This window comes from Ensifer sp. NPDC090286 (assembly GCF_044769565.1).
Classification (GTDB): Bacteria; Pseudomonadota; Alphaproteobacteria; order Rhizobiales; family Rhizobiaceae; genus Ensifer.
Window position 1 is genome coordinate 1,026,866 of the sequence record NZ_JBIVYF010000002.1, and the last position, 57,671, is coordinate 1,084,536.

The window sequence follows — 57,671 nt, forward strand, 5'->3', positions numbered from 1 at the left end:
AGTAGACGAGAACGACGCCGGTGCCGGCAATCGCGCCGCGCACGAGCGTCCTGATACCGACGACCCGCATGGCAATCAGGGCGCAGATCACGTGGGAGAGATACTGCACTCCCGTTCGGGCCGTCATCCCCGGTGCCGCCGACCAGAAGACCGACAGGCAAGCGAAGATCGCAAAGCCAAGGATCCAGAGGCGGATCCCGTAATTGCCGAGCACACGACGGTAATCGACCAGCACCAGCGGCAGCCACAGACCATAGTAGAGCAGGATCGACGCCTGTCCGAAGCGTGAGGAATAGGCGAAGACGAAGAGCGATAGCGCGATCGCAACGGTGCCATAGACACCATTGCGATCGGCAGAAATCAGGCTCGCCTTCGAAATCTTCACAGCCGGTCCTACTGCGTTGCCAGGTTGGCTTCGACCTTGATCACGTCACCGGGCAATACAGGCGTGTTTTCGTCGGCGGCGATCTCCGTCGGCTTGCCGTCGCGCTCGCGCATGATCGAATAGGCGATCGTGGCCTCCGCCGTATTGTCCTTCGACTGTGCGGCTTCGGCCGATTGCAACAGCGCTTCGGCCATCAGATCGCGGCTGGTGCCGAGCTTGATCGAAAGCGTGTCGAGTTCGGCCTCGGTGTTCTGCAGGTCCTGAGCCAATTGGGCGTCCCAGTCGTTACGAAGATTGGTTTCGTCCTGGCCCGCCTTGCTGACATCCTGCTTCGCCTTCAGCGAAGCGGTGTCGATGTCGAGAAGAGCAGCCTGCAATTCGGCAACGCGCTGCTCCAACGACAATTTGCGCTGGCTGAGCGCCAAGCCTTTTTCGGCAAGGCTCTCGACTTTCTCGCGGTCTTCGACGACGAGCTCGAGCTGGCGATTCTGGGTTTCCGTCTTCTTTGCCAGCGACTGGATTTCGCTTTCGAGCAGGGACTTCAGATCGGCAAGCGCTTTCAATTGCAGCTTCTGCTTCCTGTCGCGCGAGGCCATCAGCGCCGTCTCGTTGACGAGAAGCTTGTCGATGCCCGGTACCCCTTGAAGGTCCTTCGGTAGCTCGATGCCTTCTTTTTCGGCGATCTCGGCCTGAAGGCGGGCGCGCCGGATCAACAACCGGTTACGCTCAGACGTCTGGACGCTCGAATCGCCATGCGCATTGATGTAGTCGCGGGCAAAGCGCTGACCGCTTTCGGAGCGACGCAGACCGCCGCCGAGGCTTACGGCTTTCAGCACCGTCAGATTGGGCGCAAAGGGATATTCGCCGGGCTTCTGCACCTCGCCCGCGAGATAGACCGGGCGGTATTGCGCAAGCTCGACGGAGGCGGACGGTCGGTCGCGCAGACCGAAGAGCGTCTGCATCTTCTCGCCGATCGCTTCGCCGACTTCGGTCGTCGTCTTGCCGGCTGCCGGCAGGTCGCCGATGAAGGGCAAGGAAAGCGCTCCAGAAGGACCGACCGTGTACTCACCGCTGACAACAGACCAGTCGCGGACGGCTCCTTCAGCGGTCTGCCATTCGGCCACTCGGATCCTCAGCCTGTCCATGGTGCCGAGTTGGTACTCGTCGGCCCAAGCCGGATAAGCGAAAGTGAGCGCCGCGGCGATGAGAGCGGCGCGGCGCAGGAAACGGGGCAGCGTGCGCGGCATGCGCGACTTTCCCGACAGATTGTGTTTTTTCATTTGGGCTTCCCGAATGAAGGGGCGCCGTCCCGCGACCGGTCGCGGGGGCTTTTTAGGCGCTGTTTCGTCAGTAGCTGCCGCGCGAAAGGCAAACGGCGGGAATGGTCCTGACAACAATGGAAAAGTCGCTCAGCAGCGACCAGTTCTGGACGTACTGAGTGTCGAACGCGATGCGGGTTGCGTAGGAGACGTCGTTGCGCCCGCTAATCTGCCAAAGGCCGGTGAGACCGGGGCGGGATTGCAGGTAGTAGACGGCGGCGCTGTCGTAGAGTTCCAGTTCGTCCTCCACCACCGGGCGCGGACCAACGATGCTCATTTCACCGCGCACGATGTTGAAGAGTTGCGGCAGCTCATCGAGGCTGAGTTTGCGCAAGACGCTGCCGACGACCGTGACACGCGGGTCATCCTGCAGTTTGCGCGTCGCGCGCCATTCCTCATAGGCGGCCGGGTTGGCCTTGAGATAGTCCTGCAGAATCCGGTCTCCGTCAGGGCGCATCGTGCGGAACTTGAGGCACCGGAAGTACTTGCCGCTATGGCCGACGCGGCGGTGGCCGTAGAAGATGCTGCCGCCGTCGGAAAGCTTGACGAGCGCCATCAGCATCAGGAACAGCGGGCTTAGGAAAACGAGGGCGAGGGAAGCGGCAAGCACGTCGAAGCCACGCTTCGAAACACCACCCACAGGCGGAACTGCCGCAAACTCTGCGGCACTGAAAAACGGCGAATTGGCCGATCTGGTCGCAGACTTCATAGAGGTGACTCCATTTACGTTTGGCGATTTGTCGGTCTCCCCAGAAGGGGCCTTTAGACCACGCTGAGGCGCGCTCATCGTGAATAATGAACGTTTGGTAAGGATTTGCTTTTTGAAGGCGAAATAAAGGCGGGCATCAGCGCCGCGGCCAAAATGCGTATATCACCACTTTCGAATATGAAATATTTCCCGGGACGGCTGCCGTTATATTATTGCTAGAAAAAGTATCACCTCGCACGTATCCCTGTATTGTTTTCGACATGCCAAATTACATTTCCGGAGAAGTAGCGATATCTTCGCAGGTCGATGTTTTCCTTGAGCTTCGGGCGCGTGATTTTCCCTGCTCCGAAATTGTCGGCGGCCCATATTTCGCAAATTTTGTTGCGGCGCACCAAGTCTTTGCGGCGCACACAAACGCTCGCGACATCGTTCAAACTTGTAATAAAAGTTGATCAGCACGTGAGGACGGCGGCAACCATCGGGCGACGCGCAGACCGCTTTCCGACGGCAGGTGGAAAATCAGCTGCCGAGCGTAGGCTCGCGTCACAATGGCGCTTGAGGCCAATCAACTGATTTTGATTCGATCGTCACTGTTCGAAACGCGAGATAAAGATTTGCCTGTTTCTATGTAGCAAAGCGGCGGCTATTGCCGGTTGCAGCCGATGTCCGTCGCCAATATATTAACATTTGCAGAGGAAAGGCCGATTTTGCGATGACGTCTGCAACGATAGAACCGATTGCGAGCTAGTGCCATGTACGCACCACGCGTCTTCGTGAGTATGATCGGCGCCCTAACGGTTTTTGCTGTCGTCACCTATTTCCTCAATGGCTCGCTCACATCCACCCTGATCCAGACGGCGATCTGTGCGGTGCTCATTCAGATCGGCTACTTCCTCGCCGTCGTCTTCCTCATCTGGAGGAAGGCGCGTGAGCGTGGAAAAAAGCAGGCTGAAGTGCTGCAGTCGGCCAACGACGACAAGCCGGGCAGCAATAACCACCGCCTCGACCGCCCTGGTCACTTCAACCGTTGACCGCACGGCCGGGTCGGCCCGCCTTCCCATTCTTCAAAAAAATCTCTTTCGACGCGGTTGCGACATGATCGCCCTGCATGGTGCCGCCCGTTACGGCAAGTTTCCATGCCGGCACTGCATGATCTAGCGGGTCGCCGATGATCCGACTTCATCATGCAGCGATCGAGAACTGGTGCAGTCCATTTGGCCGATAGGCGCCGCGCTGCCCGCGAGACAGGATACTGGAGGCCCTCATGACCACAGTCGCCCGGACAGAAGTCTGCGTTATCATTGCTGCAAAGAATGCCGAGGCGACCATCGCCCGTGCTGTCGCGTCGGCGCTGGCTGAACCGGAAACCGCCGAAGTGATCGTGGTCGACGACGGCTCCACCGATCGGACCGTCGCCGCCGCGCGGTCTGCCGACGACCATAGCGGTCGGCTGACCATCGCACGCTTCGAAAGCAATCGCGGCCCGTCAGCGGCCCGCAACCATGCGATCGCCATCAGCCGCGCCCCGGTTCTGGCAATCCTCGACGCCGACGATTTCTTTCTGCCGGGCAGGCTCGGCCGGCTGCTCGCAGAAGACGAATGGGATTTCATCGCCGACAACATCGCCTTCATGGGCGAGGCCGCAGCGACTGGTGCGGCTCCAAGGGTCGATGACTTCCCGCCGCGGCCGCGCCTTCTCAGCCTCATTGATTTCGTCGAGGGCAATATCTCGCGGCCGGGCGTGAAACGTGGCGAGATCGGCTTCCTGAAGCCGCTGATGCGCCGCCGCTTCCTCGACGAGCATGGTATCCGCTATCAGGAGGCGCTTCGGCTTGGGGAGGATTACGACCTCTATCTTCGCGCGCTGGCCAAGGGCGCGCGCTACAAGGTCATTCAAAGCTGCGGCTATGCCGCGATCGTACGCGGCAATTCGCTGAGCGGCAACCACCGGACCGACGATCTCAAGCGCCTCTACGAGGCCGACCGCGTCGTCCTTGCCGCAAACGACCTTGACGGTAAAGCGGCGGCTGCCGTGCGACGGCACGAGCGTCACGTGCGCGGCCGCTATCAGCACCGCCACTTCCTCGACCTGAAGAATGAGCGCGGCGCAATGGCCGCAATCGGCTACCTGATGCGCCGCCCAGGCGCCGCAACGGCCGTCACCGCCGGCATTTTCGCAGACAAGACGGAGCGTTTCAGGCCACGCCAGGATGCGGCACCGGCCAGCGGCGGCTCGGCAGTGCGTTATCTGCTGCCCGTTGGCGCAGAGCAAGCACGCTAGCAGCAAGCGTTCCGCCGCCGCCGCGCCGAACCATCGCGGGTGGAAAACGCTCCGGCATCCAGTCCGGAGCGTCGTTTGCGACGTGCTAGAGGTAGGCGCGCCGCACGGCGGCCAACGCCTCCTGGAAGCGTTCCTTGCGTTCCGCAAGCCGGCTGTCGCTGCTCAATTGCGGCGCTGCCCGGCTCGCCTGCCACAGTGCCAGCGTCGACGGTGCCGCGAGAACCTGCTTGGCAGCACTGCGCAAGAACGTCTGACGCGGTTCTCTGGTCGCGACGATCACCTCGTCGTCAGTGGATCGCAGGTTCGCAGCCTCCGGCACGGTCTGCGCCTCGAAGCCCATGCCCCAGAAACGCGCGCCCTTGATCATGGCTTCTGTACGGCTGGAGACCGGCACATGGCGGGGACGGTACTCGACACCGACGGTTTTTGCCCAGTCGTTCCACTTGAAGCTGTTGATGCTTTCGGATGTCGTCACCGCCACCCAGGGAACGCGGAATGCATCGGCGAGAATCGCCCCGTGCATCGATTCGGCCACAATGAACTCCGATTGCGCGATCTCGCGGATCACGTTCTTGGCCTCGCCGCGCGGGTCGATGTAGTGCAGGCCCACGGTGCCGCAGGTGACCGGCCACATGCCGGCGACCGCACTTTCCCAATGGGGAATGAAACTGCGCTTGTACAGTTTCGGTAGGCCCTGGAATTCCGGCATGTCGGCGACCATGACCGCGGGATCGACAATACCGCGCTCCGGCGAAAGGCCGATCTTTTCGGCCGTTAACGGCCCGCGCACGCAGCGAAGGTCCCATTCGGCGGCATCGCGCATGTCCGGCAAGGTGCCGTAGCCGAAACCGCTGCCGATCACGAGTTTGCGGACGCCATCGGGCAGAAGCGCACGGTTGAGCACCGTGCCAACGCCGACGAGGAGGATGTCGTCATGGACATCGCGAAAACCCGGCAGCAGGAAATCCCAAAGCCAGAGGTTGAGGTCGTCGCCGAAATTGCCGTGCTGAGATTCCCAATAATAGGGCTTCATGGGCGGTCCCTTCTTTCAGAATGCGAGATAGGTTCGATGCCGCGCCTGGCGGCCTTGTTCTTCCTCCAAAAGGAGTTTTTATCCGGATCAGCGTGAACGGGAGAACTTGCCGACGGCAAGCTCGAATGCGCTCTGCAACAGCTTGGGATCGCGCAGGACCCAACGCGCCAGCAGCCGGAACTGCGGAGACTTGCGCCGCTTCAGACGGCGCGCCTGGCTCCAGAGCGCCTGGCGCCGGGCCGTATGCTGGTAGGACTGGATCGACGCGACGGCCGATGGCTTGCGCGAAAGCCGGTGCTCCAACGTTTCAAGGGCAACAAAGGTGTTGAACTGCTGCTGTAGGAACTGCGGCGAATCGTTGTCGATCGAGTGGAAGATGTTGATGCCCTCCCCGCGCACGGCACCGGCCGCATCGCAAAGCACGACACGGCTGGAAGCCAGAATGCAGTCGCAGAAGAACAACACGTCCTCGGCCGCAAGACGCAACTCGGCATCAAAGCGCACCGTCTCGAAAAGCTTGCGGCCAATCACCATGCAGGAGAGGTGCAGGAAGCTCCAGTTCCGCAGCATGACATTGGAAAGATCGGGAATTTCGACGACAAGCGGGCTTTCCTGCAGGCGCACGACCGTATCGCTCTCTTCGAGGTCGGCGACGCCAAAATGGTAGTAGAACGCCTCGCTGCCGGTGATCGACGCCCAGTAGCAGTCGGCGCCGTAGCAGCTCATGCTGTCGACCGCATTCTGGAGATGATCGACGGTCCAGATATCGTCGGAATCGAGGAATGCGGCGAAGGTCGAGTCGGTCGGAACGTTGTCGAGCCCTGTGTTGCGCGCACCGCCTGGGCCCTTGTTCTCCTGCCGGATGACCGTCAGGCGCGCCCGCTCGCTATCTGCAAGCGGGCTCAACTCCTCATCGATCGGGTAAGGAGATTGATCGTCTATCACCAGGACATGGAAGTCTTGATAGCTCTGGGCAAAGACGGACGCGAGCGCGCGCCGAAGAATACCCGGCTCCTTCTGGTAGTAGGGAATAATAACAGTCAGCTTCGCCATCTTTTCGCCCCTGCGGTTTCTCTAAAAGAGTAGTGCGTGGTCTCCTCCCACCGAGTCGCGACCTCTAATCTAGCGCTTGCCCTTTGTCGGAAATCCTTCAAAGGCATCACGGGATGCTCACATGCCTTCAAACGTAAACGCCAAGTCTGTGACTCGGAACGTCGGCTGGAGCGTCCTTTCAAAGACAGGCACATTCGGGCTGAAATTTGTCACCGTGCCGATTCTGGCACGCATCCTGACGCCGGAAGAGTTCGGAACGGTCGCGGTCGCGCTCACCGTCGTGCAGTTTCTGGCGATGATCGGCGGGGCCGGTCTTGCCTCGGCTCTGGTCATCCAGCGCGATGAGGACATGGAGCTCATCCACTCCGCATTCTGGGCCAATCTAGCGGTCTCGCTGATGATGGCGCTTGGACTTTTCGTCTTCGCCGGACCGCTCGCGACCTTGCTCGGCGCGCCGGAGGCAAGCCATCTGCTGCAGATCATGAGCCTGCTCATCCCGCTGCAGCTTGCGGGCGATGTTGCCTATGCGCTGCTTGCCCGGCGGATGAATTTCAGCAAGGACGCAGTCTGGACGATGCTTTCGGAAATCCTCGGCGCGCTCGTCGCGGTCGGGGCAGCACTTCTCGGCTTCGGGGTTTGGTCGCTGCTTGCGCAGCTTTTCGTTTCGGCGTTCATCCGGCTTGCCGGTCTCTATGCCGTCTCCGGCTACGTCCCGCGTTTCGTGTTTTCGGCACGGCGCGTTCTTTCGCTCTGCCGCTTCAGCTTCGGCATGATGGGCTCCGAGATCGCCAACTTCGTCACCTTCCAATCGCCGATGGTCGTCATCAGCCGCTATCTCGGTCTCTCGGATGCCGGCGCCTACTCGGCGGCGAACCGCTTTTCCAGCATTCCCAACCAGATCGTCCTTTCTGCGGTCATGGGCGTCCTCTTTCCCGCCTTCAGCCATATGGGCGAAGACCGCCAGCGGCGCTCGCAGGCGCTGATGCTCAGCACACAGGTCACCACTGTGCTGCTTGCGCCGATGATGTTCGGCCTCTGGGCGCTTGCCGAGCCGGCGATGCTCGTGCTCTTCGGCCAGCAATGGGCCTCAGCTTGGCCGGTCCTCGGCTTGCTCGCCCTGTCGAAGGGCCTGCTGACACCCTGCAGCACCTACATTCCCTATCTCAAGGGCATCGGCCAGGGCGCGACCCTCTTCTGGTGGGCGGTGATCCGGGCAATCGCCACCACCGCCGCCGTCGCCTATGGCGCGATCGGGGGATCGCTGGTCGAAGCGATGATCGCGCTCTGCCTCGTAAACCTCGCGACGCTCGTCGGCTATTCCTGGGTGGTCTTTCGCGCTGACCAGCTACCCTTCCTGCGTGGCTTCCTGATTTCGGTAAGGCCGCTGGTCTCGGCCTTCATTATGGCCGTCATCGTCCGGCTGCTGCTGGACCACTACGGCGCGCTGCTTCCAAGCGCGGTGCTCCAGGTTCTCGTCGGTGCGGCGATCGGTGGCCTGATCTATCTGGTGCTTGTGCTCGCTACCGAACGGCCGCTGTTGGCGAAGCTCAACGATATGGTTCGTTCCCGGGGCGCTTCGACCTCGGTGCCGGCCGCAGCCGAGTAGCGGCTGGAAGAGTGCCAAAGGCTGCCCCACCCTCGCCGTATTTCGGCAAGCAATAACGCTTGCGTGATCGTTTCTACTGAAAAGTTGAAGAAAAAACGCACAACTTCTCAGCGTTACACATGCACTTCAACAAGCATAAGCATCAGAAAATCAGTCGTTGTTAATATTCCCCAACTGACGCCCAGGTCGTGGTTTTTTTCCAGTCCGCGCGAGTCGATAGGCTTATTTTCCTACCATCATCGCATTTCCTAATGCTGCACCGCAGCGGACCAAGGGCGATTCGTTTGTTGCGACGCCATATTTTGATCCGCGCCCGAGCCTAATCTTCTGGGTGCGGGCTCTGGTCTGCTCTGTTGAAACGGCCGCTTCAAAACGCGCTGCCAGATGGGGGTGACGGACATCGTTGATGTGAACGCGAATATCTCCTCGCGGATCAATCTGATGCGCATCGTGCTGATCTCGGGCATTGTCTTCGTGCATGTGCCCTATGATCCGGCGACCAGTCCGTATGTCGGCACCTACGGCGGCATCGACTGGTTGCGCATTTTCCTGGGCGACAGCCTCTTCCGTGTCGGTGTCCCGTGTCTCAGCGCGATTTCCGGTTATCTCCTGTTCCGCCGCGGCCTCGACAATTTCGACTATGGCCGGACGCTGAAGACCAAGGCACGGACCGTTCTGTTGCCGTTTCTGTTGTGGAACCTGGCGTTTCTCGTTCTGGTTTTCGTCGCGCAGACCAAGGACATCAGTTCGGGGTACCTGCCCGAGGTCGTCGGAGCCAGCCCCAGGGAATGGCTGAGCCTGGCCTTCGCGCTTGAGGATCTGCCGATCAATCTGCCGCTCTATTTCCTGCGCGACCTCCTGCTTTGTATCGTTCTTTCGCCGGTGCTCGCCTGGCTGATCAAGCGCTATCCGGCACAGACACTCGCCGTCCTCTTCGCCTATGCGGTTTTGCCCGTTCCGAACGGCATCTTCCTAAAGAAGTCGATCCTCTTCGGGTTTAGCGCCGGCATCTACATGAGCCTGCATCGCATCGACGTCCGCAGCTTCGATCGCTTTTCCTGGCCGATTACCATCGCGTTCCTGAGCGCAGCCGTGCTCTTGTCCGTCCTGCTCTTTCAGTTTGGGCCGAACTTTCCCGTGTGGCTCGAAATGCTGCGCAGCCTGATTGCGATTTCCGGCATCGTCGGTTCCTGGGCTGTTTCCGCACTGCTCGTGCGCACGAACATCGGCGCGGCGCTCTCGCGCGGCAGTGGCCTCAGCTTCTGGATCTTCTGCACGCATTTTCCGCTGCTCGTGCTTCTCTGGATGATCTGGAACCGATCGGACATCGGCTACTATCCGGCGTTCTACTGCGCGGTTCCGCTCATCACGATCGCCCTCCTCGCCGGCGCCTACGCGCTTTCCGAGCGCTGGCTGCCCGCCCTCACCGCAATTCTCACCGGCAGCCGGACCGGCTCCGCCCGCGACATGCGTGCGCGGACAGGGGCTGTTCGCGCCGGTCCCTCCCCCCAGCAAAGGACCTGACCATGAGATCGAAACGACCTCACCGCCTCGCCCTGCTCACCCTCCTCGCCGCCAGCCTTGCCGGCCCGGCCCTGGCCGAAGGAACCGCTACGGGTACCTCTTTCATCGACAATTTCGATAAGCTCGACACTGCCGTCTGGTACGTCTCGGACGGCTGGAACAATGGCGCGCATCAAAACTGCACCTGGTCGAAGAAGCAGGCGAAGGTCGCCAACGGCATCGCCGAACTGACGTTTACCGAAGGAAAACTCGGCGAGCGCAATTACGCCTGCGGCGAAATCCAGACCCGCAAGCGCTTCAGCTACGGCGCCTACGAGGCGCGGATCAAGACGGCCGACGGCTCGGGGCTGAACTCCGCCTTCTTCACCTATATCGGGCCAGCCGACAAGAAGCCGCATGACGAGATCGATTTCGAAGTGCTCGGCAAGAACCCGGCAAAGGTTCAGATCAACCAATACGTCTCGGCCAAGGGCGGCAACGAGAAGCTGGTCGATGTGCCGGGAGGTGCCAACCAGGGCTTCAACGACTACGCCTTCGTCTGGGAGAAGGAGCGCATTCGCTATTACGTGAATGGCGAACTGGTCCACGAGGTCACCGATCCCGCGAAGATCCCGGCCAATCCGCAGAAGATTTTCTTCAGCCTTTGGGGAACGGACACCCTGACGGATTGGATGGGCGCCTTTGCCTACAAGGGTCCCTCGATGATGCAGGTCGATCGGGTGGCTTTCACCGCACCGGGGGACGACTGCCAGTTCCCTGAGTCGATTGCCTGCAAGACGAACTAGCCGACGAGCGGGAGCACGGTCGGCAGCCTGGCTCCCGCCACTGCACGGCGCGAAATTTGAACCATGCCCGGCGCGGCCGGACAGAAAACTGGATGTTCATGCTGAAGATACTTTACTTCGCACAGGATCTTGCCGACCCCGCTGTTCGCCGGCGGGTGCTGATGTTGCTTGCAGGCGGCGCACAGCTGACGCTTGCAGGCTTCAGGCGCGACGCAAACCCGCTGGCGACGATCGAGGGCATCGTACCGGTCGAGCTCGGCACCACGCATGACGGTCGGTTCGTCCAGCGTGTCGGTGCGATCGCGAAAAGCTGCATCTCGCTGAAGCAGGCGCTGCGTGGCGTCGAACGTCCAGACCTGATCATTGCCCGCAACCTCGATATGCTGGCCATCGCCAGAAAGGCCGCCAGCCTCTTCGGCGGTGACGTGCCGATCGTCTACGAATGCCTCGACATTCACCGCCTGCTCCTGTCCCCCGGCATCGCTGGCAAGACGTTGCGGGCAAGCGAGCGCCTGCTTGGGCGCGACGCGCGCCTGTTGATCACCAGTTCTCCTGCCTTCGTCGAGAACTATTTCCGCCCGCTATCGGGTATTTCGGCCCCGACCATGATGCTTGAGAACAAGGTGCTCGAGCTCGACGAAACCGATGCGCGGCCATCGGTGACTGCTGCCGCCGCACCGACGGATGGCCCGTGGCGGATCGGCTGGTTCGGTGCTCTGCGCTGCCGCAAATCGCTGGCGCTGCTGGCGTCCTTCTCGCGCCGCATGGAGGGCCGCTTCGAAATCGTGCTTCGCGGCCGGCCGGCCTATCGCGAGTTCGACGACTTCGACGGCTTCATCCGCAACGAGCCTTTTATGACGTTCCACGGTCCCTATCGCAGCCCGGAAGAGCTTGGCGCGATCTACTCCGACGTGCACTTCACCTGGGCGATCGACTTCTTCGAGGAAGGCCAGAACTCCAAATGGCTGCTGCCGAACCGGCTCTATGAAGGCTGCCGCTTTGGGCGGGTGCCGATCGCGCTGCGCGGCACCGAGACCGCGCGGTTCCTGGCCATACGCGGCCTTGGCGTGCTGCTCGACGAAGCTGATCCCGCCGCACTTGCCGCGCTCATGGGGTCGATGACCTCAGAGATTTACGACGCCACCTCCCGGCGGATCGCTGCCTGCGCGCCGGAAACCTGGATCTTCAATCGCAGCGATTGCGAGGGTCTCGTGCGCCGCCTGTCGGCCGCTACGTCCGCCGCCCCGCCGCGCATCGCGCTGGAATTCCCGCAAGCACATCAAAATGCCTCAACGCCCCAGAACGAAGGTGGATTGTCATGAGCATGCGTATTCTCATCGTCATTCCCTGCCTCAACGAGGCGGAACATCTGCAAGGCCTCGTCGAAGCCTTGCTGCCCGCGGCAAGGCGCCTCAACGGTGCCATCCTGATCGCTGACGGCGGCAGCACCGACGGCACCCGTGAGATCGCGGCGCGTCTGGCCGAGAAGGATCCGGCCGTGCTGGTGATCGACAATCCGAAGCGCATCCAGAGCGCGGCGATCAATCTCGCCGTCGCCAGCCACGGCGCCGACTTCGACTACATGATCCGCATCGACGCGCACGGCACCTATCCGGAAGATTACTGCGAGCGTCTCGTCGAAGAGGCGCTTCAGACCGGCGCGGATTCGGTCGTCGTCGCCATGCAGACGGTTGGCTTCACCCCCTTCCAGAAGGCCACCGCCTACGCCCAGAATTCCAAGCTCGGCAATGGCGGCGCCAAGCACCGGCTGGGCGCGACGAGCCACTGGGCCGATCACGGTCACCATGCGCTGATGCGAATTTCCGCCTTCCAGGCGATCGGCGGCTATGACGAGATCTTCAGCCACAACGAAGATGCGGAGTTCGACTATCGCTTCCGTCAGGCAGGCTACCGCATCTGGATGACCGACCGGACCAGCATGGTCTACTACCCCCGCGCCAAGGTCGGGCCGCTCTTCCGCCAGTATTTCGCCTATGGCCGCGGACGTGCGCGCAATGTGCTGAAGCACCGCGCCTGGCCGAATCTCAGGCAGCTGCTGCCGCTTGCCGTCGCCCCGGTCGCCGTCGGCGCGCTGCTCGCGGTCGTCAGCTGGCTTGCCGTCGTTCCGGTCGTGCTCTGGGCTGCGGCCTGCATCGGCTACGGCATGTGGATGGCGCTCGGCCAGAAGAACCCCTACGGCCCGCTCGCTGCCGTTTCGGCAATGGTCATGCATTTTGCCTGGTCGGCCGGCTTCTGGCGGGAATTGCTCACCACGCGTAACCGGAGGGTGGCACCATGACCAACACCGTCGCGCGGACGCAGATCGACATAGCAGTGTGCACGTTTCGCCGGCCGGAACTTGCAGAAACGCTGCATTCCCTCGCGCTCATCACCGTGCCCGCCGATGTGGCGATCCGCATTATCGTCGCCGACAACGACGTGACGCCGAGTGCGGAGGCGCTTGTCAACCAGATGCGCCCGACCATGCCTTGCGAGATCCTCTACGTGCATTGCCCGGCGTCGAACATTTCGATCGCCCGCAACGCCTGTCTCGACAACAGCACCGGGCACTATCTCGCCTTCGTCGACGACGACGAGACGGTGTCGAGGACCTGGCTCGTGCAATTGCTCGATACCGCGCAGACGACCGGCGCCGATGTCGTGCTCGGCCCGGTTCGCGCCGAATACACGCTGTCTGCCCCGAACTGGATGCGCCGCGGCGACTTTCATTCGACCCGGCCGGTCTGGGTCGATGGCGAGATCCGCACGGGCTATACCTGCAATGTCCTCATCGATCTCACCCGCCCCGTCGTTTTCAACAGGCGGTTCAATCTGGCGCTCGGGCAGACAGGCGGCGAGGATACGGAATTCTTCCGCCACATGCATGCGGATGGCGGGCGTCTGGCCTACGCACCCGATGCGCTAGTCTTCGAACCGGTACCGGAGAAACGCGCGCGGCTTGCCTGGCTGGCAAAACGGCGCTTCCGTTCCGGCCAGACCCATGGCCGGCTCTTGGGTGAACCGGGCCAAGCCGGCAGCCGCGTTGCCGAAATCGTCCGCGCGACAGCGAAATCAGGCTATTGCGCGGTCGCCAGTCTGCTGCTGCTCGGATCGCCGGTCGCCCGCTCGCGCTACGCGCTGCGCGCAATCATGCATGCGGGCGTCGTCAGCGGCCTCATCGGCGTGCGCGAGCTTCAGCAATACGGAGCGGCGACCGCTTGATGACGCAACACGCCCCCGACGTCAGCTTCGTCATCGCGGCCTATAATGCTGCCGAAACGGTCCGACGCGCCATCGACAGTGCGCTTGCGCAGAAAGGCGTCGACGTCGAAGTGATCGTCGTCGACGATTGCTCGAAGGACGAGACCTGCACGGTCGTCGAGGAAGTCGCTGATCCGCGCGTGCGGCTGCTGCGGCTTGCCGAAAACCGCGGGCCTGGAGGCGCGCGCAATGCCGGCCTCGAAGCGGCGCGCGGCACCTGGATCGCCATTCTCGACGCGGACGATACTGTCAACCCAGAGCGACTGTCGCGCATGATCGGTATCGCCTCCGCAACCGGTGCCTCGATCGCGGTCGACAATATAGACGTCCTCAATCTCGACGGGCGACTAGAGCGCATGTTCCCCGAAGCCGAGCTTGAGTGCCGACGGACGCTGACGCTTGCAGCCTTCATCGGTTCCAACGTGCTTTTCCGCTCGACCTTCAATTTCGGCTACATGAAGCCGATCTTCGAGCGTCGGTTCCTCAACGACCATCGCTTGCGCTTCGAGGAGACGATCCGGATCGGCGAGGATTACATCCTGCTCGCCTCGGCGCTTGCCCGTGGCGGCCGCTGCGCCATCGATCCCTCGGCCGGCTATTGCTACCACATCCGCGAGGGCTCGATCTCGCGCGTGCTCGAACTGCGCCACATCGAAGCGATGATGACGGCCGACCGGGAGTTCCTCGCCAGGTACGAGCTTAATGCCGAGGCGATGGCGATGCAGCGCCGGCGCGAGAAAAGCCTCGTGGAAGCGCACGCCTTCCTTCGCCTCGTCGAACACCTGAAATCCAGATCGCTGGCCGGAGCCACCCGGGTGGCTCTGACCAACCCCAGAGCGCTTCGGCACCTCAGAATGCCGATCGCCGTGCGATTGCGCCGGCTGCTTGCGCCAATCGCACGCATGACGCCTGCCACCTCGACGGTGGCGGCCGAACGACCCAACTCGGGCGAAAGCCCGCACGTAAGTAAAGGATAAGACCATGGACCGTATCAGGACCGTCAGGAAAGCTGTGATCCCGGTCGCCGGCAATGGAACGCGGTTTCTTCCCGCGACGAAGGCGATACCGAAGGAGATGTTGACGATCGTCGATCGTCCGGTCGTGCAATATGCGGTCGATGAAGCCCGTGAAGCGGGCATCGAGCACATCGTCTTTGTGACCAGCCGCAACAAGCAGGCGATCGAAGACCACTTCGACGACACGCCTGAACTCATCTCGTCGCTGACCCGCTCCGGCAAGAACGCCCAGGTTTCCGAACTGGAGGAGATGCTGCCGCGCGCCGGTTCCGTCAGCTTTACCCGGCAGCAAGCGCCTCTCGGCCTCGGCCATGCCGTCTGGTGCGCCCGCGATGTCATCGGCGACGAACCCTTCGCGCTGCTCCTGCCGGACATGCTCTGCCACGGCGGGCGCGGCTGCATGGCCGGTCTTATCGACCTCTACCGCCAGACCGGTGGCAACGTCGTCGGCGTCGAACAGTGCGCTCCGGAAGATGCCTCGAAATATGGCATCGTCGGCAAGGGTGCCGCCGTCCCCTATGGCTTCGAAGTCACCCAAATGGTCGAAAAACCGCGCATGGGCGAAGCCCCGTCCAATTTTTATCTGAACGGTCGCTACATCCTGCAGCCGCAGATCTTCGACATCCTCGCCCACCAGCCGCGCGGCGCCGGAAACGAGATCCAGTTGACCGACGGCATGCTGAAACTGTCGAAAAATCAAGCGTTTCACGCCCATCCCTATGATGGACGCACGTTCGACTGCGGCTCCAAGGAAGGCTTCATCGCGGCCAATGTCGCCTTCGCGCTGGCGCGTTCCGATCTCGGCGACGCGGTCTATGCCTCGGTCAAGGACATGGTCCTGTCTCACGAAGGCCGCATCCGCGCCGCATAACCGGCTTCGGCGCCTCTTTTGAAAAGAAGAGGCGCCAGCCTTCGGACCAAAGGGAAACGGACAGAGCGACCCAATGAACCAAAGAAGTCTCCCCTTCAACAGTGTCGTACCGCGCAACGTGGAGGAGCCCGACGGCTTCATCGACCTAGATCGTCTGTTTTCGGTCGTCTTGCGTCGCGCCAGAACGGTCGGCCTGTTCGTGGCGCTCTTCATCGCCCTCGGTGTCGCCTACCTGGTCTTCGCGACACCGCTCTACACGTCGGCAACGCAGGTCCTTCTCGACGAGAACCTGTCGAAATTTGCCGAAGAGCAGGCGCCGCCGCAAAACAGCGCCCTGCTCGACACCCAGATTGCCAGCGCCGTGGAAATCCTGAAATCCGGCGAACTTGCCCTCCGTGTCGTCGACAAGATGAACCTTGCCGACAACGATACCGTCCTCAATCCGCCGCGCTCGCCGTTCGACGTCGTCAAGGACGGGCTGAAGTCGGTTACGAGCATTTTCTCGAGCGGGCCGGAGATTTCCGAGGACATGGCCCGTAACGGCCGGAGGCAAAAGGCAGCGGCACTGCTGCAGCAGGGACTGGCCGTCGAACGCGTGACGCGAAGCTCCGTCGTTTCGCTGGCCTATCGCTCGAGCGATCCGCAGCTTGCCGCTGGCATCGTTCGCACCTATGCCGACGCCTATCTCAACGACCAACTCAACGCCAACTTCGAGGCGACGGAACGAGCCTCGGTCTGGCTGCAGGAACGACTTGCAGACCTTCGACAGCGCACCCAGGCCGCCGCGCTGGAGGTCGAAAAATACCGCAGTGAAAACGGGCTGACGCTGGCACGCGGCGAACTCATGTCGGAACAGCAACTGGCCGACCTCAACAGCCAGCTGATCATTGCCCAGGCCGACAGCGCAAGCGCTTCGGCGCGCTACAAGCAGTTCCAGGCAATCGTCGACCAGGGACCGGAAACTGCCGTCAAGAACGCCACGATTTCCGCCAAGGAAGGCGACAACTCGGTCATCCGCGATCTGCGCACGCGCTACCTTGCAGTCAGCAAGCGGGAACAGGATGTGAGCCAGAGCTTCGGCGCCGATCATCCGCAGGCCGTGTCGCTGCGCAAGGAGAAGACCGATGTTGGCCGCCAGATCTTCCAGGAACTGCAGCAGCTGACGGCAAGCTACCGAAACGAATACGAGGTGGCGCGCTCACGCGAAGCGTCGCTGCGCGAAAACATCGAAGGCACCACCGGCCGCAACGCGAACGCCAATCTCTCGCTCGTGCACCTGCGCGAACTGGAGCAGCGGGCGGCTGCGCTGAAGACGCTCTATGAAACCTATCTGAACCGTTACGAGCAGGCCTCACAGCAGCGCTCCTTCCCTATCGCCAAGGCGCGGGTGATTTCGAGCGCCGGCGTCCCGACCTCACCATCGAGCCCGAAGAAGACCATGGTGCTGGCGCTTTCGGCCGTGCTCGGCCTGATGGCGGGCGGCGCGTTTGCCGCGTTCCAGGAGTTCCGCGAGCGGACATTCCGGCTCGAAGGCGACGTGCGCTCCATCCTCGGCCACCGGTCGTTCGGCTACATTCCTTTGGTCGGCCCACGTCATCCGGGAACGACGGATCTCGTTCGCGCCAAGCTGATGAAGAACAAGATGCCGCCGCCGGTCACGCAAGGGGCTCCATCGTTCGAACGGCTCAGCCGCATCGTGCTCGACGCCCCCCGCTCTTCCTTCACCGAGACCTTCCGCAACGCCAAGCTTGCCTGCGACAGGATGCTGACCGGCAACGGTTCGCGCGTCATCGGCATCGCCTCGGCGGTGCCCGATGAAGGAAAGTCGATCATCGCCGCGAATTTTGCGGCGCTTCTCGCTGCAAGCGGCAAGAAGACCCTTTTGATCGATGCCGATATCCGCAAGCCAGGTCTGAGCAAGATGATCAATCCGCCGCCGAAGGCCGGTCTGGTGGAAGCGTTGACCGGGCAGGCGTCCTGGCCGGCGGGCATCAAGATCGACCAGCAGACGAAACTTGCGATCCTGCCGGTCGGCGGTGAAGCTGTGGACGGCAACGGGCCCTATGACAGCCATGAGCTGCTCGCGTCGCCGGCCATGGCCGAGCTCATCGACAACGCCCGCAAATCGTTCGACTATGTCGTCGTCGATCTCGCGGCCCTCGCCCCGGTCGTCGATGCCAAGGCCTTCTCGCCGCTTGCGGACGGCTTCCTCTTCGTCGCCGAATGGGGCCGGACGCCGTCGCGGCTGGTGCGCGATCTCTTGCATTCGGAGCCGCAGATCAACGCCAAGATCCTCGGCGTGATCATCAACAAGACCGACATGCAGGAGTTGGCAAAGTACAGCGACTTTGGCGGTGCCGAGCATTATCGCCACCGCTATGAGAAGTACTACATCGAAAGCGCCAGCACGCGCCGCAAGACCGAGGCCGCATGAGGCTCAGCACCCACCAAATTGCGTACCTCGGATCGGATACGGTCCGAGGCTGCTTAGAGTGAATGGTAGCTGCGGGCGTATGACATCTGCCGATGTGAGCCTCACAAAATATGATTGTTATCATCATGTTTAAATGATACGTGCCGCAAACCGTGAGATCGTGGCGATGAACACCGATATGCCGAAATATGACAGTGAGCTGATTTCGATCATTCTAGCGACGCTCGGAGCACTGCTACTTGTCGCAAGCGCTTTGCTATTTGTCGTCGTCCGAACCGGAACATGAGCTTGGGTGCGCCCGGGCGGTTTCTCCCGAGATTGGAGATTAACAAATTTCTGAACGCTCGAGTCCTGCATGCCTACGGTAGGAGGCAAAGGTCATGGTTGTCGCGTGGCGCCACGTGACACTCGCTCAACGAGTTCGTTAAAAATGTTCCTTTAGCCGAATATCAGAAACTAACGATTTTCTCGTATGGATTTCCTCACGCCTTAGCGCCGTCGAAATCCAAACGGGGAGATAAATGGAGAAGCAACGAGAAAGCAGGATTGATCTTCTGCGTGGACTCGCTCTCCTCTTGATCTTCGTCGGCCACTCCGAGTTCACGTTTTCGGGTTTTGTGCAGCATTCTCGCGGTTTCGCGGATGCTTCCGATGTCTTTGTTCTCTTGGCTGGAATATCCGCTGCCCTTGCCTACTATCGGACCGACGGTTCGGTCCTATTCCTGCGGCCGTGGAAACGGGCCTTCGCCTTGTATCTCGTCCACGTATTGTTGTTTTCGGTTCTGGCAAGCATCTCGGCCGCACTGACGCTGGCCGTTGGTCCATCAGCTTGGTCCGATATGAATTTATTCTGGGGGGCGCCTTTCCAGCATGCAGCCGAGGCCGTTTTGCTCATGTACATGCCGGGTAATCTCGATATCCTGCCTTTGTATGTGGTGCTGCTTGGTCTCGCCCCTTTTGCCATGTGGCTTCACGGTCGCTCGCGAACGATGTTGTTGAGCTTTTCGTGCCTGGTCTGGCTGGCGGCTGGGATTGGTCACATCAATCTTCGGAACTGGGCCCTAGATGGACGTGAGTGGTATTTTGATCCGTTTTCTTGGCAGTTTTTGTTCATCATCGGGATCGTTGTCGGCATTGGACTGAAACGGTCGATGCCCGTACTCAGGGACAATCGCTTGGTGTTCCTCGCGGCCGCCATCTTTGCAATCACTGCCATCCCGATAAATCTTGCCGTGTATCTTCGCCTTACCGAGCCGCCGTTCAGCGAGCTGTATCATCAGCTCGTTTCTAAAACGAACAGCGGGCCGCTGCGCATCCTAAACGTACTGGCGATCCTGTATCTTGCCTGGAACATCCGAGCCGTGCAGCTCGCAGCCAGTCTGCCAGCCTTTCGCCTGGTCTGCGCTGCCGGTAAGCACAGCCTTCCCGTTTTTTCCGTCGGCGTACTCCTTGTTTGCGTAGCCAAGACCCTTGTGGCCGCCACACCAAACCCGTCGCTTCTGTCACAAGTGATATTACTGGTTGCCGGTTGCCTCTTGCAGTTGGCCGTCGCGTGGTTACTTGAGGAGCGACAGCGAAAAGCTACCTGGCATGCGCATGCCGCAATATCGATCCCAGAACGGCTGCGACCCTGATTACTCAGGTGGCGGGTGCGGCACCCTACGATGATGGTTGCTGATGCGATTGCGTTGGGGCGGCAACGCTGTTTGGGGATTGTTCCAGAATGCTGCGGAGAAAACAGCGACGTCGCAAGCAATATACAACGTTCTGGTGGATCATCAGGTTCATCACGTCGATTGGCCATTCACCCAGTTTTAGGTGGGTTTCGCCTGCTGATGACACTGCCGCCTTAGCTAGTTATTGGGGTCCTCCCACCAGCCGCGAAACACCGCCTCAAAAAAGCGACAGAATCCACCAGATGGGCAACCTGCTTACAAGTTGCGCAAGGACGATGATTTCAAAAAGTCGCCATAGTGCTCAATCCCTCCAGAACAGCGGCGTCAGGATGACCAGAACCGTCAGGATTTCCAGACGACCGAGCAGCATCATGAGTGACAGGAGATAAAGTGCCGGGTCGGTCAGCGTCGAGAAATTGCCGGCCGGCCCGATGATCGGGCCGAGCCCGGCGCCAACGTTTGAAAGCGCTGTTGCGACCGCCGACACCGCCGTGACGAGATCATAGCCCATGGCCCCCAAGGCGAGGCTCCCGAAAGCCCAGATGAACATGTAGGCCGTAAAAAACATGAACACGGTGCGCTGCACGTCTATGTCGACAAGTGTCTTGCCGTAGCGCACCGTGTGAACCGCGTTGGGGTAGATCAGCTTGAAAAGACCAGCGCGGATCGAATTGAAGATGATGATGAACCGGTAGGCCTTCATGCCGCCGGCCGTCGAGCCGGAGCAACCGCCCATGAAGGTAGCCGCAAAGGCAAGTGCGACGATGAACTCACCCCAGAGCATGTAATCGTCACTGGCAAAACCGGTGGTCGACAGGATGGATGAGACGGTGAAGAAGCCGTGCGCCAACGCCTCGTGCGCCGAGACGCCGTTGACGATCCGCTGGTAGAGGCTTGCGGCGAGCGCAAGTGCCGTCAGATAGGACAGAAAGACGATGATCTGCGGATCCTTGAGCGTGTCGAGCCGGCCGCGAACGATGAAGAGGATGAGCACGGAAAACGGCAGGCTGCTCAGCGTCATGAAGAAGGTTGCGACCCAGAGGATCGGCAGGCTTTTGAAATAGCCGAGCGAGGCATCGTGGGTGGAAAAGCCACCGGTCGCGACCGTCGACATCGCGTGATTGATCGCGTCGAAGCGGCTCATGCCCAGATAGGAAAAGATGATCGTGCACGTCACCGTCATCACGACATAGATCAGGATGAAGGCGCGCGTGAAGGTGACGATACGGGCGAATGGCTTTTCGGTGGTATCCGAGGACTCCATCTTGAAGAAGGACATGCCGCCGACCCTGAGATAGGGCATGACGAAGAGCCCGAGCGCCACGATCCCGATACCGCCGAGCCAGTGCAGGATCGAGCGCCAGAGAAGAATGCCCGGCGGCGCATGGTCGAGGCCGCTGATGACGGTCGAGCCCGTCGTCGTGATGCCGGAAACCGATTCGAAGAAGGCCTTCGCGAAATCGAGCTTCAGCGACGACAGCCAGAAGGGCACTGCGCCGACCAGCGAGACGACGATCCAGAGAAGGTTGACGACGAGAAAGCCCATCTTGCGGCTGAACAGCGGCGAGCCGCCCTGGGTGGCGGTGATCGCCAGAAGCGACAGAGCGCCGGTCGCAAAAGCCGAACCGGTAAACACCCTCCAGTTGGGATGGCCATAGAACAGATCGACGGCGGCCGGCAGCAGCATCGCGAGCGACAGATAGAACGCGGCCTTCGCGGCGATGTTGATCGCGGTCTGGTAGAGGGGTGCATGCAACGGTTGATCGCCTCAGCGCTTTGTCCAGGACCGATTCGGTCCTCGGAATTTGCGGCCATTCAACCTCAAAGGCGCGCGATTCGCACCGGTTCGGGGCAGAGAACCTCCCGCTGAGCGACAGTCAGTCCCGTATTTTCGCCGATTCGGCTCCTTGGGCGCGGCAATCGGTTCCAGGCGTTCCCGGCAAATGCCGCGTGAAAGGCGCCAAACGCATGCTGCGCTGCGGCATTTTGCCCAATCAATTCTAACTCACGAAAAGATCACGGCTTTTGGCCGCGGCAAGTCATCACCTTGACTTATTTCCACGTGTAAAGCCTGCTTCATCCATTCCACATGCAACCTTGAGCACGACCGATGACACCCGCCCGTTTCACCCAATGCCTTCTCGTTCTTCGTTGGACGCCGATCAATCTGGCAAGCGCCCTCCATTGCAACCTGGCATGGATCGAGGCGATGGAGACCGGCGACGAAAAGGTGCCGGAGGAACTGGCGACGTGGCTGGAAACGCTGGCGCGGACCCACGAGGAACTCGGCATTCCCGTCACCTACCGCGGCAAGGGGCTTGAGCCGGCGACGAGCCGCGCAACGCGGCGCTGATCCGAAAAGGAACGCTTCGGCCCGCGCGAGCTGTACGGTTGTCAATCGTCCTTGGCCGGTTCGATCGCGAGCACGCCGGCCGGGCTCAGCGCACCGCAGCGCCATAACCGGTAATTCTGCTGGGTGTCCCAGTCATAGTAGTAGGCGGCATCCAGGCGTTTTTCCGCGGCAAACCGCTCAAAGACCGTCCGCATGGCCGACATCGCCCCTTCGCGTTCACGATCGTCGACGGGACAACTGCGCGCCGTGTTGGCAATCCCCCATTCCGTCACCCAGCACGGCCGTCCCCGGTCGGCAGGCACGCAGAAATCGAGAAGTCTGGTGACGATCGATGTGATCGCCGCCTTGTCCTTGCGCGCCGGGTAGATGTGAATGCCATAGGCATCGACGAGTTCATCCATGCCGCGCGCCCTCAAAAGGGCGATCACCTCGCCGGGGTCCAGCCGCTCCATCCCTTGCCGGTCCGCTTCCTTCGCTCCCATGTCGGAGAGCCCGGCGGAAACGATGATCGCCTTGCTGTTGGCGCTCGCCTGAACGGCGTCGCGGGTGACCGTCAGCGCCGCGACGTAGTTGTCGAGCCCCTTCTCGAACGCTTGGGGATCCTTGAGTTCGCCGAGATGTCGTGGCGTGGCCTGGCCCGGTTTTTCGTAAACCGCGAGATCGCCGTTATAGCCGGCAAGATTGATCTCGTTTCCGGGTTCCACCGCTTCGAGACGGATTCCAAGGGCATCAATGCGCTGCAGCGCTGACGTCAGGCCGTCGCGGTAACGCTCAAGGTCGAGATCGGACAGCCGATTGATATCCCAGATGCGCCCGAAGCCGGTGCGTGGGCGAACGCTGTCCGGATAATAGCTTTTGTTCGACAGCTGGATTTCGAGCAGGATCCGCAGACCCAGCCGGTTGGCAATCTCCAGCGCGTCGATGCTTTTGTCGACGGGCCGCGACAACGATAGCCGCACATGGGTCGCGCCGCTGTCGGCAATTTCGCGAAGGATGCGTTCCTGCTCCGCGCGCTCCAGCCAGGCGAGGTTGAGCCGGTTGACGCCGTAGCGTGCAGCTTCGGCCTCGCCCGCCCACGCCGGAGCGCCATGCGAAAACGCCGCCGAGGAGACCAGAGCGGCAAGGAGCAGCGCCAACGGCGCCGCCCGGGTCAGGTGCCGATTAAATGCCAACCTGTTTCAGCGCACTTTGGAAGTTCGCCTCGCATGCCGAATAGCGTTCGGTAACCGCCTGCGCATCGATCTTCGACAGGAAGCTGGCGAGATGCGCCTTCTTGTCCGCCTCACGATTCCAGACGCCTGCCTCGATATAGGGAAAGCCGATGAATTCGAGCATCTCGCGCATGCGGTCGTCGACGGCGATCATCAGCGAGGGCGTGCCCGCCTGCATGCCGATGACGCAGCCATGGAAGCGCCTTCCGATGCAGAGGTCCCGGGTCGATGACCAGGCGCGCCACTGGTTGGTGTCGAAGAACACCATCAGTTCGTTCTGCCGCTGCCACTTCTCCTGATGCTTGTATTCGGTCTTGCCGGTGATGCGGCCGCTGGAGCGGTCATAGACCGGCGCGTTGTCATCGACGGGCAGCGTCAGGTTATAGGCAACGATCTCGTCTTGGATGACGTAACTTGCCACGCTCTCGGGCTTCAGGAGTGCGTGGGCATCGACGATGGTGTCGGCAACGCTGCCGAGATAGCCGCCGAGCGCGAGCTTCTGTGACGACGCCAAATCGGCATTGGCAAGCGAGGTCAACGAGTGGCGCATCTCGTTGGGAGCGAAGAAAAGCGAGGGGCAGCCGGTCGGTTTGACGAACTTCATGCCCTCAGCCCGCAGGAACTCGGCGGTGAAATAGCCGCGGGTCAGGAAGAAGCTTTCCTTCTGCTTCAATACCTCGAGAAACCGCAACGTGCCGGCCGGCAGGTTTTCCTTCAGACCCTCACGCTTCTGGATACCGATACCCATCACCAGGACGGGCATCTTCAGCTTCTCGAACACGTCCGCTTCGAGGTCGGCCGAGTATCCCGGACGCAGCAGGTTCGCCGAGGCGAACACGCACATGTCGAATTCCTTGTTCAGGGCATCGTAGACGTCGTTGGCGCCGCGGCTGTTGACCAGATGCCAGAACGGCACATAGGTCACGTCATGACCACGCAAGGCGTAAGCTGCACCCTCGCCGATCAGGTAGTTGCCGGTGTTGGCGATCTTCTTGACCTGGTCGACCAGATCCTTCTTGCTTCGGATGTCGTCGAAATAGGGCTTGTGATGGACCGTCGCACCGGAAACACGCGCGACAGTACGCTGGAGGTAGGAGGGAATTCCGGTGAGCAGGATACGCATCGATACACCTGGTTTGTGGACTGGCCGACAGAGTTGAGGAAGAGCGAGGGCGGCATGAGGAAGCGGATCTGCAATCCTCACCACGCCGCCCGAACTTCATGAATTGAGCGCCTCGGGTCGAACGTGCCCGAGGCATCCATGTTTAGAGGCCGATGCCGATCTCGCGCAGCACCGTGCGGAAATTGCGCTCGCGATCGGAGTAGCGATCAACCAGCTCGGACGCGTTCAGCCCGGCCAGATGGCTGGCTACGAACTCCGCGCGGTTCTCCGCTTTTTCGAGCTCCTGGACGTCTACCGACGGCAGGCCGGTAAAGCCCAGCATTTCGCGCATGCGGTCGTCGACGGCCACCATCAGGCTCGGCACGCCCGCCTGCATGGCAATGATCGAGCCATGGAACCGCCGGCCGAAATTGAAGTCCATATGCGAGGCCCAGGCACGCCACATGTTGGTATCGAAGAAGGTGCGCACATCGAACGGCACCTTCTGGCGCTCGGCGCCCGGAAAAGCGAGTTCGCCGAGCATCTTGCCCGAGCTTGAATCGAAGACCCTTCCATCGGCATCCGGCTCGACCTTCATGTCGAAGTGCAGGAATTCGTCCTGGATGATGTATTGCGGCGTGGCGCCTTCCGGGTTGAGCGCGATCGCATCGACGATGCAGTCGTGATTGGCGCCGAGATAGCCCGAGAAGATCGTCTTTGCCTGGCCGATCTTGACGTGCGGCAACTTCTTCATCGAGGCGCGCATGTTGTTCGGCGCGAAATAGACCGAGGGGCAGCCGGTCGGGCGGACGAACTTGAAGCCCTGGTCCTTCAGGTAGCCGGCGGTTTCGTAGCCGCGGGTCAGGAAGTAGTGCTCGCGGTCCTTGAGAACGTCGAGCAGCCGCTTGGTTCCTTCCGGCAGGCCGGTTTCCAGATCCTTGCGGTTCTGATGGCCGATGCCGAGCATGACGATCGGCATCTTCAGCTTGCTCAACACGTCAGCTTCGGCATCGGCGGAAAGCCCCTTGCGCAACAGGTTCGCGCAGGTGAACACGCAGATGTCGAAGTTGTTGTTGAACTCTTCGAAACCGGTGCCGTTCTTGTGGCAATTGTAGAGGTGCCAGAACGGGATTTGCTTGGCATGCGGCGCAATGGCGCGCAAAGCCCCTTCACCGATCAGATAGTTGCCGGTGTTGCTGATGTTGCGAAGCTCCTGAAGAAACTCGTCCTTGGATTCGGGCTGCTTTTGCCGTTCCGAATAGGAAACCGACAGGCCATTGGCGCCGCTTGCGAGGCGCGTGTAATGACCAGGAATACCCGTCAGGAGGATTCTTGGACGCATGCGTAAGTCCCTTCTCTTTGAAAAGTCGTACGGGTCGATCAGCCTGCAGCTGCGACGCCGGTATTGGATGTCTCACGCGCCCGGATGACCTTGGCGCGTGAAAGCGAGGAATTGTTCACAGCGCCATCGCACCAGCCGAGGAACTCCGAGAAGGAGTTGGACCAGGCGCGGCGGGCCGCGGTTCTGAGGCAACCTTCCATGATCGGCGCAAGCAGGTTGCGATCACGGGAAACCTCGGCGATCGCCTTCACCATGTCGCGCACGACCTGGGGATCCGAGGAGGCGTCGATCAGGATGCCGTCCTCCCGATCGACGATCAGTTCGTCGACGGCGCCAACCGCGGTTGCGATCGGCACGCAGCCGAGCTGTTGGGCTTCGGCGATCATCAGCGGGGCACCTTCCCAGCGCGAAGGCATGATCAGCACATCGGCCCAGCCGAGCGCCTTGATCAGGTCGCGGCTGGCAAAGACCGGAGGACGCACGTCGACGCCCAACTCCTTGAGCCGGTCCGTCCAGGAGAACGAAGCGTCCGCCAGGATCTCGCCACCGATCGCGCGCGCGTCGAACGACACGTGTGCCGCGCGCAATTCGGAGATCGTCGCAGCCAGCCGATCGATGCCTTTCTGCTGGTCGAGACGGCCCATGTAGAGTAGACGCAACCTGTCGTCCTTGCGCTCGATCCGCCGCACCTGCAGCACATCTGCAAGCACCTTGGGTGGCACGGAAAAACTTGCGCCGTTCGGAACGGCGAAGATCTTTTCGAGCGGCACGCCGAAGCTGTGCAGGTAGAACTTCAGCTGTTCCGAACAGGTGAGGAAAGCGTCGTAGCAATGCTCGTGGGCGATGGCGGCAAAGGGTTGCCCGGCCGGGCGCTTGAACGGCGTGTTGTCGACGACGTGCAGATAGCAGGCCGTGCGCGTGCCTTCCGAGCGCAGCCGCGCGATCAGCGGATGCATCGCCATGACGTGGTTGTTGATGACGAGATCGAAGCCCGAAAGCTGGCCCTTCAGCGCACCCCAGTCGACTTCATGGTGGTCGGCGATAAAATCCTGGCCGAGGAACGAGCCGGAGCCGCCCCAGGCCGGGATGCCCTGATCCCAGAAGTGAACATAGTCGAAGCTCGAATCGAACTCGTCGATCACGTCCATGCGGCTGGTGCCGAGCACGAACAGATGCGTCTCGTAGCCCGCCGCCCTGAGTTCTCGCGAGGCGGCATAGATGACCTTCTCGGCGCCTCCGAACGACGCGTTCGGCACGAGAAGTGCCGCGGTCTTCTTGCCGGCTTCACTATGCCCGAGCGGCAGCACCGGCGAACCGCCGATTTCCGTTCGCAAGGCCTTGTGCAGGTCGGAATAGGGCATGAGCCGTGCGGGTCGCCACGTCCAGCGACGGCCGGCCGTGCGGCGAAGCGGACTGGTGGCGATCGCGTTGACGCAGTTGATCATCACCTGTTGCGGCGTGATCAGCGTGCGGCGCGGCAGGGCGCGCGGGAACGGGAAGCGCACATTGAGCACCGCCGAGGTCGGCCAGACCTGCTGCGTGCCGATAGAAGCAAACCAGTCGAGCGCGTTGTTGCGGATGACGTCACGCAGGAGCGCCGTCGATATGAAGATGAGATCCGGCTGGCCGAGATGCTGGGCGCCGGCGTCGAGGAAGGTCGGCTCGATCTTGCGCTGCGTCGCGTCGTTGCCGAGATGCACGAAGACCACATTGGCCTTCTCGCTCAGGCGCTCCAGGTGGCAAAGCACGTTGGGCAGCATGCGCGAGCGCAAAAGCAGATCGATCGTCGCACCGCTGCCGGCCATGACGAAGGGCGGGAAATGCACGTTGTCGGGCTCGCCGGTGCTTGCCCAAAAGGCCGGAATGGTGTCGTCGAGCCGCAGCCGCTTCGGTTGCTTCGTCGGATCGGTGAAGAACGAGATCGCCGCGTCTTCCGTGCGCGCAAAGAGATAGCGCGGGCACTCCGCGTGCTCGAAATCGACGAGCATCGGCCGCTGGAACAGGGCCTTGTGGCGCTTCCTCAGGAAGCTCACGGATGTCGCGCGGTCGCGGTTGGCTTCCTTGAAACGGCTTTCGGCGCGCAGTCGGTATTCGAACGTCGTGTCATGGCAGGGCGTTCCGACGAAGCCGTGCTCGACGCAGGAAAGCCAGAACTCCCAATCCTCGAAACCGTTCTGCCGGTCGTCGTTGAACCGAACGCCTTCCTGGAAGACCTCGATCGAAATCATCGAGCCGGTGTCGCAGATGTTGTCCGTGATGCAGTGGACGAGCCTGGAATACTGGTTGCCGTAATGGGCTCGCCAGCTCACCGAGAAGGTGTCGATGTTGGTATAGACCCAGCCGGCGCCGCTTTCGTGCAAACGCCGATAGAGGGTCTCGATCGTGCCCGGCAGGACGCGGTTGTCGGCGTCGAGGAAATAGACGGCCTTCGCCTCGGGCAGGTGTTCGAGCACGTAGTTGATGGCGCGGTTGCGCGCGCCGCCGGGGCCGGCGTTACGCCCGAAGACCACATGGATATCAGGGTGGGCCGCGGTATAGAGCAACAGCTGATCGAAGGTTTCCTGCCGTGGGTCGCCGTCGACCGAGACGACGATGGCAATACGGCAGCCCTCGAGATCCGAAGCGAGCGCGGATTCGAGCGCTTCGAGCGCCAGCGCCGCGTGACCATAGAGCGGCATGGCGATCGCAACGAGGTCCCTTGGATCGCTATTGCTGTGCATGAGACGCACCACCCGACTGCTTGACCATCCGGAAGCCCGACACCTTGAGCCAGGAGAAATCGACCGAGTCGGTTACGGCGCGGCTGAGGATCATCAGATCCATGGGCTGGCGCACCGGCTCGTCGAGCTGGAAGTTGATGTTGATCGGCTGCTCATTGGTGACCTCGCGCCAGCCGCTGAAGAAGGCGGACGGTTTGACCACCCCCTTGCGCGCCAGTTCCGCCACTTCGGACCGCGCGTTCGAGCCCGCTGGAGCGAGCAGAAAGCTGACGGCCGCCGGGGCGCCCTTGGGATGATCGACCACTGCGCTTGCGGAGAAGGATATGGTGCCGGGCTCGACAGCGCGACCGACGGCGCCGGCCGACACGCCATTTGCAAGCGGATGGCAGACGACGGCGTGTTCGTGTTCGAGAAAGCGTACCGTCTGGAATTCCGGCACGACCGGCGTCACCGATACGTCGACGATCTGGCTGAGCATATCGACCGACAGGCGATAATCCTCGATGAAGTGGCCGTCGAGCAGCGCGGTCGGCGCGATCATGTTCGGCATGCGCGTCGGCTTGACGCCGGGCAGGCCGGTATAGACGCGGAACGCTAGAGGGCGCAGATCAAGGTCGGCGTGGCGGGTCTCGGACCGAGCCGTATAGTGTTCACTGGCGATGGGATAACCGAGCGAAAGCCCGATCGTTTCACTACCGGTCGTCGAAACGCGCAGCCGCAGGGTCTTGGCCCCGCCCCCGCAGGTGCGCGGCAGGGCAAAGAAGTTCCAGCCTGGAACGAGCTGCGAGAATGGAACGGCCCACTCAGCAACCCCCTCGCCGCTTTCGACATAACTCAAGACAACGACCAGTTCGCCGCCATCCCGTGGGACCGAGTTGAAGTGAAGCGCGATGCCGGCGACGCCATGACTGGAGACCGGCAGGAGCTGCTCGACAAAGGCATTGGCAATCAGATGGCCGATGCCTTCATCCTTGGGATCAACATAGGGGTCGTGCGCAAAGACTTCCGCGACCGGCTCCCAATTGCGCGCCTGGAACGCATCTTCGAGCGCGCGGTAGTTTTCGAGCAGCGTTTCGCGCTCGCGGCGAAGCAGCGCAAGCTCCGAGGTGATTGCCGACGAGAACCGGGCGAGCCGTCCGACACCACCATCTACCAGCGCCTGAATGAGCCCGGCGCTTTCGCTGACGGCCTCGGCGCTCAAGCGCCTGATCGGGATCTCCGGGACGGTGCCGAGCGCCCGCAACGAGACGATGCCGTCGGCCAGATCCGCCTCGCCCTCCCTTGAAAAGGCAAGCCCTATCAATGGAAACACGTTTTCCAGCGTCGCATCAGGCCGATCGCCTGCCGGAAGAAAATGAACCAGGTGCTCGATGCCACTGCCCTGGACACTCGCCCTATCGTGATCCGAGGCCAACACCAGCTTTCTCTTCGCCTGCGAATACCTCACGCCAGAAGACACCAACCCTTGCACGCGCCACCCTCAATACAACCGAATTCTCTCTGTAGTTGAGTCCGCCGATCCGAAATAAACCGGCGAATTCAACGACCTAGAGAAAGCATATCAAGGATATTTGCGCTGCACAATAAGTTATATTTGCGTTTTTCGTGAAATAATACTTCGGGTTTTGAAGTATTATGCAGATGAGACCCGTAATATTTGAGTGGATCCCGGATTTCCCATCGCCTTATCGAGCAATGTCATCTGTCGTGCTATGCAATCGCTCAGACGGAACCTTTGCTCGACGGTACGGCGGGCCGCTGCACGCAACTCGGAATACTTCTCCGGTTGCTGCAAGGCGCCCGAGATCGCCTCCGCCAGAGCATCCGTATCGAAGAACGGCACGAGCAGGCCGTTGCGGCCGGAGCTCAACACCTCCTGCATCGGCGCGGTGTCCGATCCGATGACAAGAGCACCGCAGGCCATGGCCTCCAGGACCGACCAGGAAAGCACGAAGGGATAGGTCAGATAGATATGGGCGGCCGAAATCTGGAACAGCTGCCTCAGGACGCCATGCGGCACCACGCCTGGAAACAGGAACCGGTCGGCCGGGATTTCCAGGGACTGAAGCAGGTAGTCTTTCCAGGAGCCGCCACCGGGCGGCGGGGCGCCGTAACTGACGCCGTCGCCACCGACGAAAACGAAAAGCGCATTGGGATGGCGCTTCGCGACCTTTGCCGCCGCCTCCAACGCCTGCGGGAAACCGCGATAGGGCTCGAGATCGCGGGCGACGAAGGTAACGATCGGCGGATCACCCGCCTTTAGCACCCGTCCGTCCGGAAGCTTCAACGACGCCGACGGATCGGGACGGAAGACGCGGGTGTCGACGCCTTCGTGGCAGACGCCGATACGGGCGCGATGCTCTGCCGGATAAAGGCTCCTTTGCCATTGGGTCGGGCTGAAGCCACCATCGATCGCATCAAGCGTCATGAGTTGCGCCATGTTGCGCAGCCGCAGCCGTTTGCGCGTATCCTGGTCGGGCTTGTCGTCGGGGGCAAAGCCGATATCGGCCCCTTCAGCGCGGTAGAAAAATTCGCAATAACCGAGTGCCGGGACATTGGGCAGCACATCCTTGACGAAGGTCATGCCGCCCCAGCCGATGTGCCCGACGATAACGTCGGGCACCTGCCCCTGGCGGGCCATGGCATCGAAGGTTTCGGCGACCCGGTGACCGATCCGGACATGATGGTCAGGCACACCGAGGTGCCTTGCCATCTGCGAATTGGCCTGCGGGCCGGGTTCTGCTCGGTGGCGAATGACGCGCGTTGACGGAATCCGCTGATCCACGGTTTCCGTCACGAGTGTCACTTCATTTCCCGTCTGCGCCAAATGAGACGCGAGAGCGGCGAACTGGCAGAAGCCGCGCCGGTGTACAAATGCTACGTGCATATTCCCTGCCTATAGCCGTTGAAAGGACAGCCTGTGCGCGGGCATCTTAGATGCCGTAGCGCGTTGCATTCCCCCAAACCAGCTCAAGCCGGTGCAGCGTTTGAAATGCGGTTTCGAGATTGCGCCGGTCCTGCTCGCCGTGGCTGAGGACACGTTCATAGGCGCCGGCCGCCTTGCGTAGGGCATCGCAGAGTTGCCTGCCCTTGTCCGAAAGCTTGATGCGGGCCGAGCGCCGGTCGCGCTGGGAGGCGGCCCTGTCGATATACTCCCCGTCGCCCAACTGCTTCAGGTAGTAGGAAACGTTGGAGCCGACATAGTGGCCACGGTCCAAAAGCTCCGCCACCGACACTTCCGCATCGCCGATCGCCAGAAGAACCATCGCCTGTGCCGGGCCGATATCGTCGACACCAAGCTTCGTCAGCTCGGCACGCAACAGGCCGGTAAAGCGCCGGCTGGCCCGTTCCATCATCCGTGCCAGTTCGAAGTATGTGACCACGGACGCTTCGCTCTCCTGGTCAATATTGTCATGTTCAGGGGCACTTCCAACTGCGTCATCCCCGGGGCGGATGGCAACAGCGCCGCCAAAATCTGCGAACGGATAGAGAATCCTTTGATTCATCCCTCTCTCCAACTGAGCATTACTACAATAATCAAAAATTACTTCAAATTTTGAAGCAATTTTTTGCCCCCTTTACTCCCCCCGAATACGACTATCTTGAGCATTCCACCATTATTGTGTCACACTTATCACGGCAACACTGTGATTTAAGTGATAACAAACAAAATAGCTTCCTCAAGACCCCAACGAACTTATCCAGAAAATCGCCACGCGTGACAGCAAACGAGGCAATATGATTAGCAAGAACCAAATTGGGCCAAAGAAGGCGCAAAATGGAGCAAACGATCCGCGGCTGCTTATTTTGAAGGCACGCCGCGTGTTCGTTTTGGCACTTATTTATGCAGCCCTGCTGAGTGCTTGCATCGGCATATTGCAGCTCTCGACACCGCTCTACATGATGCAAGTTCATGACCGCGTGTTGAACAGCCAGAGCATGGACACGTTGACCATGCTGACGATTCTCGTCGTCGGCGCGCTCGTGATCTACGGCGTGCTCGAATACATCAGGGCTTTGACGTTCCAGGCGATGGGTAGTGCGGTCGTGCGCTGGCTGAACCTGCCGGTGCTGACCGCCGCCGTGCAGGCGGCCGCCGATCAAGGGCTGACCCGGGCGACCCAGTCGCTGCGGGACCTGGCTGAATTGCGCAGCTTCCTCACGACGTCTGCCGTCAGCGCCCCGCTCGATGCCGCCTGGTCGCCGATCTTCCTCGGGGTGCTCTTTGCGCTGCACCCGATGTTCGGCCTTCTTGGCGCCATTTCCATTGCCCTGCTTGTATGCTGTGGATTGCTGACTGATTTGCTGACTCGCCGGCTGATGAAAGAGGCCAATCAAGCCAATATCGAGGCCGTTTCGAAAATTGGTTCAAGCTTGCGCCATGCCGAGGCGATCGAAGCAATGGGTATGCTGCCAGCACTCGCCCGCCGCTGGCGCACCGCGCAGCTGCACGCGCTCGACGCTTTGGAGACCAGCGGAAGCCGCAGCAAGGCGATGGCTTCGATCACCCGTTCACTGCGTTTCATGATCCAGGCGGCAGCCCTTGCAACAGGCTCTATCCTCGTGATGAAACAGGAGATTTCCCCCGGCGCTATGATGGCGACGACCATCCTCGTCGGACGCCTGCTCGCCCCGTTTGATTCGATGATCGAGAACTGGCGCCAGTGGGTGCTCGCGATTGCAAGCTGGCGCCGGATAGAGACTGCTCTGAACCAGGATCTGGCCGTGCGCCAGACCATGCCGCAGCCGCGCACGCAGGGCGATCTTGTTGTGGATAAGCTCGTTTACGCAGCACCCGGCCTCGATGTGCCGATCATCAAGGGCGTTTCCTTCTCGCTCTCGCCAGGCGAAGTTCTCGGCATCGTCGGCCCCTCGGCGGCGGGCAAATCGACACTGGCCCGGCTCCTCGTCGGAATTCAGAAGCCGACCACCGGCGGCGTCTTCCTCGACGGCAACAATGTCTATCTGTGGGAACGCGCTTCCTTTGGCCAGATGACCGGTTACCTGCCGCAGTCCGTTTCGCTGCTCGAAGGAACCATCCGCGACAACATCTCGCGCATGGAGGAAGGCGAACCTCAAAAGGTGCTCGAGGCGGCTCGGCTTGCTGACGTGCACGACATGATCGGCCGCCTGCCGCTCGGCTACGACACCCCGGTCGGCGATGGGCATCTGACGCTTTCGGGCGGCCAGCGCCAGCGCATCGCTCTTGCCCGCTGCCTTTACGACCATCCTCGCCTGATCGTTCTCGACGAGCCGAACGCCAATCTCGACGCCATCGGCGAGCGCGCATTGATCCGCGCGATCGAGCGGGCGCGCAACGACGGTGCGATCGTCATCATGATCGCCCACCGGCCGACGATCATGCAGGCCGCCGACAAGCTGCTCGTTCTTGAAAACGGGCGCATCACCCAGTTTGGCCCGCGCACCGATGTGGTCGCATCCATGACACCGGGCGAGCCGAGACGGGAAGGCGTATCCGCATGACGAACAAACAGAACTTGCCCGCCTCTCGCGAGGCACGCACACTCGTGGCCAAGGATGACCGCGCGAACCTGCCCGCGATCCCCGAGCGGCCCCACCCGCTGCTCGGGCTGGACGCGGACGCCGAAAGCAGCGCCACCGCGCCGTTGCGCGGGGTGGTCCTTGCGGGCCTGACGACGATCCTCGTCGCCTTCGGCGGCTTCTTCGGCTGGGCGTTTTCAACGGAACTCAGCAGCGCGTCGGTCGCAAGCGGCACGATCGTGGTCGATTCCAAACGCAAGACCGTCAGCCACTTCGAAGGCGGCATCCTCGACCGCCTCCTCGTCCAGGAAGGCGACCGCGTCACGTCCGGCCAACCGCTGGTCAAGCTTGCCGACACCCGCGCCCGGTCCGACCTTCAGGCACTGCAAAGCCGGCGCCTTGGGCTGATCGCAAAGCTTGCCCGCCTCAAGGCGGAGCAGACGGAAGCCAAGCAGATCGACTTTCCCGACGAGTTGATTGGCACTTCGGAATCGGCCGCCGACGACGCGGTCAAGGCGGAGACAAACTTCTTCGAGCGGCGGCGCGAAGCAAAGGCAGGCCGGCTAGAGGTTCAGGGCAAGACCATCGAAGAGTATTCGGAAAGAGCCAAGTCGCTTGCCGAGCAGATAAGGGCGACCGACCGCCAGATCGAACTGATCACCGAGCAGCGTACCGCAATCGCGACACTGGTGGCAAAAGAGTTTGCCCAGCGCTCCAAGCTGATCGAGATCGATGCCAAGCTCAGCGAACTTGCCGCTTCGCGCGGTGAGCTTGCCGGCAACAAGGCCCAGGCCGAAAAGGCGGAAGCCGGAGCGGAACTCGGGCTGACCGGTATCGAGAACGAATTCCAGTCGGAGATCGCCGGCGAAATCACGACCGCCCGCCTGGAACTTGCAGATGTGGGACAGCGGCTCGTCTCGGCCAAGGACGTCTTGAGCCGCCTCGAAATCCGCTCGCCGCAGACCGGCATCGTCACCAACATTCAGTTGCGCACACCGGGCAGCGCGGTTTCGGCCGGCCAGCCGTTGCTCGACATCGTTCCAGAGGACGAGCCGCTTCTCGTCGAAATGCATGTCGGCACCCGAGACATTGACAGTATCGGCATCGGCTCAAAGACGCAGATCCGGCTGACCGCCTACAATCAGCGCTCGCACCTGCCGCTCGACGGCGAGATCAGCTACGTCGCGGCCGATCAGTCGGTCGATGAAAAGTCGAACGTCTCCTATTACGTGGCGCGCGCCCGCATTGCGCCGGCCTCGCTCACCGCCAACCCGGACATCCGCCTCTATCCCGGCATGCCGGCAGAAGTGCTGATCGTCCACAAGCCGCGCTCGGCGATCGATTACATGGTCTCCCCGATTGCAGAAAGCCTCAATCGAGCCTTCCGCGAAGACTGATCCAGAAGGCTCCAACACGATCTGCGCCGGCGAAATTCAATTTCGCCGGCAATTTGTTTCTAATTTTGAATTTATTTCTAAGTAATAACAAATCTATCACCCCTTAGATATCAGGGATAATCATCAAACTGATACAAGATATACATCGTAGGTAGCAGATAATAATACAGTGCAGCTGATTTTATTTCTTTTTTGCTGTTGCCATATGTTTTTTTGCAGTGCAATGTCGCCGCGCTCGCCACCGGTTTGAGACCGGGGATGAGCGCAAGCAACAACCAAGATGACGTAAGCAACAACTAAGAGGAGTAGCATATGGCCACGTTGGAAGGCGGCGCGTATGATGACGCCCTTTTTGGCTCACGCTTCGACGACTTCATCCATGCCCGTGGTGGCGATGACTTCGTGAACGGAGGCAATGGCGACGACACCATTTTCGGCGACGAAGGTGATGACATGCTGTTCGGCGGTAACGGCAGCGATACCCTGTTCGGCGGCTGGGGCGACGATGTTCTCCATGGCGACAACGGGAACGATGTCCTGTTCGGCGGCCAGGGCAATGACCTGCTCTACGGCGACAACGGCAACGACATTCTCATTGGCGGCGACGGTAGCGACCTGCTGATGGGCGGCCGTGGCAGCGACATCCTGTTCGGTGGTGCCGGCAACGACATCATCAACGGCGGCCAGGGCGACGATGTCATGACCGGCGGAGAAGGCAGCGACGTGTTCGTGTTCGACGGTGGTGGCGGCAACGACGTCATCCTCGACTTCACGCCCGGCGAAGACCTTCTGCAGATTTCGAAGGACATCAACGGCCTCGACATTTCGTCGCCGGAAGATCTGGCATCGCGCGTCACCCAGGTTGGTGGCAACGTGGTCATCGACTTCGGCCATGGCGATACGCTGACGCTCGTCAATGCGGACGCCGACGACATCCAGGCGAACCCGAACCACTACTTCACGATCCATTGAGATTGACTGGTGCGCCCCACTTCCTCCCGTGGGGCGCCCTCCCTTCTGTCCTCCAGGAGTAGCGCGTGACGGCAGACGACCGTATCAGAAGCTTCGGCCTCGATTTCGCAAGCGCCGCAGCATTCAGGCTCGGCCTCGACGTTGCTGTGTTGATCTGGGACACACCTTCCGAACTCTCGGCTAAGACCAAATACGCCCTTTCCGCGTCGCGGTCCCTCGTGCCTCTCGTCAGCATGGCGCTTCCCCGCGCCCAAGGGGGCCAACGGATCTTCTGGGCGATGCGCCCCGGAAACGAGCGTGAGCTCGCCGAAATCGCCACGGACAGTGAGGTTTTGCAGACGATTGTCCTGGAACCGACCGCCAAGCTCCCTTTCCTCGATCTGGCGGCCCAGCTTTCCGACCTTCAGCCCGAAGGTCGTCTCAAGTTTCTCAACAATCTGCTCACGGTCTGGCGAAGCGCGTTTCGCCTGTCGCGTGACGAGTTCTTTATCGGCCTCGTCGATGACGTCATCCACGCCCTGAATCTTGGGCAGCGCCCCGCAACCATCGCCTGTCGCCTCGCGCATGGACGCTATCTGGCCGAGACGACCGTCAATGCCGAGTTAGGCGAGATCAACGCGATCTATGCGCTCGGCGCCGAAGCGGTTTTGCCCCTGCCGCAGCAATTCGCCGTAACTGGCCGAACCGAGCGCGGCCAGCGCCGCTGCCATTTCGTTCTTGAATCGCCGCGCGCGCCGCAGGCGCTCTCGCTCATCATCATGGGAAAGCGCGGTATCGCCGTGCGCGAGCTTTCGTCGCGCGGCTCCCGCTATCCCAACCTCCAGCAATGGTGGCCCGAGCACGGCGCGGCGGCGGGCTTGCGCGAGTTCGTCGTGCGGTCATTGAGCGAGGTTCCGGAAAGCGGCACGGCCCTTGCGATCGACCTGCAGCTTCGCTCCGCCCTGCCGGCAAGACAGGCGGGCAAGTCCGCTCTCCATCCGGGTGCCGAGATCGACCTCGCCCTTGCCATGTCGGAAGGCCTGCTCGTCGGCGGCTGGACACGCGACGCAAACGGCGTCCTTGCCGGCATCGACTATCTCCAGGAAGACGGCACGGCTTTGCCGCTCGATGGCAACTGGTATGAGTTTCCAGGCTGGGCTCGCGGTGCCGAGGACGGCTCCAAGACCGACGTGACCGGTTTTGTCAGCTGGCTGCCGATGCGCGAACCGCTTGGCCCCCTTCTCCAGCCGCGCTTCCAGTTGCGACTGGCGTCCGGCGCGGTCAAGCCGCTGGTGCCGAAACCGCAACCCTTCGATCCGGCGACGCAACGCAACCGCATCCTGCGCGCCGTTCCACCCCAGCACGCCAACGACCAGGCGTTCCGCACAATCCTTGCGCCGGCGCTGAGAGACGTGGAGCAGCGGCTGGGCAAGACGATCCGGGTCGACCAGACCAAGGACTTCGGCCCGATGATGGCCACGCCGCTCGTCTCGATCGTCGTTCCGCTCTACCGTGTGCTCGACTTCCTGCGCTTCCAGCTGTCGGGACTGGCGACCGACCCCTTCGTCGCGGCCAATGCCGAGATCATCTACGTGCTCGATTCGCCGGAGATCCACGACGAGACGGAACACCTGCTCGGCGGCTTCCATCTGCTTCACGGGCTTTCGATGAAGCTCGTGGTGATGAACCGCAACGGCGGCTACGCCCGTGCCTGCAATGCCGGCGCACGCTTTGCCCGCGGTTCCGTCATCGTCATGCTCAACTCGGACGTCGTGCCCTGTGGGGCCGGCTGGCTGGAAAAGCTTGCGCTGCCGGTGCTGAAGGAAAAGTCGATCGGCGCCATCGGCCCGAAGCTGCTGTTCGAGGACGGCTCGCTGCAGCATGCGGGCCTCTATTTTGCCCGCAACAAGCAGGACATCTGGCTCAATCATCATTTCTACAAGGGCATGCCAGGCGCCTATGCGCCGGCGCAGGAAATGCGCAGTGTGCCCGGCGTCACCGGCGCTTGCCAGGTGATGCGCAAGGAGGTGTGGGACCTCGTCGGCGGCTATGCCGAGGACTTCGTGATCGGCGACTATGAGGACAGCGACCTCTGCCTCAAGATCCGTCAGGCCGGCTTCGACATCGTCTACGAGCCGGCAGCCTGCCTCTATCATCTGGAGCGGCGCTCGATCAGCCGCAGTCAGGATTACACGCGCGGCGTCGCCAGCCAGTACAACGCATGGCTGCACACCGAGCGCTGGAACCAAGACATTACCACCCTGATGCCATCCTACCTCGGCGCCGAAGAGGCGGCAGCGCCGAGCACCCGTAAGCCTGCCGCCAGGAGCGCCGCATGAACCAGCCCGCACTTCGCCACGCAGACAACCTGCAGCCGACCTGGCAACAGAACGAAGACCGCATCGAAGGCATGCTTCAGACGGTTCTCACCAATCGCTTCTTGCCGCAGCCGGACCAAAACAGCGTCTTCGTCGGAGATGGCAACTACCGGGCTGTCGGCGCGGAGTTTCTCGGCCACTTCATCCGCATGGGCGGATTGCAACCGAAAAGCAGCGTGCTCGACATCGGCAGCGGCATCGGCCGCATGGCCGTTCCGCTGACGCAGTATCTCGATGCGGATCACGGGCGCTATGTCGGTATCGACCCGGTGGAAGGCGGCGTCACCTGGTGCCGTCAATCCGTCACGCCGGTCTATCCGAACTTCACCTTCCAGCATGTCGACATCGCCCACGAACTCTATAATCCGTCGGGCAGGATCAACGGCAAGGCGCTGAAGTTGCCTTACCCGGATCGCCAGTTCGACTTCGCGATCATGACGTCGATCGTCACCCATCTGCCGCCGGACGAGGTGCTCGTCTATTTCAGCGAGATCAACCGGATGCTGAGGCCCGGCGGGCGGCTCTTCGTCACCGCCTTCGTGGTCGATAGCATCGCTGCAAAGGACGAACACGGCCGGCGGGATCCGCGTCTTGCCTTCGTTCGCAGCGGCGACGGCCCCTGCTGGTTCGTCCCCGGCCTGCCGCCGCTTGCCGCCGTCGGCTTCGACGACGGCTTCCTCGACCGGGCGCTGGAACGGGCAGGTTTCACGACGGTCCTGAAATCGCTCGGTCACTGGCGGGGCCAAAGTGCCGGTCACTACCAGGATGCCTTCGTCGCCGAACGCCGGAGTGTGAGCGGATGAAGAAGCGCATTCTGGTCGCCGCGCACAACCATCCGGCACTCCATCCCGGAGGCACGGAGATTTTCGCACACGACCTTTTCCGCGCCTATCAGCGCGCCGGCCACGAGGTACTGTTCCTCGGCGCGACCAACCAGACCCACCGGCAGGTGCGCCCCGGCACGAGCTTTCAGGCTATCGGCCCCGAAGGTGACGAGGTTCTGTTGTGGTCCGGCCATTTCGATCGCTTCTTCATGAGCCAGATCGACCTCTATGGCGTCGTGCCCGACCTTACCGAGCTTTTGCGCGATTTCCGGCCGGATGTGGTTCACATCCACCATCTCCTGCTGCTTGGCGCGGAGTTTCCGCACATCGTCCGCCGCACCCTGCCCGACTGCCGGATCGTGATGACCCTGCACGACTACTATCCGCTTTGCCATCACGATGGGCTGATGGTGCGCACCAGCGGCAAGGAGCTTTGTCACAAGTCGAGCCCCGACCGTTGCCATAGCTGCTTCAAGGACATTCCGCTCGATCGTTTCGTGTTGCGCGAGCAGCATCTGAAAGCGTTGCTCCGGACGATCGATCGCTTCATCTCGCCGAGCCAGTTTCTGAGGCAACGCTTTATCGACTGGGGTCTTAACGGCGACCAGATCGACGTGATCGCCAATGGCCTGCCACCACGAGACGCGCCGTCGCGCAAGGGCCAGCCGGAGAACGATCGCCCGGTCTTCGGCTATTTCGGCAATCTCAATCCGTGGAAGGGCACGTCCGTGCTTCTCGAGGCTGCGCGGCAGTTGATCGACGAGGGCCTGCGTTTTGAGCTGCGGGTGCACGGGGGCGCCCCTTTTCAGGCCGACAGTTTCAAGGACGAGATCGCCCGGCTCTTCAAGAAGACGGCGCCCTCCGTTCAGCAGCGCGGCGCCTACAGGCGCGAAGACATCGGCGACCTCATTGCCGCCGTTGATTGCACCATCGTGCCTTCGATTTGGTGGGAGAACGCACCGCTCGTTATCGGCGAGGCCCAGTCTCAGCGCAAACCGGTGATCGCCAGCAATATCGGCGGCATGGCCGAAATGGTGCAGGACGGCGTCAACGGCATCACCGTCTCGCCAAACGATCCGCGTGCGTTGGCTGCCGCCATGCGCCGCATGGCGGAAAGCCCAGACCTTCGGCGCCGCCTTTCGGCCAATGCCCGCAAGCCTAACGATATCGATACCACTGCCCGGCGCTATCTCACGCTCATCGACGCGATCGAGCCGAGAGAAACCGTCGCCGCCTAGAGGGAAGACCATGTCTGTAGCAGTCGACAAACCGGACGTCGCACCGGAGCAGAACAATGCAAAGCCGTTAAAGGGCCGCGTGGACGCAATCGACCAAGGCCGCGTCTTCGGCTGGGCCTTCGACCCGGAAACCCCGGAAAAGCGGCTTGCCATTCGCGTGCTTCTCGACGGCAAGGTGATCGCCGAAGCGCTCGCCGACCGCAACCGACCAGATCTGAAACGCAACGGGATTGGCGACGGCAACCACGCGTTTGAAATCGCCCTGCCGGAGATGGCGAGCGCGCGCACCGGTGAACTCGTCGTGCTTGCGGCGACCGGCAAAGGCGGCGAACTGCCGCTTCGTGTTCCCAAGCCCGATGAACAGGCGGCCGAAGCGCTGATTGCAGCACCGCTTGCAAAAGTGCTCGACAAGCTCGACGTGCTGATGGCGGCACAGCGTCAACTGCAGGTCTCGCAGCGTTCCGCCCTGCGATCGAAGCTTGACGACGGCGATGAAGCGGAAAACCCCGGGCTTGCAGCAATCAGCGACGATGTCGCGAACCTCCGCGGAGAAATTACCCAGCGACTGACCGATCTCGACGTCCACTTGATGCGGCTCGACGGTGTGATCGCGGGTATGGAAAAGAGCCTCAATGCCCTGAAGCAGCGCTCGAACGGCGATCTGAAGCCGGCGTTTCTGCTTCTTTTCGTGCTTGCAGGCTTTGCGGCAGGCGCGATCCTTTCCGTCTTTCTTCGGACCTGAGGCACATCTCATGCCTAGTTCGGAACTCAGCCTTTCCGCAAGCCCCGCACCGCTTGGCCGCATCGCGCGCAGTGGTCGCATCATCGCATGCCCGATCGACGAAACACTGCTGCTCGTAATCGGCACCGGTGGCCCGATGGCCGATCAGTTGTCGGTCGAGATCAATGAAGATGCGTCAACCCAGGTGATGGCATCGGTTGTCGGCTGGCGGCTGGCGGCGCCCCAGTCTTCCGCCACGCATGGCTTTGCCGCGCTGTTACCGATCGAAGGGTCTGATCCTCTGCCGACAACCCTGCGCTTCGGCAAGGCGGGCAACGGCAAGCGCTATATGGTCGCGCCACGCGCTGCTTCGATCGGTGAAGTGACGGCGATGCTGAAGGATTTCGCCGGTCCGCAGCTGGTACACGTGCTCGGCCGCCTGGTCGACGTGCTGATCAAGCCGCCGCATGCCGATCAACGGCTCGCGGCGATTACGACCCTGCTTAAGACCGGAGCGGCTCGCGACGGGTACATCGAGCTCCTCGGCGAGGGCCATGACGGGACCATCGCCCTGAAAGGATGGGCGCACGACCTGCCCGCCGGCGTCTGCCGGGCGATCGTCAAGAGCGACGATAGCTTTCTTGCGGAATGCAACGTCGCCATTTTCCAGCGCAACGACGCCCCTGAAGGTGCGGCTGGCTTCGTCGGCCTCCTTTCCGCAAACGACCTGCCCCGAGCGCGCGACATCAAGGGCATATTCTATCGCGGCCGTGGCGCCTGGCGTTATGCCGGGCTCCACGAACGCCGGGTCGTGACCGGTCCGCTCGAGACACCCGGCCATATCCGCGCGATGCTGCTCCAGAGCCAGAGTTCGCCCCAGGTCATGCTTCGCCTGCGCGATGCCGCGAGCGGATATGATGGCACCGAGACGATCTCGAGCCTTCCGGTTCCCGTCCGCCTTGGCGTGGATGCGCTCTACCAGGGTGAGGATGGTGCCTTCTTGATTTCGGGCTGGCTCTTGGACGCGGAAGGTCTTGTTGAAACCGTGCGACTTTGCCGACAGGGCGGCGGGGCACGGCTGGACGCAGCCTGGACCCGAACCGAGCGGTCCGACGTCGAAGAGGCCTTCGTCGATCGGCCGGACTTCAAGAGCGCGATTTCCGGTCACCGCCGATCGCATGGCTTTATTGGTCGCGTCGAGGTGCTAAATGGCGAGGCGGATGGACCAGTTCACCTCGAACTCACCCTCAGAGACGCCCGCCGCGCCTACATGCCAATTTTCCCGGTGCGGCTGCCGGCACGCGCCGCCGCCCTACGGCTGCTTGGTTCGATCGATCCGACAAGCTGGGCCCTGCCCGATATCATCGACCGGCAGATCGTCCCGTTCCTGACGGCGGCGCGTAGCAGTGCACCAACTGTGGAAACCACCGTCGACATCGGGCCCTTCGACCAGGCCGAGGGTACCGCCATCATTCTTGTCGCCGGGGAAACCGAAACGGATTTCGCGCCGCTGCTGGGGCTGCTCGCGCTTGATCCGCAAACGCGCCGGGCCCCGATCGCGCTCGTGCTTCAGGCCGAGCGGTTCCGACGGCACGCGGTCCATATCCGTCAGCTCTCGGAATTCTACCGTTTGCCGCTGCGGCTCATATCCGTCGAAGGCGCCGGCGATACATGCGACCTGGCGCAAGCGGCTGCCGAAAGGGTAAACAGCGACGCGGTCGTTCTGCTTTCCGGGTCGCTGACGCCAGCCAATGCCGGATGGTATCAGGCGCTCATTGCCGCTTACGAAGCAAAGACGGGAAGCATCATCTCGCCGACCCTTGCCTATGAGGATCACTCGATCCGCTGGGCTGGCAGCACGTCGCTCGATCGTCCCGACCATCTGCAATCGAGCCGATACGCCGGCTATCCCGTCGGCGCCGTCAATCGTCTGAAGCTGACGAGGGTTGCATCCGCATCGCTCGATTGCTGCATCCTGCCGCGCGAAGCGCTGATGGAGGACGCAGGCCTGTCGCCGACCTATCTCGGCGTGGCGCTGAAGGGCCTCGACCTCGCCCTTCGCCTCAGCGGAAAGGGCTACGAAGCCTACTGGCTTCCTTCCCTGCAGATGGTGGGATCCGACGAGCTCCCCGGAGCGGGCTCTGCCGCCACCGCGCGCTTCGTGGAACGCGTCGATCGGACGCTTTTCCGCGCCCGATGGACGCCCGCCCCCGAAGCTGCAAAGACAATCTTCGAAGAGGCTGGCGCATGAGCGAAAAACTCCGCGTGCTCGTGGTCTCCCATGGCCATCCGACCCACTCCCTTGGCGGAGCGGAAATTGCCTCACATGGCCTTCACAAGGCATTGAACGGGCTGCCCGGCGTGGAGTCGATCTACCTCGCCCGCGTCGGCGATCCGGTTCCGCGCCATGGCGCCTCCGCGCTGATGAGCCTGCGGCTTGCCATGGACGAAGTGCTCTACCACGCCGAGGACTTCGACCATTTCTTCCTCTCCAATGGCGATACGGAAGCGATCCGGCGCGACCTCCTGCGCTTCGTCGGCGACATCAAGCCGGATGTCGTTCACTTCCATCATATTCTTGGCTTCGGCCTGGAAGCGCTCTATGCCGTTCGTGATGCGCTGCCCAAAGCGCGCATCGTCGTGACGTTCCATGAATACCTGCCGATCTGCCACAATCACGGGCAAATGGTGAAACGCCCCTCAGGCCAGCCTTGCAACGGCGCCTCGCCGATCAGTTGCCACACGTGTTTCCCCGAGATTCCGGTGTCGCGGTTCGTTCGCCGCGAGCAGTTCGTGCGCGGTATGCTCAATCTCGCCGATGCCTTTATCGCGCCGAGTGCCTTTCTCGCCAATCGCTATGTCGAGTGGGGGCTCGAAGCCGCAAAGATCTTCGTCATCGAGAACGGCATCGTCATGGGTGACAAGGCGCCGGCCCGCGAATTGCCGTCGCCGACAGCCCGGCGCAACCGTTTTGCCTATTTCGGGCAGATGACGCCGTTCAAGGGCGTTCACGTGTTGATCGACGCCGTATCGCGCGTGCCCGACGACGTCTGGGGCGATGATTCCTCACTGATGATTTTTGGCGGCAACCTCGAGCGCCAGCCGAAAGACTATCAGGAGAAGGTGGCGAAGCTGATCGAGGACGCCGGTCGCCGTGTGCGCTTCTACGGTGCCTACCAGAACCAGGACATGCCGCGGCTGATGCGCTCGGTCGACTGGGTGGTAATGCCGTCGGTCTGGTGGGAGAATTCTCCCGTCGTCATCCAGGAGGCACTGCATCACGGCCGGCCGATCCTGTGTTCGGACATCGGCGGCATGGCCGAGAAGGTTCGTGACCGCCTGGATGGTTATCACTTCCGTGCCGGCAGCGCCCAGGATCTGGCCGACCGGCTGATCGACGTCTTGGGCGCGCCGCGGGCGTGGGACAATCTGCGGACAACGCTTCGGCGGCCGACGAGCCATGTCGATTGCGCGCGGGAGCATGTGGCGCTCTACCGCAAAATGCTCAAGGGCGAACAGCCGGCCGCGCCAAGCGCCGCAGTGGCTTGAGGTGCGATGAACGTCATGCTGCAGCGCATAGCCATATCGAGTCATTCGTCCGAGGCGGCCGTCTGCTTAGGGACCGTCCGAAGAGGCTTTGCTCTCGCCGCGACTGTCGCCCCACCAATGATGGAAATGATGCACAGGCCCCCGCCCCTGCCCGATAGTCAGCCGATCGGCAGCGACCAGCGCGTCATGCAAGTAAGCCTTGGCAGCGACGACCGCATCCTCGATCGGCTTCCCCTTGGCAAGACCCGCAGCGATTGCGGCCGAGAGGGTGCATCCGGTGCCATGATCGTTCCTGGTTTCGATCCGCGGCCGCGACAAGTGCAAAGCCGTTTCCCCGCTGTAGAGGATATCGATCGCATCTCTGCCCTTGGCATGCCCGCCCTTCATCAGCACCGAACGCGCACCGAATTTCAGAAGCATATCGGCCTGGCGTGCGATCTCGCTATCGGTTTCGGCGATCCCGCGTCCGGTCAACAGCGCCGCCTCGGGCAGGTTCGGCGTCAGAATGAGCGCGAGCGGCAACAACGCCTCCTTGAGCGTCGCGATCGCGTCCGGCTGCATCAAGTGATCGCCCGAGGTCGCCACCATCACCGGGTCGATGACAGCCAGCCGGTCGTAGCGCTTCAGACCAGCCGCGATCACCGCGATCGTCTCGCGCCGCGACACCATGCCGATTTTCACCGCACCGACGGCAAGATCGGACAACACCGCGTCGATCTGAGCCGCAACGACGGTCGGGGAGATATCCTCCACCGCAGATACCCCGCGGGTATTTTGCCCCGTGACCGCGGTGATCACGCTTGCGCCATAAACTCCGAGCGCCGAGAACGTCTTCAGATCCGCCTGGATGCCGGCCCCGCCGCCGGAATCCGAACCTGCGATGGTAACGGCGATCGCGGTCATCGCCCCACCTGCATGAGCCTTGAGCCTTTTTGGATTGAGTCAAAAACAGACACGAGCAAAGCGACCTCCCGGAAATGGACGGAGATCCGATCGGTAAGCGCAAAGACGGCAGGTGAGCAGAAGGGCCCTTGCCGTTCCTACGCCGGTATGATCCGGATCAGGTTCAAGGGTCTGGCTCACCACCATCTCAGCACCGTGACGGTGCGCCCCTCGGCAAGAGGGATGCTAGGGGGACATGGGCGGGGATGTCAATTGATAGATGCAGCGGATCCAAGCCGCGTCTTTCCACACAGGCCCTGCGGACCAAGCGATCGAGAAAGAGGCCGTGGAATGACACGTCCGCTTCACGATCCTATTTTCCCGGGATCGTCAGCAATGCCGACGCAACATATCGTTAGAACGCCACGAGTGCCGTATTATTTCGCGCACGGGAAACAACGATGAAGGACGACACGATGCGGATCGAAGAAACGGCCATTCCCTCTGTTTTCTTGATAAAGCCTAAGCGATTCGTCGATACGCGTGGATACTTCGCCGAGACCTTTCGGGCCGATCAATTCGCCGAAATCGTCGGGACGCACTCTTTCGTCCAGGATAATCAATCGCTGTCGCGTGAAGCCGGTACTGTGCGCGGACTGCACTTCCAACTGCCGCCGCGCGCACAGGGAAAACTGGTTTCTTGTATCGCCGGCGCCCTTTGGGATGTGGCGGTAGACCTTCGAAGCGGGTCACCGACCTACGGAAGCTTCGTGGCTGCTGAGCTTTCCGAAGAGAACGGTCACCAGCTCTGGATTCCGCCGGGTTTCGCCCACGGTTTCTGTACGCTGAAACCGGCGACCTTGGTCAGCTACAAAGTGACCGATTACTACAGCCCTGAGCATGATCGTGGGCTTCTCTGGAACGACCCCGAACTCGGGATAAACTGGCCCGTGCCCCCGAGTAACGCCATCCTGTCGGACAAAGACAGGGATCAGCCAAAACTCTCCGATCTACACACTAAGCTCGAGCGAGAAGCTTAGTCTTGATGTTTATCATAAAAGGACTTCGCTGAGATATGCGTGTACTTGTTACCGGCGGGGCTGGTTTTATTGGTTCGGCGGTTATTCGACACCTCATTATCGACAAGGGATATGACGTGTTGAACGTAGACAAACTGACCTACGCAGGAACCCTTAGCTCCCTAAGGTCCGTCGCAAACAACCCATCATATCGCTTTCTCAGGGCTGACATATGCGATGGGCGGGCTATTGCCGATGCCTTCTCCACATTCAGGCCCGATCGCGTCATGCATCTCGCTGCCGAGAGTCATGTCGACCGCTCAATTGCCGGCGCAAGGGATTTCATCGAAACGAACGTTCTTGGAACGTTCAACCTGCTGGAATGCGCAAGGGCATATTGGCAGTCCATGAAGGATGAGGGCAAACGCAGGTTTCGCTTTCTTCACGTTTCAACGGATGAAGTGTACGGCTCGCTCGCGGATGACCAGCTCTTTTCCGAGGAGACGCGGTATGATCCAAGCTCCCCTTATTCGGCTTCGAAGGCCGCTTCCGATCATCTCGCCAAGGCATGGGCACGCACCTATGGCATGCCCATCTTGGTTTCCAACTGCTCAAACAACTACGGTCCCTATCACTTCCCCGAAAAGCTGATCCCGCTGACCATCCTGAACGCGCTCGAAGGCAAGCCACTCTCGATCTATGGCGACGGCACGAACATTCGCGACTGGCTCTTCGTCGAAGACCATGCCCGCGCGCTCGACCTGATCGCGGAGCGCGGTAGAATTGGCGAGACTTACAATGTCGGGGGACGCAACGAGCGGCGGAACGTCGATGTAGTCAGGCGCATCTGCGCCACACTCGACATGCTTGTCCCCGCATCCTGCCCACGGAAACAGCTCATTCAATTTGTCGAGGACAGGCCGGGGCACGATTTGCGCTACGGTATCGATGCGACGAAACTGGAAGAGGAGCTCGGCTGGAAGGCGGAAGACAGCTTTGAAAGCGGAATTGCGAAGACGATCCGCTGGTACTTAGACAACGAATGGTGGTGGGGCCCTCTTCGCAAGGGATATGACGGGGTGCGCCTGGGTGTGCTGCATTCTGGTGTCGGGCAATGAATCAGATTCCGCGCATAGTTGTCACGGGCCTGAAGGGCCAGGTTGTTCAGTCGTTTGTCGAGCAAGGGAAGGGCCGCAGCGACGCGGAAGTCATTCCACTCGGTCGCCCGCAACTAGATCTGAAGGATCCCAGTTGCATAGACGGCGTCATAAGGGCAGCAGCTCCTGACGTGATCATTTCGGCCGCCGCCTATACCGCCGTCGACCACGCCGAGGCCGATGAGACGAGAGCATACGCGATTAACGCGGTCGCACCGCAGGAATTGGCGCGCGTCGCGAAAGCCCTGAATATCCCGATCATCCATCTATCGACGGACTACGTCTTCGACGGGACAAAATCCACACCGTATACCGAAAGCGATAGGGTGTGCCCTGTAAACGTCTACGGCAAAAGCAAGTGGGAAGGCGAGCGATCGGTCGCCGCTGGCACCGAAAATCACGTCATTCTCAGGACCGCTTGGGTCTACAGCCCATTTGGCAGAAATTTCGTGCGTACGATCATTCGCAACGCCGAAAGCCGGACCGAACTGCCAGTCGTCATGGACCAGATAGGAAACCCGACATCGGCACTGGACCTTACGACGGCAATCATCGGTATCGCGCATAACCTGCTAGCATCGGATGCGCAGGTTCTGCGCGGCACCTTCCATCTGGCGGGGACCGGTGATGCGAGTTGGGCCGATGTAGCGGAAAAAATCCTCGCCCTGTCTCAAGGGCTCGGAGGCCCGTCCGCTAAAGTCAACCGCATCTTGGCCACAGACTACCCGACTGCGGCAGCGCGCCCCTCTAACTCACGCCTGAACTGCAGCAAAATCGCGCGACACCACGGCATCAGCTTGCCCTACTGGAAGAGCTCCATCGAAGCCACCGTGCGGCGCGTAATCCAGCACCGGACGGACCTGGAGGTGAGGAAATGAAGGGCATTATTCTTGCTGGAGGAAGCGGCACCCGCCTACATCCGATGACATTGGCAAGCTCAAAACAACTGCTTCCGATCTACGACAAGCCGATGATCTACTACCCGTTGTCAACCCTGATGCTGGCAGGGATTCGCGACATCTTGATCATTACGACGCCGCGTGACCTCCCCAGCTTTCAACTCCTACTGGGCGACGGTTCCAAATGGGGAATCAACCTCAGCTACGCCGAGCAACAATCCCCCGATGGCCTTGCCCAAGCCTATGTGATTGGAGCCGATTTCGTGGCGGGCCATCCCTCGTGCCTCATTCTCGGCGACAATATCTTTTTTGGACATGGCATCACCGAGCTCTTAAAGCGCGCCATGGAACGGAAAGAGGGCGCAACGGTCTTCGCCTACCATGTCAGCAACCCGGAACGCTATGGGGTTGTCGAGTTCGACAGCGAAATGAAGGCTGTCGCAATCGAGGAGAAGCCCGCCAAACCTCGCTCCGACTGGGCTGTCACTGGCCTGTATTTCTACGACGAAGAGGTCGTAAGCATCGCTGCCGACCTTACACCTTCCGCCCGGGGCGAGTATGAAATTACGGATGTGAACCGCGCCTATCTGGAGCGGGGCAAGCTCCACGTCGAAAGAATGGGGCGAGGATATGCCTGGCTCGACACGGGTACGCCCGATAGCCTATTGGAAGCGTCAGAGTTTGTCGCAACCTTGGAGCGCCGACAGGGTTTCAAGGTGGCGTGCCCGGAAGAGGTTGCGTATCGGTCCGGTTACATCGATGGTGATCAGCTTGAGACCCTTGCACGACGGTATGGCAAGACGTCCTATGGTCACTATCTGTCCAACTTGTTAGAAACGCCTGAGCATGTGTAAGCTGTCGTTTCTATCTAGTCGCCTTCTACAGTTATTCGAACGGATCGCTACGGCTGCCTAAAATGAAACGCGACTTTAGACATTGGTTCTCTCATGACGAATGAGGTCGCCACGGGCAAATCACATCCGATCGCGTTACGTAGTCGCGAAGAAGTGTGGCGGGCCTCCGAATCAGAAAGGCTCCCATTGCTTTCGGAGCGCAGGGAGCCTTCAGTCTGAGCGTTCGAATTCACAGACGCCGAGGAACATATTCCGCTTAGCGAAAAGAGCAAGCGAAATCCGAAATCCGGTGAGACCAAAGAACGTCTGTTTGTGTGGCTTATCCAGATTTGAGCGCGACGCCTTGAAGATTTCACGGCTCCAACATCAGAATTGCCAGCTATGGCGATTTGACATGACTGAACTGAACCCTGTTATGACCGATGCAGGGTCAACAGAACTGCAATATTTCCAACCGCTTGGTATAACGGCAGACGCCAGAGCCCTCAGCAGGCGATCATCACTCAATCCGCTCGTTTGGCCCGGAAGACGTATAGCGCACCGTTGAATGGATCACTGCCGGCCTCACGCACCAGCGACACCAAGCTGCCCGGCCATTTTTTTTTGAAGTCAACCGGATGTCTGATGAGAACCACTCTCACGTCGGAGAGTATCCGCTGAGCGCACCGCCCGGATACCTGACGTTTGAACTCGGTGCTGTGACCGCGGAGTATTGCCAGAAGCGGAACCCGCCTACATCCGATGACGTTGTCAGGCTCGAAGCAATTGCTTCGGGTGTACGATAAGCCAATGATCCCATTGGCAACGGTCATGCTGGCCGGGATACGAGATATATTGATGATCACTACACCGAGAGAGCTACAAAACTTTCATTTTCTGCTTGGCGATGGCTCGAAATGGTTGAATTATCTCTTCTCTCGCAGAGCCACCCTCGCCAGATGGCCTCGCCCAAACCTGTATCATAGGGCCGGATTTCGTTTCTGGTCATCTCTTTAAGAGCGCTAAGGCGCACGAAGCCGGCGCGAAGATTTTTGCCTATCATGTCAGCGATCCCAATCGCTACGGGGTCATTGAGTTTGACGACGAAACGATTGCGGATTCGATCGAAGAGAAACCTGAAACGTCCATTTCTAATTGGACGGTTTATCGCCTTTATCTCTATGCAAAACGTGTTCGGATATTGCCGCAAATCTGAGGCCCTCTGCACGAGGCAAACTTGAGGTCACAGACATCAACCAAACCTGCGTCCAAACGCCCCCAGCGGTCATCACTCCATACCGACGATCATTCGACGGTCACCGATTTAGCGAGGTTGCGGGGCTGGTCGACGTCGGTGCCCATGAACACCGCCGTGTGATAGGCAAGCAGTTGGATCGGCAGCGAGAAGATCATCGGGGCGATGACCTCATCGACGTCAGGCAACACGATCGTCGCCATGGTCTCGAGCTTCGAGGCGGCGGCGCCCTTCTCGTCGGTGATGAGAATGATCCGGCCGCCACGGGCCGCGACTTCCTGCATGTTGGAAACGGTCTTTTCGTAGAAGCGGTCATGCGGGGCGATGACGATAACCGGCATGTTCTCGTCGATCAGCGCGATCGGTCCGTGCTTCAGTTCGCCGGCAGCATAACCTTCCGCATGGATATAGGAGATCTCCTTCAGCTTCAGCGCCCCTTCCATCGCCAGCGGAAAGCTGGTGCCGCGGCCGAGGTAGAGGACGTCATCGCATTTGGCCAGCTGGTGCGACAATTGTTCGACCTGCGGCTGAATGGCGTTCAGCACCTGCCCCATGATGCGCGGCATTTCGGCGAGGTAGCGAACCAGGACCTGCTCTTCCTCGGCACTCACCGTGCCGCGGGCGCGACCGGCGCCGATCGCGAGCGAAGCCAGCACGGCGAGCTGGCAGGTGAAGGCCTTGGTCGAGGCGACGCCGATTTCCGGGCCGGCAAGGATCGGGAAGACCGCGTCGGATTCACGAGCGATGGTCGATTCACGCGTGTTGACCACAGCGCCAATCTTCAGGCCGAGTTCCTTGCAGTAGCGCAGCGACGCCAGCGTATCGGCGGTTTCGCCGGATTGCGAGATGAACAGCGCGGCCGCATCAGAAGACAGCGGGATCTCGCGGTAGCGGAACTCGGAGGCGACGTCGATTTCCACCGGCAAGCGGGCGTAACGCTCGAACCAGTACTTGCCGACGAGACCGGCGAGATAGGCAGTGCCGCAGGCGGAAATCGCAAGGCTCGGAACCTTGGCGAAATCGATCGTGCCCGGCAGCGCCTTGATGCGGTTGCCGGCAAAGTCGATGTAGTGGCTGAGCGCGTGCGCGATCACCTCCGGCTGCTCATAGATCTCCTTCTCCATGAAGTGCCGGTGGTTGCCCTTGTCGATCATGTAGGCGGCCGCTGTCGAGAGCTGCTTCGGCCGGTCGACGACGTTGCCATCGAGATCGAAGATATGCACGCCGTTCGCACCGATCACCGCCCAGTCGCCATCGATCAGATAGGTGATCTCGTTGGTGAAGGGCGCAAGCGCGATCGCGTCGGAGCCGAGGAACATTTCGCCGCGGCCGTGACCGATCGCAAGCGGCGGGCCGTTGCGCGCCGCCATGATCGTCGAAGGATCGTCCTGGAAAAGCACCGCCAGCGCATAGGCGCCGGTGACGCGCTTCAGCATCGCGTGCATGGCCTCGCGCCGGCCAAGTCCGTCGCGCCGGAACTTCGAGAGCAGATGCGCCACGACCTCGGTGTCGGTGTCCGTCTCGAACTTTGCGCCGCCGGCGATCAGTTCGTCCTTCAGCGCGGCAAAGTTTTCGATAATGCCGTTGTGCACGACGGCGACGCCGTCGGTGAAGTGCGGATGCGCGTTGCGCTCGGTCGGCGCGCCATGGGTTGCCCAGCGGGTGTGGGCAATGCCGATCGTGCCGGCAAGCGGCTCTTCGCGCAGCCTGATCTCCAGATTGACGAGCTTGCCTTCGGCGCGCCGGCGCTCCAGCTTGCCGCCAATGACGGTGGCGACACCGGCGGAATCATAACCGCGGTACTCCAAGCGCTTCAGCGCATCGACCAGTCGTTCCGATACCGGCTGGTTGCCAACGATGCCTACAATACCGCACATAGTCGTCTCCGAATTCGTCCCCGCGCCGTGATCGGCGCCCCTGTTCAACGAGGGCGGAAAATGCCGCCCGGCGCGCTGTCTTGGTAAAGCATTTGCCGGTCGAGGCAATCCCTCGGGGAGAGGAACGTCTCCGGTTATGCTCTGTAGACGTAGGAAGCGCGGTTGCTGCTTGGCAGACTGAAGGCCGAGATCTACGTCGTCTCTACGTGGTCGATGATGACGTGGTCGCCCCAGAGACAAACTTGATCACCGTTCTTTCGTCTGTAGTGGCCAGCGCCACTTCTGGCTTGCGGCCGCTACTGGCCAATACGGTGGACCGGTTCCGCTATGCTTAATTTTCCGGCAAGCGCACCTCGCCGACACAAACGTACAGAAAATTACACTTCGGCGCACCTCTCAAGAAGAACGGCTTTGTGGCCCAAGTCGTGAGGCTTTGCTGTTCGAGCGGTTTGGGTTAGAACGCAATCTGAAGAATTAATTGTTTGAAGGCGGGATTACCTTTGACAGCTGAGACACAGAGGGCCGGTGCCGACGGAAGGATACATTCCTCCTCGCGGGACAGTTCTCAAGCGCGAACAGCCACCTTCGTTGCGGGTGTCACTGATTGGAAAAGACCTTTTCTGAGGCGCTGCTTTCCCAAGCGCAAGTTACATTTTCTTGCGTCGGATGTTGACAGCCATCAATTTGAGCTACTGTTGAAACAGCGCGTTATCTCCGGCGAACATTGCGAGATCCTTGTCTGGGGCCCTTCGTTGCCCCGGCCTCTGCAAAAAGTCGTGAGCGAACAAAAAATAAGTGTCTCGTTCATCGAAGACGGCTTCCTTCGCTCAAGCCGGCCCAGTGCCAGCAGGACGTCACCACTATCACTGACAATCGACGGGCGAGCACCTTACTTCGACTGCCATCAAGAGACCGACCTAGAACGCCTGCTGAAGACATACGACTTCGATGCCGATTCAGAGCTTCTTGAGAGAGCGCGCTCAGGGATAAACTTGCTCGTGCAGGCGGGAGTAAGCAAATACAATGGTGCGCTTCAACGGACCGCAGAGGAAATTTACGGCGATAAGACGTGCAAGCGTATCCTCGTCATCGGACAAGTCGAAGACGATGCGTCCATCCGGTTTGGTTCTGTCAAGGCTTTAACGAACAACGATCTAGTGCGCTTGGCTGCGAAAGAACAGCCCGACGCACAGATCTTTTACAAACCTCATCCAGATGTTCTCGGCCGCGTAAGACCAGCCAGATCCGACCCTTCCGAGGTGGCGCACCTTTGTCGAATCGTAGTCGAGAAACTACCGCTGGCCGAAGCCTTGAGGACGATTGACCACGTCTACACGATCACTTCGCTCGCAGGTTTCGAGGCTCTTCTGCGCCACATTCCGGTGACAACGGCGGGTTCACCTTTTTATGCCGGCTGGGGACTGACGGATGATCGGCAGGAAAACCCACGTCGGGGGCGTAAACTCAGCCCCGAGGCGCTTTTCGCCGGTGCCTATCTGCTCTATCCTAGCTACTTCGATCCAATTACCGGAGAAAAGACATCATTCGAAGCGACCGTCGCCACGATCCGGCGGCAGTTGGAAGAGCCCGAGGCCTTTCTGGGTACGCGCCGGCCCTGGCAGCCCTGGGGCCCTTACGGCATTCTCGGTTGGCGCCATCTCCTGACAATGGCGCTCGTGCCCCTTATCTCGTATGTCGGCAACGATCGCGACCTAGAGGATTTTCGCGCCGACCCTGTTCTTTTCTTTCGCGGCCTCTCCGACCGACGTCTGCGGTTGATTGGCCGGATCCTGTATCCTTTCGGGTGACGCGGTGAGTTATTTCTTGACCCATGATCACGTGGTCGGAGCGGTACACTTTCGGGAGATGGTTATCCGCTTCGGTTCGAAGCCTAGGGGCTATATTTGGACGTTGCTCGATCCAACCGCCCGCATTCTCTTGATGACCGGTATATTGAGGGCCATCGCACGCGCACGAGCGCTGAGTATCTGCTCCGCACTATTCTTCGCCACCGGTTACCTCGTCTTCCAGTTCTATCAGGCGATGAGTAGTTATATGAATAGCTCGGTCCGACCCAACAAGACGTTACTGAATTATCCGAATGCTGCCCCCATAGACGCCGTTGTTGCCCGTTTTGTTTTGCAGGCCTGCACAATTTCTCTGGTCGCTTTTATTGTGCTTGGAACGATAATTGTGGTCACTCTGAGTCGCGAGCCCAGCATCCATTGGCCGTCTCTACCGGAGGCGGCGACTTTGGCATGCATTTTTGGTCTCGGCGTGGCAATGGGCAATTGCTTTCTGCTCCTGAAGTATCAGGTTTACGAACAAGTGGGTTTCCGTAAGGGATTCTATCCTGAGTATCGCGCGAACGGCCTCGACATGAACTATCTTTATGTAGTCGCATTTCTGACTTTGTTTGTCGAAATGCTCGTCTTTACCTTATCAAGAAGAACGCTGAGAAACAAATGATCCGGTTCGAGCAGGCAACTAAATATGCCCGTACCAAGGGTATCAAGAAGCCGATCATTGAGGATGCCTCGCTTACCCTCAATCGGGGCAAGAGCGTCGGTCTTCTCGGACGCAACGGCGCCGGCAAATCGACATTGCTTCGGCTCATCGCGGGAGCGATCAAGCTCGATGGCGGCCGAATCATCCGCCGGGGCAAAATCTCTTGGCCTCTTGGTTTTCAGGGTAGTTTCCAAGGTTCTATGACCGGGGAACAAAATGTGCGTTTCGTCGCCCGTATCTACGGCGTCGACACTGAAGGCTTGGCTGCTTACGTCGAGGAATTCGCCGAGTTAGGGCCTTTTTACAAGGCACCGGTGGGCACTTATTCCTCTGGAATGAAGGCGCGGCTTGCCTTCGGCTTGAGCATGGGGGTCAACTTTGATTATTATCTTGTTGACGAAATTACCGCGGTTGGTGACGCAAATTTTAAGAAGAAGTGCCAAGCTGTGTTCGAGACCAAATTGCAGGACTCCGATGTGATCATGGTTTCGCACAGCACTGGCACGATTCGGGACTATTGTGATTGTGGCGTCGTGCTAGAAAAAGGCGAACTGACGTACTATGAAGACGTCGAAGACGCGATCCGCGCACACGACAGAAATATGAAGGGCAATTGAATGGCGGCGAGCAAAGACGCGGTAGCAAACAAGCCTAACGCAGCCGAGGCTGTAAACCTTGCTTCCGTGAAAGCCGGTGCCAAGGCTAAGGGCATCGAAGTACTAGAAGGGCTACTCGGCAAGGAGAGTGCGCCCGTCATTCCTCTTCCTGGACGCCAGAAGATTGAGCCCAAGAAGAAGCCGAGTGTGCTGCCCGACTGGTTTACGAAGCTGCGTTTGCGACACGCAATCATCGGCGCATCCTTCCTCGGGCTAGTAGCCGTTCCGGCGACAATGTCTTCGATCTATATGGCCTTCATTGCGGCCGACCAGTACCACAGCAGCGCTTCCTTTGCAGTGCGCAGCATCGAGGGGGGCGGCGCAACCGATCTTTTGGGCATGTTCACGCAGGCCTCCGGCAGCAGTACCGTTTCCGACAGCTACATCCTGATGGACTACATCCTCAGCGAACGGATGGTCATAGACGCCGACCGCAACTTCAAGCTCGAGGATGTCTACGCCACTCGTGGGCTCGACTATTTCTACGGGATAGGCTCCGGTCTGCCGATCGAGGATAAGCTTGCCTATTGGCGAAATGTGGTGAGCGTTAATTTTGACCACGCCTCTGGCATTATGCAAGTGACGGTAAAGTCCTTCGACCCAAAACAGGCGCAAGCGATCGCGGCGTTTATTGTGAGTCGCAGCGATAATCTGGTCAACAGCCTCTCCCTTGCAGCGCGCAACGACGTGCTCCGAGCAGCGAAGGACGAGGTGTTGGGAGGCGAAGCACGGCTCTTCAAGGCACGCGCGGCGTTACGCGACTATCGTGATAAATCGCAGGAAATAAGCCCCGAAGAAGGCGCAAAACTCGCCATACAACTGATCGGAGGGCTTGAAGAAGAATTGACTAAACTCAATGCGGACCTCGCCACGGCAAAGAGCCAATTGAGCGAGGACACACCGAGAATTCGCGTACTGAAGGCTCGCATCGAAAGCCTAGAACAACAACTCTCCCTCGAGCGCCAGCGCCTCGGAACGGGTTCAAGTAAGGCGGCCAAGAATGACCCAAACGCGCCAGACGTAGCCGGCCGTATCGCCGAGTTCGAGGAATTGGAAACCGAACGAGAATTCGCCGAACGCGCCTATACAGCCGCACTTGCTGCTCTTGAAAGGGCACGAATCGAAGCCGACAACCGTCAACGCTACTTGGCGCTTTTCATTGAACCGACTCTTTCAGAGATGGCCCAATATCCTTCGCGGTTGCTCAAGTCACTTCTTGTGACTCTCGGACTTTTGTTCGCTTGGGGGGTCGGCGTCATGAGCTATTATAACATTAGGGATCGGGCATAGCCGTTTTGACCGGTTCGACATCGGGCGGGAGGTCAACGGAGTTGCCGCTGACCA

At 60.7% G+C, this 57,671-nt stretch carries 45 protein-coding genes, 1 pseudogene and 1 riboswitch (1 of these 47 cut by a window edge); of the genes and pseudogenes, 31 read left to right on the plus strand and 15 right to left on the minus strand.

All coding sequences use genetic code 11. The annotated features are described in order from the left end of the window. From ACIQUG_RS14870 to ACIQUG_RS14880, 3 genes are all read right to left on the minus strand, one after another. Positions 1-385, minus strand: the start of a protein-coding gene (locus ACIQUG_RS14870; protein WP_402322918.1) for an O-antigen ligase family protein. The gene continues 899 nt to the left of window position 1, outside the view; 385 of the gene's 1,284 nt are visible here — the first part of the coding sequence; the start codon lies at positions 383-385; its stop codon lies off the left edge, out of view. Between the two features lie 8 nt (positions 386-393). Further along, a complete protein-coding gene (locus ACIQUG_RS14875; RefSeq protein WP_402322921.1) occupies positions 394-1,665 on the minus strand; it encodes a polysaccharide biosynthesis/export family protein in 1,272 nt (423 codons plus the stop codon). Between the two features lie 67 nt (positions 1,666-1,732). Further along, positions 1,733-2,413, minus strand: a complete 681-nt coding sequence (locus ACIQUG_RS14880) for a sugar transferase (protein WP_402322924.1) — start codon at positions 2,411-2,413, stop codon at positions 1,733-1,735. Between the two features lie 752 nt (positions 2,414-3,165). Between ACIQUG_RS14880 and ACIQUG_RS14885 the strand changes: the two genes are divergently transcribed. Together ACIQUG_RS14885 and ACIQUG_RS14890 are read left to right on the plus strand one after the other, a co-directional pair. Beyond that, the gene (locus ACIQUG_RS14885; RefSeq protein ID WP_402322927.1) at positions 3,166-3,444 is read left to right on the plus strand and encodes an exopolysaccharide production repressor protein; all 279 of its coding nucleotides are present in this window, start codon (positions 3,166-3,168) and stop codon (positions 3,442-3,444) included. A gap of 233 nt (positions 3,445-3,677) precedes the next feature. Next, the gene (locus tag ACIQUG_RS14890; RefSeq protein WP_402322929.1) at positions 3,678-4,694 is read left to right on the plus strand and encodes a glycosyltransferase family 2 protein; all 1,017 of its coding nucleotides are present in this window, start codon (positions 3,678-3,680) and stop codon (positions 4,692-4,694) included. A gap of 85 nt (positions 4,695-4,779) precedes the next feature. On the opposite strand, the gene ACIQUG_RS14895 is transcribed toward ACIQUG_RS14890, so the two are convergent. Then, a complete protein-coding gene (locus ACIQUG_RS14895) occupies positions 4,780-5,727 on the minus strand; it encodes a polysaccharide pyruvyl transferase family protein (RefSeq protein WP_402322931.1) in 948 nt (315 codons plus the stop codon). An 87-nt stretch (positions 5,728-5,814) separates the two neighbouring features. Then, a complete protein-coding gene (locus ACIQUG_RS14900) occupies positions 5,815-6,780 on the minus strand; it encodes a glycosyltransferase family 2 protein (RefSeq protein ID WP_402322933.1) in 966 nt (321 codons plus the stop codon). Between the two features lie 121 nt (positions 6,781-6,901). Here ACIQUG_RS14900 and ACIQUG_RS14905 point away from each other — a divergent pair, with 121 nt between their 5' ends. From ACIQUG_RS14905 to ACIQUG_RS14950, 10 genes are all read left to right on the plus strand, one after another. Beyond that, a complete protein-coding gene (locus ACIQUG_RS14905) occupies positions 6,902-8,386 on the plus strand; it encodes a lipopolysaccharide biosynthesis protein (protein WP_402322935.1) in 1,485 nt (494 codons plus the stop codon). A 408-nt stretch (positions 8,387-8,794) separates the two neighbouring features. Next, positions 8,795-9,910: an acyltransferase gene (locus tag ACIQUG_RS14910; RefSeq protein ID WP_402322937.1), complete on the plus strand. Its 1,116-nt coding sequence runs from the start codon at positions 8,795-8,797 to the stop codon at positions 9,908-9,910. A gap of 2 nt (positions 9,911-9,912) precedes the next feature. Then, positions 9,913-10,695 (plus strand): glycoside hydrolase family 16 protein, encoded by a 783-nt coding sequence (locus tag ACIQUG_RS14915; protein WP_402322939.1) that lies wholly within the window; start codon positions 9,913-9,915, stop codon positions 10,693-10,695. 98 nt (positions 10,696-10,793) lie between these two features. Beyond that, entirely contained in the window at positions 10,794-12,017 is a 1,224-nt protein-coding gene (locus ACIQUG_RS14920; protein WP_402322941.1) for a glycosyl transferase family 1, read from the plus strand. A gap of 2 nt (positions 12,018-12,019) precedes the next feature. Next, complete coding sequence (locus tag ACIQUG_RS14925) at positions 12,020-12,994, plus strand: glycosyltransferase family 2 protein (RefSeq protein ID WP_402323040.1); 975 nt, start codon at positions 12,020-12,022, stop codon at positions 12,992-12,994. Further along, a complete protein-coding gene (locus ACIQUG_RS14930; protein WP_402322943.1) occupies positions 12,991-13,917 on the plus strand; it encodes a glycosyltransferase in 927 nt (308 codons plus the stop codon). Before ACIQUG_RS14925 ends, ACIQUG_RS14930 begins: the two co-directional genes overlap by 4 nt. Then, complete coding sequence (locus ACIQUG_RS14935; protein ID WP_402322945.1) at positions 13,917-14,933, plus strand: glycosyltransferase family 2 protein; 1,017 nt, start codon at positions 13,917-13,919, stop codon at positions 14,931-14,933. Before ACIQUG_RS14930 ends, ACIQUG_RS14935 begins: the two co-directional genes overlap by 1 nt. 4 nt (positions 14,934-14,937) lie before the next feature. Next, entirely contained in the window at positions 14,938-15,843 is a 906-nt protein-coding gene (locus ACIQUG_RS14940; protein ID WP_402322947.1) for a UTP--glucose-1-phosphate uridylyltransferase, read from the plus strand. 73 nt (positions 15,844-15,916) lie between these two features. Continuing rightward, positions 15,917-18,277: a polysaccharide biosynthesis tyrosine autokinase gene (locus tag ACIQUG_RS14945; protein WP_402322949.1), complete on the plus strand. Its 2,361-nt coding sequence runs from the start codon at positions 15,917-15,919 to the stop codon at positions 18,275-18,277. A 521-nt stretch (positions 18,278-18,798) separates the two neighbouring features. After that, positions 18,799-19,911: an OpgC family protein gene (locus ACIQUG_RS14950; protein WP_402322951.1), complete on the plus strand. Its 1,113-nt coding sequence runs from the start codon at positions 18,799-18,801 to the stop codon at positions 19,909-19,911. Positions 19,912-20,254: 343 nt separating this feature from the next. Here ACIQUG_RS14950 and ACIQUG_RS14955 read toward each other — a convergent pair whose 3' ends face one another. After that, positions 20,255-21,709: a TrkH family potassium uptake protein gene (locus ACIQUG_RS14955; RefSeq protein ID WP_402322952.1), complete on the minus strand. Its 1,455-nt coding sequence runs from the start codon at positions 21,707-21,709 to the stop codon at positions 20,255-20,257. A 354-nt stretch (positions 21,710-22,063) separates the two neighbouring features. On the opposite strand from ACIQUG_RS14955, the gene ACIQUG_RS14960 reads away from it, so the two are divergent. After that, positions 22,064-22,306: a hypothetical protein gene (locus ACIQUG_RS14960; protein WP_043612741.1), complete on the plus strand. Its 243-nt coding sequence runs from the start codon at positions 22,064-22,066 to the stop codon at positions 22,304-22,306. Positions 22,307-22,347: 41 nt separating this feature from the next. Here the strand turns inward: ACIQUG_RS14960 and ACIQUG_RS14965 are convergent, their stop codons facing one another. The 7 genes from ACIQUG_RS14965 to ACIQUG_RS14995 form a co-directional block, all read right to left on the minus strand. Continuing rightward, positions 22,348-23,421 (minus strand): glycoside hydrolase, encoded by a 1,074-nt coding sequence (locus ACIQUG_RS14965; protein ID WP_402323041.1) that lies wholly within the window; start codon positions 23,419-23,421, stop codon positions 22,348-22,350. Between the two features lie 46 nt (positions 23,422-23,467). Continuing rightward, positions 23,468-24,640, minus strand: coding sequence for a polysaccharide pyruvyl transferase family protein (locus ACIQUG_RS14970; protein WP_402322954.1), 1,173 nt, complete (start codon positions 24,638-24,640; stop codon positions 23,468-23,470). A 142-nt stretch (positions 24,641-24,782) separates the two neighbouring features. Next, a complete protein-coding gene (locus tag ACIQUG_RS14975) occupies positions 24,783-25,961 on the minus strand; it encodes a polysaccharide pyruvyl transferase family protein (RefSeq protein ID WP_402322956.1) in 1,179 nt (392 codons plus the stop codon). A 38-nt stretch (positions 25,962-25,999) separates the two neighbouring features. Then, complete coding sequence (locus ACIQUG_RS14980) at positions 26,000-28,681, minus strand: glycosyltransferase (protein WP_402322958.1); 2,682 nt, start codon at positions 28,679-28,681, stop codon at positions 26,000-26,002. After that, positions 28,668-30,140 (minus strand): DUF6212 domain-containing protein, encoded by a 1,473-nt coding sequence (locus ACIQUG_RS14985; RefSeq protein WP_402322960.1) that lies wholly within the window; start codon positions 30,138-30,140, stop codon positions 28,668-28,670. Before ACIQUG_RS14985 ends, ACIQUG_RS14980 begins: the two co-directional genes overlap by 14 nt. A 174-nt stretch (positions 30,141-30,314) precedes the next feature. Beyond that, positions 30,315-31,568, minus strand: coding sequence for a glycosyltransferase family 4 protein (locus tag ACIQUG_RS14990; RefSeq protein WP_402322962.1), 1,254 nt, complete (start codon positions 31,566-31,568; stop codon positions 30,315-30,317). A 46-nt stretch (positions 31,569-31,614) separates the two neighbouring features. Further along, positions 31,615-32,187, minus strand: coding sequence for a MarR family transcriptional regulator (locus tag ACIQUG_RS14995; RefSeq protein ID WP_043612747.1), 573 nt, complete (start codon positions 32,185-32,187; stop codon positions 31,615-31,617). 232 nt (positions 32,188-32,419) lie between these two features. On the opposite strand from ACIQUG_RS14995, the gene ACIQUG_RS15000 reads away from it, so the two are divergent. The 9 genes from ACIQUG_RS15000 (at position 32,420) to ACIQUG_RS15040 (ending at position 45,241) form a co-directional block, all read left to right on the plus strand. Next, positions 32,420-34,165: a type I secretion system permease/ATPase gene (locus ACIQUG_RS15000; protein WP_402322964.1), complete on the plus strand. Its 1,746-nt coding sequence runs from the start codon at positions 32,420-32,422 to the stop codon at positions 34,163-34,165. Continuing rightward, positions 34,162-35,580 carry an HlyD family type I secretion periplasmic adaptor subunit gene (locus tag ACIQUG_RS15005; RefSeq protein WP_402322966.1) on the plus strand — a complete coding sequence of 473 codons (1,419 nt, stop codon included), beginning with the start codon at positions 34,162-34,164 and terminating at the stop codon, positions 35,578-35,580. Before ACIQUG_RS15000 ends, ACIQUG_RS15005 begins: the two co-directional genes overlap by 4 nt. A gap of 312 nt (positions 35,581-35,892) precedes the next feature. Further along, positions 35,893-36,552: a calcium-binding protein gene (locus ACIQUG_RS15010; RefSeq protein WP_402322968.1), complete on the plus strand. Its 660-nt coding sequence runs from the start codon at positions 35,893-35,895 to the stop codon at positions 36,550-36,552. Between the two features lie 65 nt (positions 36,553-36,617). Beyond that, positions 36,618-38,870 (plus strand): glycosyltransferase family 2 protein, encoded by a 2,253-nt coding sequence (locus tag ACIQUG_RS15015; RefSeq protein WP_402322970.1) that lies wholly within the window; start codon positions 36,618-36,620, stop codon positions 38,868-38,870. After that, on the plus strand, positions 38,867-39,712 hold the full coding sequence (locus ACIQUG_RS15020) for a class I SAM-dependent methyltransferase (protein ID WP_402322972.1): 846 nt from the start codon (positions 38,867-38,869) through the stop codon (positions 39,710-39,712). The genes ACIQUG_RS15015 and ACIQUG_RS15020 overlap by 4 nt, the downstream gene beginning before the upstream one ends. Continuing rightward, complete coding sequence (locus ACIQUG_RS15025) at positions 39,709-40,971, plus strand: glycosyltransferase family 4 protein (protein ID WP_402322974.1); 1,263 nt, start codon at positions 39,709-39,711, stop codon at positions 40,969-40,971. The genes ACIQUG_RS15020 and ACIQUG_RS15025 overlap by 4 nt, the downstream gene beginning before the upstream one ends. Positions 40,972-40,981: 10 nt before the next feature. Next, on the plus strand, positions 40,982-41,713 hold the full coding sequence (locus ACIQUG_RS15030; protein ID WP_402322975.1) for a hypothetical protein: 732 nt from the start codon (positions 40,982-40,984) through the stop codon (positions 41,711-41,713). Between the two features lie 10 nt (positions 41,714-41,723). Then, complete coding sequence (locus tag ACIQUG_RS15035) at positions 41,724-43,943, plus strand: hypothetical protein (protein WP_402322976.1); 2,220 nt, start codon at positions 41,724-41,726, stop codon at positions 43,941-43,943. Further along, positions 43,940-45,241 (plus strand): glycosyltransferase family 4 protein, encoded by a 1,302-nt coding sequence (locus tag ACIQUG_RS15040; RefSeq protein ID WP_402322977.1) that lies wholly within the window; start codon positions 43,940-43,942, stop codon positions 45,239-45,241. The genes ACIQUG_RS15035 and ACIQUG_RS15040 overlap by 4 nt, the downstream gene beginning before the upstream one ends. Positions 45,242-45,307: 66 nt before the next feature. Here ACIQUG_RS15040 and thiD read toward each other — a convergent pair whose 3' ends face one another. Beyond that, positions 45,308-46,144 carry a bifunctional hydroxymethylpyrimidine kinase/phosphomethylpyrimidine kinase gene (gene thiD / locus ACIQUG_RS15045; RefSeq protein ID WP_402322978.1) on the minus strand — a complete coding sequence of 279 codons (837 nt, stop codon included), beginning with the start codon at positions 46,142-46,144 and terminating at the stop codon, positions 45,308-45,310. 117 nt (positions 46,145-46,261) lie between these two features. Continuing rightward, positions 46,262-46,365, minus strand: a riboswitch (TPP riboswitch). Positions 46,366-46,599: 234 nt separating this feature from the next. Here thiD and rfbC point away from each other — a divergent pair. The 5 genes and pseudogenes from rfbC to ACIQUG_RS15070 all read left to right on the plus strand — a co-directional run. Continuing rightward, the gene (gene rfbC / locus ACIQUG_RS15050) at positions 46,600-47,163 is read left to right on the plus strand and encodes a dTDP-4-dehydrorhamnose 3,5-epimerase (protein ID WP_402323042.1); all 564 of its coding nucleotides are present in this window, start codon (positions 46,600-46,602) and stop codon (positions 47,161-47,163) included. A gap of 35 nt (positions 47,164-47,198) precedes the next feature. After that, the gene (gene rfbB / locus ACIQUG_RS15055) at positions 47,199-48,260 is read left to right on the plus strand and encodes a dTDP-glucose 4,6-dehydratase (protein WP_402322979.1); all 1,062 of its coding nucleotides are present in this window, start codon (positions 47,199-47,201) and stop codon (positions 48,258-48,260) included. Then, positions 48,257-49,177 carry a dTDP-4-dehydrorhamnose reductase gene (rfbD, locus tag ACIQUG_RS15060; RefSeq protein ID WP_402322980.1) on the plus strand — a complete coding sequence of 307 codons (921 nt, stop codon included), beginning with the start codon at positions 48,257-48,259 and terminating at the stop codon, positions 49,175-49,177. The genes rfbB and rfbD overlap by 4 nt, the downstream gene beginning before the upstream one ends. After that, positions 49,174-50,052: a glucose-1-phosphate thymidylyltransferase RfbA gene (gene rfbA, locus ACIQUG_RS15065; RefSeq protein ID WP_402322981.1), complete on the plus strand. Its 879-nt coding sequence runs from the start codon at positions 49,174-49,176 to the stop codon at positions 50,050-50,052. Before rfbD ends, rfbA begins: the two co-directional genes overlap by 4 nt. Before the next feature lie 741 nt (positions 50,053-50,793). Then, positions 50,794-51,303 (plus strand): annotated as a pseudogene (locus tag ACIQUG_RS15070) (sugar phosphate nucleotidyltransferase); the annotation flags it as partial. 33 nt (positions 51,304-51,336) lie between these two features. Here the strand turns inward: ACIQUG_RS15070 and glmS are convergent. Beyond that, positions 51,337-53,163 (minus strand): glutamine--fructose-6-phosphate transaminase (isomerizing), encoded by a 1,827-nt coding sequence (glmS, locus tag ACIQUG_RS15075; protein ID WP_402322982.1) that lies wholly within the window; start codon positions 53,161-53,163, stop codon positions 51,337-51,339. Positions 53,164-53,702: 539 nt separating this feature from the next. Between glmS and ACIQUG_RS15080 the strand changes: the two genes are divergently transcribed. The 4 genes from ACIQUG_RS15080 to ACIQUG_RS15095 are packed head-to-tail and all read left to right on the plus strand — an operon-like array spanning position 53,703 to position 57,617. After that, complete coding sequence (locus ACIQUG_RS15080; protein WP_402323043.1) at positions 53,703-54,971, plus strand: capsular polysaccharide biosynthesis protein; 1,269 nt, start codon at positions 53,703-53,705, stop codon at positions 54,969-54,971. A 4-nt stretch (positions 54,972-54,975) separates the two neighbouring features. Then, positions 54,976-55,632 carry an ABC transporter permease gene (locus ACIQUG_RS15085; protein WP_402322983.1) on the plus strand — a complete coding sequence of 219 codons (657 nt, stop codon included), beginning with the start codon at positions 54,976-54,978 and terminating at the stop codon, positions 55,630-55,632. Beyond that, the gene (locus ACIQUG_RS15090; RefSeq protein ID WP_402322984.1) at positions 55,629-56,288 is read left to right on the plus strand and encodes an ABC transporter ATP-binding protein; all 660 of its coding nucleotides are present in this window, start codon (positions 55,629-55,631) and stop codon (positions 56,286-56,288) included. Before ACIQUG_RS15085 ends, ACIQUG_RS15090 begins: the two co-directional genes overlap by 4 nt. Then, positions 56,289-57,617, plus strand: coding sequence for an RkpR, polysaccharide export protein (locus tag ACIQUG_RS15095; protein ID WP_402322985.1), 1,329 nt, complete (start codon positions 56,289-56,291; stop codon positions 57,615-57,617). The last annotated feature ends 54 nt before the right edge of the window (positions 57,618-57,671 follow it).

Coding starts and splice junctions, on each gene's coding strand:
- ACIQUG_RS14875 (WP_402322921.1), bottom strand. CDS start 1,665: ATGAAAAAACACAATCTGTCGGGAAAGTCGCGCATGCCGCGCACGCTG.
- ACIQUG_RS14880 (WP_402322924.1), bottom strand. CDS start 2,413: ATGAAGTCTGCGACCAGATCGGCCAATTCGCCGTTTTTCAGTGCCGCA.
- ACIQUG_RS14885 (WP_402322927.1), top strand. CDS start 3,166: ATGTACGCACCACGCGTCTTCGTGAGTATGATCGGCGCCCTAACGGTT.
- ACIQUG_RS14890 (WP_402322929.1), top strand. CDS start 3,678: ATGACCACAGTCGCCCGGACAGAAGTCTGCGTTATCATTGCTGCAAAG.
- ACIQUG_RS14895 (WP_402322931.1), bottom strand. CDS start 5,727: ATGAAGCCCTATTATTGGGAATCTCAGCACGGCAATTTCGGCGACGAC.
- ACIQUG_RS14900 (WP_402322933.1), bottom strand. CDS start 6,780: ATGGCGAAGCTGACTGTTATTATTCCCTACTACCAGAAGGAGCCGGGT.
- ACIQUG_RS14905 (WP_402322935.1), top strand. CDS start 6,902: ATGCCTTCAAACGTAAACGCCAAGTCTGTGACTCGGAACGTCGGCTGG.
- ACIQUG_RS14915 (WP_402322939.1), top strand. CDS start 9,913: ATGAGATCGAAACGACCTCACCGCCTCGCCCTGCTCACCCTCCTCGCC.
- ACIQUG_RS14920 (WP_402322941.1), top strand. CDS start 10,794: ATGCTGAAGATACTTTACTTCGCACAGGATCTTGCCGACCCCGCTGTT.
- ACIQUG_RS14925 (WP_402323040.1), top strand. CDS start 12,020: ATGCGTATTCTCATCGTCATTCCCTGCCTCAACGAGGCGGAACATCTG.
- ACIQUG_RS14930 (WP_402322943.1), top strand. CDS start 12,991: ATGACCAACACCGTCGCGCGGACGCAGATCGACATAGCAGTGTGCACG.
- ACIQUG_RS14935 (WP_402322945.1), top strand. CDS start 13,917: ATGACGCAACACGCCCCCGACGTCAGCTTCGTCATCGCGGCCTATAAT.
- ACIQUG_RS14940 (WP_402322947.1), top strand. CDS start 14,938: ATGGACCGTATCAGGACCGTCAGGAAAGCTGTGATCCCGGTCGCCGGC.
- ACIQUG_RS14945 (WP_402322949.1), top strand. CDS start 15,917: ATGAACCAAAGAAGTCTCCCCTTCAACAGTGTCGTACCGCGCAACGTG.
- ACIQUG_RS14950 (WP_402322951.1), top strand. CDS start 18,799: ATGGAGAAGCAACGAGAAAGCAGGATTGATCTTCTGCGTGGACTCGCT.
- ACIQUG_RS14960 (WP_043612741.1), top strand. CDS start 22,064: ATGACACCCGCCCGTTTCACCCAATGCCTTCTCGTTCTTCGTTGGACG.
- ACIQUG_RS14970 (WP_402322954.1), bottom strand. CDS start 24,640: ATGCGTATCCTGCTCACCGGAATTCCCTCCTACCTCCAGCGTACTGTC.
- ACIQUG_RS14975 (WP_402322956.1), bottom strand. CDS start 25,961: ATGCGTCCAAGAATCCTCCTGACGGGTATTCCTGGTCATTACACGCGC.
- ACIQUG_RS14980 (WP_402322958.1), bottom strand. CDS start 28,681: ATGCACAGCAATAGCGATCCAAGGGACCTCGTTGCGATCGCCATGCCG.
- ACIQUG_RS14990 (WP_402322962.1), bottom strand. CDS start 31,568: ATGCACGTAGCATTTGTACACCGGCGCGGCTTCTGCCAGTTCGCCGCT.
- ACIQUG_RS14995 (WP_043612747.1), bottom strand. CDS start 32,187: ATGAATCAAAGGATTCTCTATCCGTTCGCAGATTTTGGCGGCGCTGTT.
- ACIQUG_RS15000 (WP_402322964.1), top strand. CDS start 32,420: ATGATTAGCAAGAACCAAATTGGGCCAAAGAAGGCGCAAAATGGAGCA.
- ACIQUG_RS15005 (WP_402322966.1), top strand. CDS start 34,162: ATGACGAACAAACAGAACTTGCCCGCCTCTCGCGAGGCACGCACACTC.
- ACIQUG_RS15010 (WP_402322968.1), top strand. CDS start 35,893: ATGGCCACGTTGGAAGGCGGCGCGTATGATGACGCCCTTTTTGGCTCA.
- ACIQUG_RS15020 (WP_402322972.1), top strand. CDS start 38,867: ATGAACCAGCCCGCACTTCGCCACGCAGACAACCTGCAGCCGACCTGG.
- ACIQUG_RS15025 (WP_402322974.1), top strand. CDS start 39,709: ATGAAGAAGCGCATTCTGGTCGCCGCGCACAACCATCCGGCACTCCAT.
- ACIQUG_RS15030 (WP_402322975.1), top strand. CDS start 40,982: ATGTCTGTAGCAGTCGACAAACCGGACGTCGCACCGGAGCAGAACAAT.
- ACIQUG_RS15035 (WP_402322976.1), top strand. CDS start 41,724: ATGCCTAGTTCGGAACTCAGCCTTTCCGCAAGCCCCGCACCGCTTGGC.
- ACIQUG_RS15040 (WP_402322977.1), top strand. CDS start 43,940: ATGAGCGAAAAACTCCGCGTGCTCGTGGTCTCCCATGGCCATCCGACC.
- thiD (WP_402322978.1), bottom strand. CDS start 46,144: ATGACCGCGATCGCCGTTACCATCGCAGGTTCGGATTCCGGCGGCGGG.
- rfbC (WP_402323042.1), top strand. CDS start 46,600: ATGCGGATCGAAGAAACGGCCATTCCCTCTGTTTTCTTGATAAAGCCT.
- rfbB (WP_402322979.1), top strand. CDS start 47,199: ATGCGTGTACTTGTTACCGGCGGGGCTGGTTTTATTGGTTCGGCGGTT.
- rfbD (WP_402322980.1), top strand. CDS start 48,257: ATGAATCAGATTCCGCGCATAGTTGTCACGGGCCTGAAGGGCCAGGTT.
- rfbA (WP_402322981.1), top strand. CDS start 49,174: ATGAAGGGCATTATTCTTGCTGGAGGAAGCGGCACCCGCCTACATCCG.
- glmS (WP_402322982.1), bottom strand. CDS start 53,163: ATGTGCGGTATTGTAGGCATCGTTGGCAACCAGCCGGTATCGGAACGA.
- ACIQUG_RS15090 (WP_402322984.1), top strand. CDS start 55,629: ATGATCCGGTTCGAGCAGGCAACTAAATATGCCCGTACCAAGGGTATC.
- ACIQUG_RS15095 (WP_402322985.1), top strand. CDS start 56,289: ATGGCGGCGAGCAAAGACGCGGTAGCAAACAAGCCTAACGCAGCCGAG.